We start from the raw sequence: 57,671 nt of genomic DNA, 5'->3' as shown, positions 1-57,671 counted from the left end.
TAGGACGGACGCGAGCGCAGCGGCGGTCACATACAATTCAGGGCGCATCAGAATCGAAGGCTCGCCGACCAGCACGTCGCGGATGATGCCGCCGACGCACGCCGTCACTACGCCCATGAACGCGGCGGGCACGGGGGGAATGCCATGGCCCAGCGCCTTGGCGGCGCCGAATGCGGCATAGGCGGCCAGGCCAAAGGCATCGAGCCAGGCGAGGCTGCGCTCGCTCCACCAACGTTCGGGGGTCACCCAGATGAGCACGGCGACCGAGAGGCAGATCGTCGCGACGCTGGCATCGTGCACCCAGAAGACCGGCGCGCCGATCAGCAGGTCGCGCACCGTGCCGCCGCCCACGCCGGTGATCAGCGCGAAAAAGGCCGCGGTGACGAAGGTCTGGGCGCGGCGGGTGGCGGAAACCGCGCCGGTGGCGGCGAACACGGCGATGCCGAACAGGTCGAGCCAGGGCAGGATAGGGCCGATCTGTTCGGTGACTGGTACTTGCATGGGGTGCTTTTCCCGCGTGCATGCCGGCGCGTCAAACCTGCACTGGCCTGAGGCGACACGCTTTGGCATTGGGAGCATACCGTATCGAGGGGTGTTTTCCCGCTTATGCAACGTACCGAACCTTCGTTGATCGTCGTCGCGATGTTCCTGGCGGCCCTTGCCGGCTTTGTGGATGCGCTGGCCTTCACCAGCCTGGGCGGGTTCTTCGCCTCATTCATGAGCGGAAATTCGACTCGGCTGGGTGTCGGGCTGGGAAGCGGCGACGCGTACGCCGCCAAGATGGCGGGCGGGCTGATCCTGAGCTTTGTGAGCGGCGTCATCGCGTCGAGCGTGATCGCGCGGGCGACGGGGTTCCGGGCGCGCAGCGCCGTGATGGCGGCGGTGACGGTGCTGCTGTTTGCAGCGGCGGTCATCTCGGCGGTGATGCCGGGGCCGGTGGTGCTGTTGCTGCTAGCCTGCGCGATGGGTGCGGAAAACGGCCTGTTCACCCGTGACGGCGAAGTGTCGATCGGGCTCACCTACATGACCGGATCGCTGGTGCGGATGGGGCAGAAGCTAGGCGGCGCGCTGATGGGCGATGCCGAGCGCTGGGAGTGGGTGCCATATCTGACCTTGTGGATCGGGTTCGTGGCCGGCGCGGTGTCGGGCGCGGCGAGCCAATGGCGCTGGGGATGGAACGCGCTGTGGCTGGCGGCGCTGATGGCGGCGGCGATTACCGTGGTGCTGGTGCGGCTGGGGCGGCAGACTGAGGTGCCTGTGCGGCATTGAGTTCCGAGAGATCGGACAAGAAAAAGGGCGCCGGATCCGATCCGGCGCCCTTTTCTGTTTCAGCCCTGGAAGCCGATCAAACGTGGATCGGCTTACCCAGTACGCCCATCGCGGCTTCCTTGAGCGCTTCGGAATGCGTCGGGTGGGCATGGCAGGTATAGGCGATGTCCTCGGACGTGGCGCCGAATTCCATGGCCTGCGCAGCCTGGGCGATCATGGTGCCGGCGACGGCGTTGATCATCCACACGCCGAGCACGCGGTCGGTCTTAGCGTCGGCGATCACCTTCACCCAGCCATCGGCCTCACGGTTGGTTTTGGCGCGGCTGTTGCCGGCCATCGGGAACTTGCCGATCTTGACCTCGCCGCGCTCCTTGGCCTGCTCTTCGGTCAGGCCCACGCCTGCCATTTCGGGCATGGTGTAGACGACGCCGGGGATCACATCATGGTTCACGATGCCGGTCTGGCCAGCGATGTTCTCGGCAACTGCGATGCCTTCGTCCTCGGCCTTGTGCGCGAGCATCGGGCCGGGGATCACGTCGCCGATCGCCCACACGCCGTCGACCGCGGTGCGGAAGTCGTGGTCGGTTTCGATCTGGTGGCGCTGGTTGAGCTGGAGGCCGATCTTGTCGAGGCCCAGACCCTCCGTGTTGGGACGGCGGCCGATCGACACCAGGACATGGCTCGCCTCGATCGTCTCGGCTGCGCCGCCGGCGGCAGGCTCGACGGTGAGGGTCACGCCGCTCGCGGTGGCTTCAGCGCCGGTCACCTTGGTGCCGAGCTTGAACTCGAAGCCCTGCTTCTTGAAGATCCGCTGTGCGTCCTTGCGGATCTCGCCGTCCATGCCGGGCAAGATCTGGTCGAGATATTCGACGACGGTGACCTTGGCGCCCAGGCGCTTCCACACCGAGCCGAGCTCGAGGCCGATCACGCCGCCGCCGATCACGACGAGGTGGCTCGGAACTTCGCTCAGTTCGAGCGCGCCGGTCGAGTCGACGATGCGCTGCTGGTCGATCGTGACGCCGGGAAGCGGGGTGACCGACGAGCCGGTGGCGATGATCACGTTCTTGGCGGTGACGGTGCGGTCACCCACGGCGACGGTGTGCGCGTCCTGGAAGGTGGCGCGGCCCTTCAGCCATTCGACCTTGTTCTTCTTGAACAGGAACTCGATGCCGCCCGTCAGGCCCTTGATGGCTTCCTGGCGGCCGGCGTGCATGGCGCCCAGGTCGAGCTCTACGCCCTGGGTCTTTACGCCCCACTTCGCCAGCGTGCCGTCATGCGCTTCCTCGAACAGCTCGGAAGCGTGCAGCAGCGCCTTGGACGGGATGCAGCCGACGTTGAGGCAGGTGCCGCCCAGCGTTTCGCGCGATTCGGCGCAGGCGGTCTTGAGACCCAGCTGCGCGGCACGGATTGCGGCGACATAACCGCCGGGGCCGGCACCGATGACGAGGACGTCGAAGTCGTATTCAGCCATTTTCTTCTCTTTCTTGTTCCCCGGCACAGGCCGGGGCCCAGTATCGAGACGGAATCTGGTGCGCGTCTCGCTTGGTTTCAAACCGCTTGCAACTGGGCCCCGGCCTTCGCCGGGGAACAGTCACGCACGAGACTTACAGGTCGATCAGCAGACGGGTCGGATCCTCGATCGCGTTCTTGAGTGCGACGAGGAAGGTCACGGCTTCGCGACCGTCGATCAGGCGGTGATCGTAGGAGAGGGCGAGGTACATCATCGGACGGACCACGACCTGGCCGTTGCGGACGACCGGGCGTTCCTCGATGCGGTGCAGGCCGAGCACCGCCGACTGGGGCGGGTTGATGATCGGGGTCGACATCAGCGAGCCGAACACACCGCCGTTGGAGATGGTGAAGGTACCGCCCTTCATCTCGTCCATCTTGAGCGTGCCTTCCTTGGCGCGCTTGCCGAAGTCGCCGATCGTCTTCTCAATGCCCGAGACCGACAGATCCTGCGCGTCGCGGATGACCGGGACGACCAGGCCGTTCGGCGCGGAAACCGCGACCGAGATGTCGGCATAGTCGTGGTACACGATCTCGTCGCCCTCGATCGAGGCGTTGACGGCGGGGATGTCCTTTAGCGCCATCACCGCGGCCTTCACGAAGAAGCCCATGAAGCCCAGGCGAACGCCGTGCTTCTTCTCGAACAGGTCCTTGTACTTGGTCCGGGCCTCGATCACCGCGGTCATGTCCACGTCGTTGAACGTGGTGAGCATCGCGGCAGTGTTCTGCGCTTCCTTCAGGCGCTTGGCGACCGTCTGGCGCAGGCGCGTCATGCGGACGCGCTCTTCCTTGCGGCCGCCGCTGGATGCGGGAGCGGCAGTCGGAGCAGCGGCAGGCGCGGGCGCGGCAGCCGGCTTGTTCTGCGCCGCGGTCATCACGTCTTCCTTGGTCAGGCGGCCGTCACGGCCCGTGCCCTGAAGGTTGGACGGATCGACGCCGGTTTCGAGCACCGCACGGCGCACCGAAGGCGACAGCGCGGCGGCGCCATCGCTGCCGGGCGCCTGACCTTGTGCGGGCGAGGACGAGCCATAGGAAGCGACTGCGGCCGGAGCGGTGGGTGCAGGCGTCGGCGTTGCGGCAGGCGCGGGCGAAGCGGCAGCGCCACCCTCGGTGATCGTCGCGATCACCGCGCCGACCTCTACCGTGTCACCGACCTTCACGAGCTGCTCGCCCATAATGCCCGCCACGGTCGAAGGCACCTCGACCGAGACCTTGTCGGTCTCAAGGCTGGCGATCGGCTCGTCGACCTTCACCGGGTCGCCCGGGTTCTTCAGCCACTCACCGACGGTTGCTTCAGTGATCGATTCGCCGAGCACTGGGACCTTAACGTCTGCCATCTGATTTCTTCCTCGTTCCCAGTCTTAGTTCTTGCGCGTCCGGCGAATCTCTTCGCGGACATTGTGGCCAAGCGCGTCGGCGACGAGCGCAGCCTGTTCGGTCTGGTGGCGCTTCATCAGGCCGGTAGCCGGTGAAGCGGCGGCGGCGCGGCCGGCATAGCGGGGACGCTGCGGGCCGATGCCGGCTTCGACCATGCATGCCTCGATGAACGGCTCGACAAACGTCCAGTAACCGTTGTTCTTCGGCTCTTCCTGCGCCCAGACCACCTCTTCAAGGTTGGTCATCCGCTTCAGCCGCGCGACCAGCGGCTCGCCCGGGAAGGGATAGAGCTGCTCGACGCGGACGATCGCGGTGTTCTGGTCGCCCGCGGCATCGCGCGCTTCCATCAGGTCATAGGCGACCTTACCGGTGCAGAGCACCAGGCGGCGGACCTCGCCGTCCATCGGCGCCTTCGGATCCGAAAGCAGGCGGTGGAAGTGGCTGTCGCCCAGGAAGTCCTCGGTCTTCGACACCGCCAGCTTGTGGCGGAGCAGCGACTTGGGGGTCATCAGGATGAGCGGTTTGCGGAAGTTGCGGTGCATCTGCCGGCGCAGCAGGTGGAAATAGTTGGCCGGCGTGGTCACGTTGGCAACCTGCATGTTGTCGCCGGCGCACAGTTGGAGGAAGCGCTCCGGACGTGCCGAGCTATGCTCGGGGCCCTGGCCCTCATAGCCGTGCGGCAGCAGCATCACGAGGCCGTTGGCGCGCAGCCACTTGGACTCGCCCGACGCGATGAACTGGTCGATCATGATCTGGGCGCCGTTGACGAAGTCGCCGAACTGCGCCTCCCAGAGCACCAGCGCCTTGGGGTCGGCGAGCGCATAGCCATACTCGAAGCCGAGCACGCCATATTCGCTAAGCGGCGAGTCGAGCACTTCGAACGATCCGTGCGGGATCGTGGTCAGCGGCACATACTTGGCTTCGGTCTTCTGATCGACCCAGACGGCGTGACGCTGCGAGAAGGTGCCGCGACCCGAATCCTGGCCCGACAGGCGGACGGCGAAGCCCTCCGACAGCAGCGAGCCGAACGCCAGCGCTTCACCGGTTGCCCAGTCGAAGTTCGCGCCGGAGCGGAACATCTCGCGCTTGGCCTCAAGCACGCGGCCGAGCGTCTTGTGGATCTCATGACCTTCCGGAACGCTGGTCAGCGTGCGGCCCAGGCCGTCGAACAGCTTCTGCTCGATGCCGGTGTCGACGCTGCGGCGGGCGCTTTCCGGATCGGCGGGTGCCGACAGGCCCGACCAGCGGCCGGCGAACCAGTCCGCCTTGTTGGGCGAATAGGACTTGCCCGCCTCGAACTCGCCTTCCAGCAGTGTGTTGTACTGGTTGGTCTTTTCGTCGACGAACGCTTGGTCGACAACGCCCTCTGCAATCAGCCGCTTGCCGTAGATCTCGGACACGCCAGGGTGCCCCTTGATCTTGGCGTACATCAGCGGCTGGGTGAAGCTCGGCTCGTCGCCTTCGTTGTGACCGAAGCGGCGATAGCACCACATATCGATCACGACGTCGCGCTTGAACTTCTGGCGGAACTCGATCGCGACCTTGGTCGCGAAGGTCACCGCTTCGGGATCGTCACCGTTGACGTGCAGGATCGGTGCCTGAACGCCCTTCGCCACGTCTGACGGGTAGGGCGAGGAGCGCGCGAACTGTGGGCTGGTGGTGAAGCCGACCTGGTTGTTGATGACGAAATGGACGCAGCCGCCGGTGTTGTAGCCGCGGATGCCCGAGAAGCCGAGGCATTCCCAGACGATACCCTGGCCGGCGAACGCTGCGTCGCCATGGATCAGCACGGGCAGGACCTGCTCATGCTCGGCGAGATCGTTGCGCAGCGTCTGAAGCGCGCGCGACTTGCCGAGCACGACCGGGTTCACCGCCTCAAGATGCGAGGGGTTGGCGACCAGCGACATGTGCACCTTGATGCCGTCGAACTCGCGATCGGTGGAGGTGCCGAGGTGATACTTCACGTCGCCCGAACCGCCGACATCCTCGGGGTTGGCCGAGCCGCCGGCGAATTCGTGGAACAGCACGCGATACGGCTTTTCCATGACGTTGGTGAGCATGTTCAGGCGGCCGCGATGGGCCATGCCGTACACGATCTCACGGACGCCGAGCTGGCCGCCATACTTGATGATCGATTCCATCGCCGGGATCATCGATTCGCCGCCGTCGAGGCCGAACCGCTTGGTGCCGACATACTTCTTGCCGAGGAATTTCTCCCACTGCTCGGCTTCGATCACCTTGGTCAGGATCGCCTTCTTGCCGTCGGGCGTGAAGGTGATTTCCTTGTCCTTGCCTTCCATGCGCTCCTGGAGGAAGCGGCGCTCCTCGACATCGGCGATGTGCATGTATTCCAGGCCGACCTTGCCGCAATAGTTTGCGCGCAGGATGTCGACGATCTCGCGCACGGTGGCCCATTGCAGGCCGAGTACGCCACCGAGATAGACCGGACGATCGATCTCGGTATCGGCGAAGCCGTGATATTCGGTGCGCAGGTCCTCGGGCAGGTTCTGGCGGGCAAGGCCCAGCGGATCGAGATCGGCGGCCAGATGTCCGCGCACGCGATAGGTGCGGATCAACAGCATGGCGCGGATCGAGTCGCCGGCAGCCTTAGCGATGTCGTCCTCGGACACCGCGGCGGGGGCAGGCGCGGGCTTGGGCGCGCCGCCCTTGGCGGGCTTGGGCGCGGGCTCCATCTGCGTGGGATCAAGGCCGGCGGTCAGCTGATCGGTCTCGCTCAGCGGCCAGCGCGGATTGGCCCAGCTGGGGCCCGAGGCGCTGTTCTCGAGACCTTCGAAGAACTGCTGCCACTGCGGCTCGATGCCGGTGGGATCCGCCTTGTAACGGCGGTACAGCGTTTCGATGAAAGCGGGGCTCACCCCGCCGGCGATCTGCTCGAAATCCAGGCCTTCATAGCCCATTGTCTTCATCCTCACTTCTCCTCTCCCCTGATGGGAGAGGGAGGTCCGAGCCGGAGCCCGGGAAGGTGCGGGCGAGATCGTGGCTTGCGCCGTCTCGCCCGCATCAGCCTCCTCCCATCAAGGAAGGAGGCTCATCCGTTTCAACCCTTCAGCACGTCCACCAGCGTCGAGCCGAGCTCGGACGGCGATGCTGCGACGCGGATGCCGGCGGCTTCCATCGCCGCTATCTTGCTCTCGGCGTCGCCCTTGCCACCCGACACGATCGCGCCGGCATGGCCCATGCGACGGCCCGGAGGCGCCGTGCGGCCCGCGATAAAGCCGGCCATTGGCTTCTTGCGGCCACGCTTGGCCTCGTCGATCAGAAACTGCGCGGCCTGCTCTTCAGCGTCGCCGCCGATCTCACCGATCATGATGATCGACTGAGTCGCGTCGTCGGCGAGGAACAGCTCAAGCACGTCGATGAAGTTGGTGCCGTTGACCGGATCGCCGCCGATGCCGACCGCGGTGGTCTGACCTAGGCCTGCGTTGGTGGTCTGGAACACCGCCTCATAGGTGAGCGTGCCCGAACGCGACACGACGCCGACGCTGCCCTTGGAGAAGATGCTGCCCGGCATGATGCCGATCTTGCACTCGCCAGGCGTGAGCACGCCGGGGCAGTTCGGGCCGATCAGGCGCGACTTGGAGCCCGACAGCGCGCGCTTGACGCGAACCATGTCGAGCACCGGAATGCCTTCGGTGATCGCGACGATCAGCGGCACTTCGGCGTCAATGGCTTCCAGGATCGAGTCCGCCGCGAAGGGGGGCGGAACGTAGATCACGGATGCATTCGCGCCGGTCTGTGCGACGGCTTCTGCCACGGTGTTGAAGTTGGGCAGGCCCAACTCCTCATGCGTGGTGCCGCCCTTGCCCGGCGTCACGCCGCCAACCATCTGCGTGCCGTAGTCGAGCGCCGCCTTGGTATGGAAGGTGCCGGTCTTGCCGGTCATTCCCTGGGTGATGACCTTGGTATTCTTGTCGACGAGGATGCTCATGCGGGCACCTGCTCCTGTAAGATGAACGCGCCCCGAAGGGCGCGTGGGATTAGTTCAGGCTCTCGTCGATGCCCTTGCACGCGACGAGCAGTTCCTTGACGGCATCGACCGAAACCGTGAGGTTGGCCTTGGCGTCGTCGGTCAGGTTGATCTCGATGATCTTCTCAACGCCGTCCTTGCCGATGATGATCGGCACGCCGACGTACAGATTGTCGATACCGTACTGGCCGGTGAGGTGCGCCGCGGCAGGAAGCACGCGCTTCTTGTCGTACAGGTAGCTCTCGGCCATCGCGATCGCCGAGGTGGCGGGCGCGTAGAAAGCCGAACCGGTCTTGAGCAGGCCGACGATCTCGCCGCCGCCCGAACGGGTGCGCTGGACGATCGCGTCAATGCGCTCCTGCGTGGAGAAGCCCATCGCGATGAGGTCGCTGACCGGGATGCCGCTGACGGTCGAATATTCGAGCACCGGGACCATGGTGTCGCCGTGCCCGCCCAGCACGAAGCTGTTCACGTCCTTGACCGAAACCTTGAACTCCTCGGCGAGGAAGTGGCTGAAGCGCGCGCTGTCGAGCACGCCGGCCATGCCGACGACCTTCTGGTGCGGGAGCCCGGAGAATTCGCGCAGCGCCCAAACCATCGCATCGAGCGGGTTGGTGATGCAGATCACGAATGCGTCGGGCGCGTTGGCGGCGATGCCTTCGCCGACGGCCTTCATCACCTTCAGGTTGATGCCGAGCAGGTCGTCGCGGCTCATGCCGGGCTTGCGCGCGACACCGGCGGTGACGATGATCACGTCAGCGCCCGCGATGTCGGCGTAATCGTTAGTGCCGGTGATCTTCGCGTCGAAGCCCTCGACGGGCCCGCACTGGCTGAGATCAAGCGCCTTGCCCTGGGGCACGCCCTCGACCACGTCGAACAGGACGATATCGCCCAGACCCTTCAGTGCTGCGAGGTGCGCGAGCGTACCGCCGATGTTGCCGGCGCCGATAAGCGCGATCTTCTTGCGAGCCATGAAATCTCCTTGCTTCCGTAAGCAACCGCACGGACGCGCATGGGCGTCCATGAACGGGGGCGGCTTAGGCCCATTATAGAGCCTCGGCAACCCGGGATTCGCTTAGCTTAGAATTATATCTGCAAATCGTTCGCAAGAGCAATAAGGCTCCGCCGCGCCAGAAGGATCGATGGCGCGGGGCTGTTTGCGTGCGTTCAACGTCTGAGACCCGCGCAGGGTCCGCACGACCGCGCCTTGGCCTCGACCCTGCGGACCCTCAGGGGAAGGACGTGCCCTTGCGCGCATCCTCCGACTTCTCTCCACGCTGCGCTGCCTGTTTGGCGCTTGTCTCAGCGCGGCGACGATAGTCTTCGGCCAGCACATCGAACGCCTGTTTGCGCGCGCCGGTCTCCGAGATCAGGCCCTTGCGGTTCCAGCCTTGCTGATAAACCGGATGCTGCCGGCGCGGCGAGCGGAAGTCCTTGAGGATCCATGGGCTCATGCCGCGCAGGAACGGTACCTTGGCCGCCATTTCCAGCGTGCGGCGGTAATATTCGGCCTGATACTCCTCGCTGAACTTGTGCGGGTCGGCGCCGCCATCGCGATAACCGGCCAGCGCGTCGGCGCCAAATTCGGAGAAGATGAGCGGCTTGGTCGCAGGGGAGCGCCAGCTGATGTTCGGCAGCTTGGCTAGTCGATCGTCGGTGTACCAGCCGTTGTACGTATTAATGGCCAGCACATCGAGGTCGGGGATCAGCGGATCGTCGATGGTCGATACGTCGCCCTCGCGCCGGCTGAGCAGCGCGGCGGTTACCAGCCGGCTGTCGTCCAGCGCGCGAACGTCGCCGATCAGGGTGCGCAGGAACTTGTTGCGCGCCTCGCCAACCGGCGTTTCATTGGCGACGCTCCACAGGATGATCGAGGCGCGGTTGCGGTCGCGGGTGATGTTCTCCGCCATCATCGTCCGCGCGGCGGCGAGCGTTTCCGGGTTGTCCCAGGCGACTCGCCAATAGAGCGGCACTTCGCTCCACACGAGCAGGCCCATCTCGTCTGCCAGGCGGGTGACCACTTCGCTGTGCGGGTAATGGGCGAGCCGGACGAAGTTGCCATTCAAGCCTTGCTTGATCTCGGTCAGCAGCGCGCGGGCCGCGGCGGGCGTCATCGCGCGCACCGGGTTCTTGCCCAGTTCCTCTTCGTGCATCGAAATGCCGCGCAGGAAGATCGAGTGGCCGTTAAGCAGGATCTCGTCGCCGCGGACTTCGATCGTGCGGAAACCGATTTTGTCGGTGAGAGTATCCGGGCCGGCTTCGACGAGCGTGTCGTAGAGGGTGGGAGCCTCGGGCGACCAGCGTTTGAGGGTCTTGGGGGCGGGGGCGCTGCCGTTCCAGATGCCGCGCGCATCGGTGGTGCCTTCGAATTCGAGATCGAGGGCGGGGATGCGGACGCGGACGGTGCGGCCTGCCTGATTAAGGCCATCTAGGCGGATGGTCGCGGCGATGCGGCCGTCATTGGTCAGGCGCACCCAGGCATCGTCGACATAGGTGTCGGGCACGGTGACCAGGGTCACCGAGCGAGTGATGCCGCCATAGGTCTCCCAGTCCGTGACGGGCGGCGGCACATCGGCATCGGTGCGCTGCGAATCGACGGCCACAGTGATCTGGTTGGTGCCCGCCTTGAGCGCCTTGGTCACGTCAAACGCGAAGGGCGTGAAGCCGCCCGAATGCCGCCCGACCTCCTTGCCGTTCAGATAGACGCGCGCGGCATGATCGGCCGCGCCGAAGCGCAGCATCGTGCGCTGTCCCGACTTTGGCGCGGCTACCTCGAAGTTGCGCTGATACCAGACCAGCCCCTGATAGAGGCGCATTTCGGGCGCGTGGCCGATCCAGGAGCCCGGAAGCTGGGCAATGGGCGAGCGCTGCAAGTCGAACTCGAACAAGGCGCGCGGCTCGGCGCGTTCGACGTCGGCGATGGTGCGGTCCTGCCAGCGGCGGCTGCTCGGGCCCGGCTCGCCGCCATGGAACCCGGCAAAGCCGTCACGATACGGATCGATCGACCAGCGCCACGCGCCATCCAGGCTACGATGCTCGCGCATGTCGGCGGCGACCAGCGCCGGGCGGGGCGGCTTGGACTGTGCCGCGGCGGCGGACCCGGTCGCGACCGCAACCACCCCAAGGATCAGCCGGAACATACGCTGCAACATGCGATCTCCTGTTGATTGTGCCGAGACGCTTAGTGCGCGCCGTGCCCCTCGGCCAGGTAGCTGTCCGACCGCATCTCCTGCAGGCGGGAGGCTGTGCGTTCGAACTCGAACGCGCCATCGCCAGCGATGTAGAGCTGGTCGGGCTCCGCGTCGGCGGCGGCGAGCAACTTCACCCGGTTCTCGTACAGCGCGTCCACCAACGTGACAAACCGAGCGGCTTCGTTGCGGTTCTCGGGCCCCAGGCGCGGGATGCCGACGAGGATCACGGTGTGAAAGCGCCGGGCTATGGCGAGATAATCGGATGCGCCGCGCGCTTCGCCGCACAGCCGCTTGAACGAGAAGACTGCCACACCCTTCAGGCACTTGGGCACGTGCAGGCTGCGCCCGCCCGAGACGGGGATCTCGGCCGAGGGAACATGCGCGCGGTCCTCGGGGGGGTAGTCGGTCAGGCGGAAAAAAGCGGCCGACAGCTCTGCAGTCGCCTCCGGCCCATTGGGCACCAGCCAAGTGCGCATCTTGCCCAGGCGGTTGAGGCGGTAATCCACCGGGCCGTTCAGCGTCAGCACGTCCATGCGCGCCTCGATCAGGTCGATGAACGGCAGGAACAGGTCGCGATTCAGCCCGTCCTTGTAGAGGTCGCGCGGGGGCCGGTTGGAGGTAGCGACGACGGTCAGGCCGTGGCGCATCATCTCGGTGAACAGCCGCGACAGGATCATCGCGTCGGGCGGATTGTTCACCACCATCTCGTCGAACGCGAGCAGGCGGATATCGTCGGCCAGCGCGTCGGCGACTGCGACGACAGGGTCGGGCGTGTCTTTCTGCCGCTCGACGTTCAGGCGCGCATGCACCTCGATCATGAATTCGTGGAAATGGACCCGGCGCTTGCGGCGGATGTCCACGCAATCGGTGAACAGGTCCATCAGCATCGATTTGCCACGCCCGACGCCGCCCCACAGATACAGGCCGCGCGGCGGCTCCGGCTTGCGCCCGGCCAGGCGCCACAGCACGCTTCCCTTGCGGGGACCTGCTTCGAGTTCCTGCGCCAACCGGTCCAGCCGTTCGGCGGCCGATTGCTGCTCGGGATCGGCGCGGAGTTCGCCGGCGGCGACGAGCTCCCGATAGCGGGCTAGGACTTTGCTCAAGGTGTCAGGCGGCGCTCAGAGCGCGCGCTCGGCTTCCATCTTCTTGATCTCGGCGATCGCCTTGGCGGGGCTCAAGCCCTTGGGGCACACGTTCGCGCAGTTCATGATCGTGTGGCAGCGATACAGACGGAAGGGATCCTCCAGCTGGTCGAGGCGCTCGCCGGTCATCTCGTCGCGCGAGTCGGCCAGCCAGCGATAGGCCTGGAGCAGGATCGCAGGACCCAGGAACTTGTCGCTGTTCCACCAATAGCTGGGGCACGAGGTCGAGCAGCACGCGCACAGGATGCACTCGTACAGGCCGTCCAGCTTGTCGCGCTGTTCCGGGGTCTGGAGGCGCTCCTTGCCCGAAGGCGTCGTGGTGACGGTTTGCAGCCACGGCTTGATTGAGTTGTACTGCGCATAGAAGTGCGTGAAATCGGGCACCAGGTCCTTGATCACGTCCATGTGCGGCAGCGGCGTGATCTGGATCTCGCCCTTGATGTCCTCGATCGCAGTGGTGCAGGCCAGGCCGTTGCGGCCGTCCATGTTCATCGAACACGACCCGCAAATGCCTTCACGGCACGAACGGCGGAAGGTGAGCGAGCTGTCCTGCTCGCCCTTGATCTTGATCAGCGCGTCGAGGACCATCGGGCCGCAATCGTCGAGATCGACCTCGAACGTGTCGTAGCGCGGGTTCTCGCCCGAGTCGGGATCATAGCGATAGATCTTGAACTTCTTGACGCGCGCGGCGGCGGCGTCCGCCTTGTGCACCTTGCCCTTGGTGATGCGGCTGTTCTTGGGCAGGCGAAACTCGGCCATTCCGTTGAATCCTTGGACAAACGATATTTGAGGGCGGGCTATGCCTTTCGCATCCGCAGTGCAACCCCATAGGGCACGCAAAGCTCAGGCTTTGTTGGCGAGCACCGCGGGAAGAAGGCCCGGAAAGCGGGCGTTGAAATCCTCGCAGCGAAGGCGATTGATGCGCTCGCGGCCCTCGACGCTGGTCTCCACCAGCCCGGCGGCGCGAAGTACGTTCAAATGATTGGAGATGGTGCTCTTGGGCGTGCCGTCGACGCAGGCGGTGCTGGCATTGAGGGAAGGACAGGCGACCAGCCGGGAAATGATATCCAGGCGCACGGGATCGGCGAGCGCGTGGAGCGCGGCGGCAAGGCTCACATCCTTGAGATCGGGGTGCACCAGGCGATCCATTCCGCCGATATAGGGCAGCTCAGCTGATTCCATAGTTCGGGAATATTGAACTATCCATTTTGCATCCCAGATCAGCGTCCGTCCCGGCGGCCGGCACCTGACCGGCTGGGGAGCGGAGATTGAAATCATGTCGAAGAAACTGGCAGGCAAGCGCGCGTTGGTGACCGGCGGATCGCGCGGAATCGGCGCGGCGATTGCCAGGCGGCTGGCGGCGGACGGCGCCGACGTCGTCATCACCTACGCCGGCAACCATGAGGGCGCGAACGCGACCGTCGCGGCGATCGAGGCCGAGGGCGTGAAGGGCAAGGCGATCCAGGCGGATGCGGCCGACAAGGCGGCCGTCCAGCGATCGGTGGACGAGGCTGCCGCCACGCTGGGCGGGATCGATATCCTGGTCCACAATGCCGGCGTCGCGACCTTCGCCCCGGTGGGGCCCGAGGCGCTGGAGGTGTATGACCGCATCTTCGGGGTGAATGTCGAGGGCGTGCTGGCTGGCACCGCGGCGGCACTGCCGCACCTGGGCGACGGCAGCCGCGTCATCCTGGTAAGCTCGGTCTCGGCCGATACCGCCGGATTTGCCGGCAACAGCGTCTATGCGGCGAGCAAGGCAGCGGTTTCCATGTTCGCCCGCACCTGGGCACACGATCTGGCGCCACGCGGCATCCTGGTGAACGCGATCCAGCCTGGGCCCGTCGACACCGACATGAACCCGGCCGACACCGAGTTCGCCGAGGTGATACGGAGCATGGTCGCGCTCAAGCGCTATGGCCGGCCCGAGGAAATCGCCGGCGTGGCGTCGTTCCTGGCCAGCGACGATGCGACCTACATCACCGGCACGACCATCGATGTGAGCGGCGGCGCGTTCGTCTGACGCTCGGTCCTCCCCCGAAAGGGGGAGGATTTGATCAGATGACGTCGAGCACGAGGCCGAGGTCACGCGCTTCCTCCGCCTCGATATACCAGTTGGAGGGCGCGCGCTTCTGCACCTCCTCGAACGCGATCTTGGAGCCGGCGATCAGGTCGCGGAAGCCCTCTTCCTCTATCCGGATCGAGTGCTCGATCTCGTGGAGATTGGCCTGGAGGCCAGCGATCACGGTCTTGAGCGGCCCTTGGATCGTGACCGTCTTGCTGATGATCCGTTCGTGGATCATGATACGGGTGCCGCGGGTTAGGAAACGCTTGTCTACCGGGAAGCTCGACATGAAGGTGGCGCCGGCGGAATAGACGGCGACCTTGCCCAGGAACAGCGTCTCCCGGCCGGTATATTCGCGCAGCAGCCGAAGCTCGTCGCCCATCAGTCGGGCGACTTCGGGGTCGCCGCCAAGCGTCGATACCGATACGACCAGGGGCCCGTCGGCTGGCGCATTGATCAGCTGCTGCCGGAAATTGGCGTACATGTCGTGATCGACGGGGCCGTGAAGCACGACCTGCGGCAGTGCGAGTAGCGGATAGCGTGTCGCCCGGCTGGTTGCCTCGGCATCCTGGGGAGCGGGCGTCGGGGTGCTGGGCTGCTGAGGATCGGTCATGGCAGCGCAACCCGCCCCGGGGACCATGGGTTCCTTATTGGCGCCAATTAGTTACCCGCCTTGATTGCTTCGGCCGCCGGGCGGCCTGTCGGTGCGCTGGCGCTGCCGGGCATGCGCGCTTCCAATGGCTTTAGCCAACGCGCCACGCGGCTGCCGATCGCGACCTGCGGATTGGACGGGGTAAGGCGGCTGGCCATTTCCCACTCGCCGATCGTGTCGCGCGCTTCCGCGCTCGCGGCCTCCAGAGGCTGCGGCTTGCGAAAGGCACGGTTGATCAGCGCGTCGCCGAAGAAGGTCCAGTCATTCTCGGCCTGGCAGCCAAAGGAGGTGCGCTCCGAAGAAGCGGCAGTGAGGAGCGCCGTGTCCGGGCTGGCGAGCATCGGCACGAAGATGCCCGAATAGCAGGCCGACAGGATCAGCACGCGATTGCGGATGCCGAGTTCGTCGAGGATGGCCCCGAAGCGGGCAGGGGAGAGCACGCCATAGCCCTGGTCGCCGTCGTGATAGGCGAGCCCGACCTGGGCGCCATGGCTGGTGGTATAGAGCACCAGCACGTCCTGATCCTTGTCCATCAGTTCCGCGACGCGGGCGAGCGCGAGGGTGAGCGAGTCCAGGCTGCCATGCGGGAGGTTGTCACCGGCGGTTCCGGTGCTTCCCGCAAGCACCAGCGTGCGGCCGACCGCGTCGAAACGACGCGACAGGACCTTTCCCGCTTCGCGCGCCTCGCGGCCGAACACGGCGTCGCTGTCGAGGGCGACCGAGACGACATAGGCGTCCACCAGGGCTTTGCGCTGCGGGGCCAGGGTGCCGAGCGCGGTGTCCAGCTTGCGATGCTCGGCGAGCAGCCATTTGGCCGAACGGCCGCGTTCGAGCTGCGGTCCCTGCTTCAGCGACTCCCCAATCTCTGCCGGCGTGGAGCCGAGCAGCGGCGGCCAATCCTTACTGTGGGCGGTCTGTGCGGTGGCGGGCAGCGCGAACGCGCTCAGCGCCGCCGTCGCGGCAATGCGTGCAAGAAGAGAAAAGCGCATCGGACTGCCCCCGCTCGTCGAACGGGGGCAGTCTGACTGCGGCTGGAATCAAGTCAAGCCGAGCAGGGGCTAATCCTCACCGAAGGGGGAGGGGTAGTCACCCCAAGCGACACAGCCCGGTCAAGTCGATGTCTCTCAAACTACGTCGGCGAGACAAAGAAAAGGCTCGCTTCCCGATCGAAAGCGAGCCTCTTCATTTAGGCCTAGAGGAAGACTGCTCCCCCGTGCAGATCAGTATACGCGCTTCTTCGGTTCGATATACGCGATGTCGTCGGTCAGCGTATATTCGTGGACCGGGCGGTAATCGATGCGGCTCTCGCCACCCTTGCCGCCCCAGCCATCGAACCAATAGACGGTGTGCTTCATCCACTCGTCGTCGTGACGGTCCGGGAAGTCCTCGTGCATGTGCGCGCCGCGGCTTTCCTTGCGGTTCACCGCCGAACGGATCGTCACCTGCGCCTGGCCGAGCAGATTGTCGAGCTCGAGCGTCTCGATCAGGTCGGTGTTCCAGATCAGCGAACGGTCATTGACGCCCACATCCTGCATCGACGCATAGACCTGGTCCATGTGCTGGATGCCCTCGCGCATCAGCTCGTCGGTGCGGAACACGGCGCAGTGGCGCTGCATCGTCTTCTGCATGTCGCGGCGGATTGCAGAAGTTGGGGTCGCGCCGGCGGCGTAGCGGAAATGGTCGAGCCGGCCGAGCGCCAGTTCTTCCGAGCCCTGCGGCAGCGGGTTGTGCGACGTGTTCGGCTTGACGATCTCGGAAATGCGCTTGCCGGTCGCGCGGCCGAACACCACCAGATCGATCAGGGAGTTCGAGCCCAGGCGGTTGGCGCCGTGCACCGACACGCAGGCCGCTTCGCCGACCGCGAACAGGCCGGGGACAACCGTGTCCGGGCCATCGGCGCCAAGGGTTACGACTTCGCCGTGATAATTGGTCGGGATGCCGCCCATATTATAGTGGACGGTCGGGACCACCGGCAGCGGCTGGCGGGTTAGGTCGACGCCGGCGAAGATCTTGCCGGTTTCGGTTATGCCGGGCAGGCGCTCGTGCAGCACCTTGGCGTCGATATGGTTGAGGTGAAGGTAGATATGATCCTTCTCCTTGCCCACGCCGCGGCCTTCACGAATCTCCATCGCCATCGAGCGCGAGACGACGTCACGGCTGGCGAGGTCCTTCGCGGAGGGGGCATAGCGCTCCATGAAGCGCTCGCCTTCCGAGTTGGTCAGGTATCCGCCTTCGCCGCGCGCACCCTCGGTGATCAGCACGCCCGCGCCGTAGATGCCGGTCGGGTGGAACTGGACGAACTCCATGTCCTGGAGCGGCAGGCCGGCGCGCAGCACCATCGCATTGCCGTCGCCAGTGCAGGTGTGTGCCGAGGTGGCCGACTGATAGACGCGGCCATAGCCGCCCGTCGCCAGCACGACGGCGTGCGAACGGAAGCGGTGGATCGAACCGTCTTCCATGCACAGCGCGATGACGCCGCGGCACACCTTGCCGTTCGGGCCATCCTCCATGATCAGGTCGAGCGCGAAATACTCGATGAAGAAGTCGGCGTCGTACTTCAGGCTCTGCTGGTACAGCGTGTGGAGCATGGCGTGGCCGGTACGGTCGGCCGCGGCGCAGGTGCGCTGCGCGGGCGGGCCGGCGCCCATGTTCTGCATCATGCCGCCGAACGGGCGCTGATAGATCTTGCCTTCGGCCGTGCGGCTGAAGGGCATGCCGGCGTGCTCGAGCTCGTAGACGGCGGCGGGTGCCTCGCGCGTCAGATACTCGATCGCGTCCTGGTCGCCGAGCCAGTCGGAGCCCTTGACCGTGTCGTACATGTGCCAGGTCCAGTGATCCGGGCCCATGTTGCCCAGGCTGGCGGCGATGCCGCCCTGCGCCGCCACAGTGTGGCTGCGGGTCGGGAACACCTTGGTGATGCAGGCGGTCTTCAGCCCGCTTTCGGCGATACCCATGGTGGCGCGCAGGCCCGCGCCGCCGGCGCCGACGACGACCGCGTCATAGGTATGGTCGATGATCTTGTATGCACTCGGCATTACAGCGCCGCTCCGGCCGTGAAGGCCACCTTGAGGATCGAGAAGATCGCGAGCGAGGCCGTCGCGATGGTGAAATACTTCAGCAGGGCCAGCAGCACGAAGCGGGTGTGGTCGTGCTGATAATCCTCGATCACGACGGTCAGGCCGTGATGGAAGTGATAGAACACGCTGACGACCAGCAGGATCAGCGGCACCGCGACCAGGGGCTCGGCGATCCAGCCGGTGAGCGTGGCATAGTCATAGTCCGGCAGCAGCGCGATCGAGACCAGGAACCACAGCACCAGGATCAGGTTCGACCCCGCGCTCAGCTTGTGGTGCCACCAGTCGTCGGCGCCTTCGTGCGCGGAGCCCAGGCCGCGGACGCGGCCGAGTTGCGTGCCGTTACCCAAGGTTCTTCTCCACGATGACGGCCCAGAAGGCGATGGTGAGGACGATCGCGACCACGAAGGTGGCCAGTGCCGAGCGCTTGTTGACGCCCAGCTCGAACGCCGCGCCGGCGTCCATGAACAAGTGCCGCACGCCCGACGCCATGTGCTGGAAGAAGGAAAGCGTCAGTCCGATGCCGAAGATATAGCCCGCCACGTTCAGCTTGCCCGAGTCCAGCGTGAACAGGTCCACGAACGACGCATAGGCTGCCGGGCCCGATGCCATCGCGCTCAACCACCACACGAACAGGATGGTGCCGACCGTCGCCATGCCGCTGCCCGTGGCGCGGTGGACGATCGAAACCGCCATGTGCGGTCCCCATTTCCAGATCGAGAGGTGCGGCGATAATGGGCGCGCCGTATTGCGGACGTTGGCCAAGGGTATTCCTTTCGGGTCGACGGCGCTTCCTTAATCCGGCGGGCACGGGATGCAAGCACGCATGCGCGGCGCGCCCGGCTGACTAACCGCGCCTTAACCACTTCATCTCCATAAGGAAGGCCAGGCGGGCCGCTTCCTCGGGGGCCGTGCAAGAGGACTGTGCGTACCGTGTTATCGATTGAAGACCTTCCGGCACCGGGCACGACGAGCGCTAGGATCGACTTGCGTTCGCGTTTGCGCGTGTTCGATCCCGAAGGCTCGCTGCCGGAGTCGGCCAAGGCGCTGTGGGAAGTGCTCGCGCCCGAGATCCGCGCGGTGTCCGAAGCCTATTGCCGGCAATGGCAGCTTTGCGCCGCCGGAAACCGCGGCTGGGCGCCTGGTAATATCGAGGACATGATCGACGCAGGCATCGTGTTCCAGCGCGACCGGCTTCTGGACGTGGGCGGGCCGGTCTGGGTCGAGGGTGCCGCGGCGCATGTCGCCCAGGCATTTGCCGCCGGCGTCCAGCCAATGGCGCTGCTGTCGATGATCAGCGCAGGCGACCGCGCCGCCCTGCAAATCTTGCTGCGCCATCTGGACCCGCACGACACCCGCGCCGCCGAGCTGATCGACACGCTGATGCGGCTGTCGGCGCTTCAAGCCGACATTTCCGTCGAAATTCACAATTCATACCGCGGTCACGGCACCCATTTCGCGCGCGAGCGGCTTGCCGCCGATCTGCGCGACTCGATCGGCGCGACCGTCGAGGAGGCTTCGCGCGAAGGCGAGCAGCTCCGGGCCCAGGCCGTGCAGACCTCCGCCTCGGCGCGCGGCATGCTGGGCAAGGCATCCGAAGTCGCCGCGGCCGCCGAGCAGTCGGCAGTGGCCATGCGCGAAGCCGCCCAAACCGCCGCCGGTCTGATCCGCGCGATCGAGGAGGCCCGCAATGAAGTCGAGGCCGCCGCCGACATCGCGACCCGCGCTTCGAGCCAGGCCGGCGCCGCCGTCGGCATGTCCGAGACCCTGAGTGATCACGCCAAGTCGATTGAATCGATCCTGGGCCTCATCCGCGACATCGCCGGCCAGACCAATTTGCTGGCGCTCAACGCCACCATCGAAGCGGCACGCGCAGGGGACGCCGGCCGCGGCTTCGCGGTGGTGGCACAGGAAGTGAAGAGCCTCGCCAGTCAGACCGCGCGCGCCACCGATGACATCGCCGCCAAGATTGCAGCCATTCAGTCGGCAACCCGCTCGACCGTGGAGACCAACGCCTCGATCCGCTCGACCGTCACCGAAGTTCAGGACAGCGCCCAGCGCATCCGCGCGGCAATGGAAGTGCAGGCGCAAACGGTCACCGCGATCACCGCGGCGGTCGACGAGACCGCCCTGGCAGCCGATTCCATGTCCGCGACCATCGGCGCCATCCGGGAGGATACCGAGTCCGTCGCTTCGAAGATCGATCGGGTGGGGCAGGGCTTCGCTGCGCTGTATGCGCAACTGGAAACGTTAAAGGGCAGCGCGGGCGACATCATCGCCAAAGTCGCGGCCTGAGGGGGGAGAGAACGGGTGTTCGACAATCAAGCTGCCTTGGAGATGGGGCGCAACACGATCGGTACCGTCGCCGACTATGACTGGGATGGGGCGATCACGAAGGGCTGCGCCGAGATCGCGCAGCTGCTTGCCGACGATCACGAGCGCATCGCCGAGGGTTTCTGGACGCACTTCCTGGAACAGCCCTTCTTCCGCAATCTTCGCGACGGCTTCGACGAACAGCGCCTTAGCGCGCTTCGTGCCCTGAGCGCGCGGTACAGCCGGGTGCGCTTCGAGCAGCCGTTCAGCGATGAATGGATGCAGATGGCGCTCTACCATGCGGACTATGCATACCGCATGCGGGTGCCGGCTTACACAATGCTGGCCGGCTTCGCGAACACCGCCAGCCTCACTATGGCGACCCTGGCCGAAAAGGTCGGCGACGACCCCGACCGGCTCCGCCGCCTGTGCGACACGGTCAGCCGCATCGGGCTGGTCGAGACCAACCTGATGGCGATGCATGTCGGCATGCTGGGTGCCGAGCGGAGCATCAGCAAGCGCCGCGAGCGCTCGACCGAGTTCCGCGACCTTATCGGCAATTCGATCCTGAGCGCCACCGAGGCCGGGAACCGCATCCGCGTGCAGGCGCAGGGCGCATCGAGTTCGGCGCGCGGCATGTTGGGCAAGGCGTCGGAAGTCGCCGCAGCCGCCGAACAGTCGGCGGTGGCGATGCGCGAAGCTGCGCAGACGGCAGCCGGCCTGATCCGCGCGATCGAGGATGCGCGCACCGAAGTCGAGGCCGCAGCCGACATCGCCACGCGCGCTTCGAGCCAGGCCGGCGCCGCCGTCGGCATGTCGGAGACGTTGAGCGAGCACGCCAAATCAATCGAGTCGATTCTGGGGCTGATCCGCGACATCGCCGGCCAGACCAATTTGCTGGCGCTCAACGCAACCATTGAAGCGGCGCGTGCTGGGGACGCCGGCCGCGGCTTCGCGGTCGTGGCGCAGGAAGTGAAGAGCCTCGCCAACCAGACCGCACGCGCCACCGACGATATCGCCGCCAAGATCGCCGCGATCCAGTCCGCGACGCGTTCCACCGTGGACACCAATGCCTCGATCCGCTCAACCGTGACCGAAGTGCAGGAGAGCGCCAATCGCATCCGCACCGCGATGGAAGTGCAGGCGCAGACGGTGACGGCCATCACTGCGGCGGTGGACGAGACTGCGCTTGCCGCGGATTCGATGTCGGCGACCATCGGCGCGATCCGTGAGGATACCAAGACGGTCACGTCAGAGATCGACACGCTTCAGCGCGACGTGGCGGAGGTCGACGACCGCCTGGTCCAGTTGCGCGACGCCGCCGATAGTTTTTCGACCTCGGTCGAGGCCTGACGCTTCCGCCTGCCCGGCCTTGCGGCTAGGGCAGGCGGATGACGAACATCCTGCTCACCGGCAGCAGCCGAGGCATCGGCGCCGCTATCGCGCAAAGCCTTACGGGTGACGGCCTGCGGCTTATCGGCCATGGCACCACCAGCGGCATTCCCGCCGACTTCTCCGATGCCGCAGCGCCCCGGGCGTTGTGGGAAAAGGCGTTGTCGGCGCTGGACGGGCGCATCGACGTTCTGATCAACAATGCCGGCGTGTTCGAAAGCAACCCGCTGGACCTCGACCATGACGATTGGGTGGCCGGGTGGGATCGCACCATGCGGATCAACCTGACCGCTTCGGCCGAATTGTGCCGGCTGGCCGTTCGCCATTGGCAGGCGGAGGGGCGGCCCGGCCGCATCGTCAACGTCGCCAGCCGCGCGGCCTATCGCGGCGACAGCCCGGCGCATTGGCACTATGCGGCGTCCAAGGCCGGCATGGTCGCGATGACCAAGTCGATCGCGCGTGGCTATGCCGCACAGGGCATCCTCGCCTTCGCGATCTGCCCCGGCTTCACCATGACGGGCATGGCCGAAGACTATCTGGCGAGCCGTGGCGGCGACAAGCTGCTGGCGGACATCCCGCTCGGACGCGTTGCCGCGCCCGAGGAGATCGCCGTACTGGCCCGCTTCTGTGCGTTGCAGGCGCCGCCCTCGATGACCGGCGCCGTGCTCGACGCCAATGGAGCCAGCTATGTCCGTTGAGCTCTCGGCGACAGCGCAGCCCGACAGTTGGCGCACCAGCTTCCCTTGCACCCGTGCAGAGGCCGAGGCGATCGACGCTGCCGAAGTGCCGCTCGACGCGGTGCTGATGACGACCGAGGAAGTGGAGGACGACCGGGAGCGGTGGCGCCTGGACGCCTATACCGATGCCGAACCGGACGCCGCGATGCTGGCTGCGCTGCGGGCGCTGGTGCCGAGCGCGGGCGACGTGCCGCCGGAGATCGTGGCACTTTCGCCGGAAGATTGGGTGGCGCTCAGCCAGGAAGGGCTTGAGCCGATCCGCGAGGGCCGGTTCGTGGTGCACACCAGCGCCCACCCGGTCGAGCCGCCCGCGGGCGGGCGCGCGTTCCTGATCGACGCCGGACGCGCGTTCGGCACAGGGCACCATGCGACGACCTCGGGGTGCCTCGCCATGCTCGACCGCATGGCCGACCGGAACTTCGCGAAGGTGATCGATATCGGCACCGGCACCGGCCTGCTGGCCTTTGCCGCCGCCGAGCTGTGGCCGAATGCTGCCGTCACCGCGACGGACATCGATCCGCACGCCGTCGAGGTCACCCGCGAGAATGGCGAGCGCAACGGGATCAAGCCGATTGAGCTGATCGTGGCAGACGGCGCGCTCAACGACGCGATCACCGCCCACGCGCCCTACGACCTGCTGATCGCCAACATTCTGGCCGGGCCTTTGGTGTCGATGGCGCCGGAGGTGGCGGCGATCGCCGACGTGGGGGCCACGATCGTCCTCGCCGGACTGCTGGAGACGCAGCGCGAGCAAGTGGTGGCGGCGTTCCAGGGATGCGGTTGCACCTTGGAAGAAATGGACCGTCGCGGGGACTGGACGATCCTGCGCCTGACCGCTGGCGCCACCCGCTACGTGCCGAATACGCCGCCAAACCCCAAGGGCCGCGACGGCTGGGCGCTGGATATCTGACCTGCGCCCCTAGCTGTTCCCCGGCGAAGGCCGGGGCCCAGCTTCGGGCTAACCCCGCGCGGGTAGGCCGTCCTCTCGGCTGCCTGGCAGCTGGGCCCCCGCCTCGCCGGGGAACAGCTAACGGGAATGCTTTACCCCTTTGCCTTGCCCAGCGCGTATTCCTGCGTGCCGCGTGTGATCACGTCGTCCTCCGGCAGGATCTCCGCGACCGCGATGTCCGGCATCTGCAACAGCTCGCCATAGAGCGGCGCGAAGTCGGTCTCGATCGTGAGGCGCAGCAGTTCGTCGAAGCTCGGGATCACGAAGTAGTTCTGCTGGAAGTCGTCGATGCGATACTCGGTGCGCATGACGCGCGGCAGGTCGAAGCGGATGCGGTTGGGGCTGTCGCTCTCCAGCGCAAAGCGGCTCTCGGCCGAACTCGACACGATGCCGGACCCGTAGATGCGCAGGCCTTCATCCTCCTGCACCAGCCCGAATTCCACGGTGTACCAGTAGAGCCGCCCAAGCTGCTTCAGCGCGCCGAGCTCCAGCGCCCGATTGCCGCCGCGGCCATAGGCCTCCAGATAGTCGGCGAATACTGGGTCGGCGAGCATCGGCACATGCCCGAACACGTCGTGGAAGACATCGGGTTCCTGGATATAGTCGAGCTGGTCGGGGCGCCGGATGAAGTTGCCCGCCACGAACCGGCGGTTCGCCATATGGTCGAAGAACACGTCGTCCGGGACCAGCCCGGGCACCGCGATGACCTGCCAGCCGGTCAGCTTCATCAGCCGTTCGGACAGTTCCTCGAAATTGGGAATGCCCGACTCGGAAAGCTTTAGCGCCTCAAGGCCCTTCAGATACGCCTTCGACGCGCGGCCGGGCAGCAGCTTCGCCTGGCGCTCGAACAGCGTGTCCCAGGTGGCATGTTCCTCGGGCGTGTACGCATCCCACCGCTGCGGGATCGTCCAATCGGCCGATGCGCCCTCGGGCGGGCGGTCCAATACGTGCGTTTCGTCTGCCATGACGGCAGCATAGCATGGCGCCCGGCGCGGGTGGAAGCGTGCCGGCGGCCGGCCGATCAGTCGGGCGTGGAAGCGCGGTAGCCGTCATAGCTCTCGCACGTCTCGGGACGCTTGCGGCATTCCTTCTCGTGCTTGCGCCGTTCCTTGCCCTCGCGCGCTTCCTTTTCGCGCATCTTGCGGCCGTAGTTGCGGTCGGACTCTTCCTGGCTGGTGGTGGTCCAATCGACCACCTGGCTGCCCGCCTTCACCGGCAGGGTGGCGACGTCCCAGGCGGTCTTGGCGATGCAGCCCGACAGGAGCGGCAGCGCGAGCAGGAGGGGGAGGGTCAGTTTACGCATGGACGGCACCTTCACGATGGGCGTGCAGCCATGGCGGAACTGCGCGCGGATACGCCTTATAGCGGATAATCGGTGAAAAAGCCTCTCACGCCAAGCCCGATGAAATAGCGGTTCGCGGGGTCCGCCGCGCCATGCTTCGTCGGGCGCCCTGCTGCGCCATCTCGCCACGGAACTCGCCTTTGGGTAGGGCGCTATGCCGCGGATGCAGTGGGAGCGAGGCAGTGGCGGATAACGACAGCGTGTTGGCGGCCGCGCGTGCCTGGAGCGGCGCTCGTATGGCGCTTGCCACGGTGGTCTCCACCTGGGGATCGGCACCCCGGCCGCGCGGCAGCCACATGCTGGTGCACGAGGATGGGAGGTTCGAAGGGTCGGTCTCGGGCGGCTGCGTCGAAACCGATATCCTGGCGACCGCTGCGGACGTGATCGCGGGCGCGCCGGCGGTCGTGAAGCGCTACGGCGTGGCCGATGACGCTGCCTGGGAAGTCGGTCTGCCATGCGGCGGCGAGATTGCCGTGCTGGTTCAGCCCGTTTCTAGGGAGGGCTTTCCTCCCGATCTGTTCGACGCGATCGAAGCCGCACGCACCGCTGGCACGCCGTTGGACGTCGCGACCGACTTCGCCAGCGGCCGCAGCGCACCCGGCTCGGCGGGGAATTTCGTCAACCGCTATGATCCGCCGCGCCGGCTGATCATCGTCGGCGCGGTGCAGATCGCGCAGACGCTCGTCGGATTGGCCCGCGAACTCGGCATCGCGACCACGGTGGTCGATCCTCGCGCGCGGTTCCTGACGCCGGAGCGCTTTGCGGGCGTGACGCTGGACGACCGCTGGCCCGATGAAGCGGTGGCCGCGCTCAGGCCGGACGCAGCGACGGCGGTGGTCACGCTGAGCCATGATCCCAAGATCGACGACGATGCCCTGGCCGCCGCGCTGCGCCACTCGACCGGCTATATCGCTGCGCTCGGATCGCGCCGCAGCCACGCCGCTCGGCTGGAACGGCTGAGTGCCGCGGGCTTCGGCTCGTCCGACCTGGAGCGCATCGAGGGGCCGGCGGGTCTCAGTATCGGCGCGATCGGGCCTGCCGAAATCGCCCTGTCGATCGCCGCCGCCATGGTGAAGCGCTTCCATGCTGTCGCCTGAGCGCACCGCGCTGGTGCTGCTGGCGGCGGGGCGGTCGCAGCGTTTCGGCGTCTACGAGAAGCTGGCCGAACCCTTTTTGGGCAAACCGCTGGGCTTCCATGTCGTGACCGCACTGGAGGACATCCCGTTCAGCATGCGCTTCGCCGTGGTCTCTGGCACGGTGCTCGACTTTGCCGCGCGCGGGTATCGGGTGGTCCGCAATCCTGATCCTTCCCTAGGTCAGGCGCGCTCGCTGGCGCAGGGCGTGGCGGCAGCGCGCGATGCGGGGGCGCAGGCCGTACTGGTGGCGCTGGCGGACATGCCGCGCGTCACCGCCGCGCATGTGCTGCGCCTGTTCGATGCGTCCGAGGGGGCAGATACGCTGGTCGCGTCGAGTGATGGGGTGAAGCCCTGTCCACCGGCGCTATTCGGGGCTGACTGGTTTGCGGCGCTGATGGAGTTGAAGGGAGACCAGGGGGGGCGGGAGCTGATCCAGGGCGGGCATCATGTCGTGACCAGCCCGGCGGAACTGGTGGACATTGATACGCAGGCGGATCTGGAGGCGTTGCGGGAGCTGCGTGCCGGGTGACACCGCGTTTCTTCTCCTGTTGCCCCGACCTTGAGCCGGGATGACGAGGGCGCATTTCTGCGTTCTGCTATTCGTGCCGTAGCGCGTCGATGGGGTTGAGGCTGGCGGCGCGGCGAGCGGGGAAATAGCCGAAGACGATGCCGATCAGCGCCGAGATCAGGAAGGCGATCACGTTGATCTGGGGTTCGAACATGAACTCCACTTGCATCAGCGGGGCGAGGCCGAGCACCACAAGCTGGGCGACCACCAGACCCACCAGCCCGCCCAGGCATGACAGCACCACGGCCTCCATCAGGAACTGCATCAGCACTTCGCTCGCGACCGCGCCGATCGCCAGGCGGATGCCGATCTCACGCGTGCGTTCGGTGACCGACACCAGCATGATGTTCATGATGCCGATGCCGCCGACCACCAGGCTGATCGCGGCGACGGCGGTAACGATCTGGGTCAGCAGGGTGGTGATGCCGGTGAGCGTCTGGCTGATCTGGGCGGTGTCGAAGATGTTGAAATCGTCTTCCTTGCCACCCGTGATGCGGCGGCGTTCGCGCAGCACCTGGCTGATCGATGCCTGGACCTGTTGCCCGTCATAGGCGGGATCGACGCCGACCAGCATCAGGCGGATGTCGCGATTGCCGGTGAAGCGGCGCTGCACCTGCTTGATCGGCATGATGACGACGTCGTCCTGATCGCCGAAGCCACCTTGGCCGCGGGTGGACAGCACGCCGATGATGTCGCACGAGATGCCGTTGACGCGCATGCGCTCACCCACCGCTTCGCCGCCGCGGAAGAGGTTGGTGCGGATGGTGTTGCCGATGATGCAGACCGCCTTGCCGGCCTGCTCCTCCTGCCGGTTGAACGTGCGGCCCGAGACCAGCGGCCAGGGCTGGACGCGGAAGAAGGCGTTGGTGGTGCCGTTGATCGTCGTAGACCAGTTCGCACCCTGATAGATCACGGTGCCTGTCGACTGGGCTTGGGGCGCGACGGCGGTAACGGCGGCCACCTGCTGGGCGACCGCGTCAACGTCCTCCTGCTTGAAGTCGGGCGGGCGCGGGCCGCCGCCGCCGCGGCCGAAGCCCTGGCCCGGGCGAATTTGGAGGATATTGGTCCCGAGACTGGCGACCTGCGCCTGCGCGGCCTTGGTCGTGGCCTGGCCCAGCGTGACCATCGCCACCACCGCAGCGACGCCGATGATGATGCCTAGCGTGGTCAGGAACGAGCGCAGCTTGTGCCGAAATATCGAGCGCACCGCGAGGAGGAAGGTGGTGCCGAACATCAGGAAAGCCTCTCCCCCGAAGGGAGGGGCTTTAGGTGGTGCTTGGGCCTCACGCGACCACCTCGCCCGGGCGATGAGCAGTGTCGATGCGTTCGACCAGGCCGTCCTTGAAGTGAATCAGGGTACGGGCAAACTCGGCCATGTCGGGTTCGTGGGTGACCATCAGCACGGTGATGTTGCTCTCTCGGTTGAGTGAGGTCAGCAGCTGCATGATCTCCACCGAGCGTTCGGAATCGAGATTGCCGGTGGGCTCGTCGGCGAGCAGTACGTCGGGGTTGGTGACAATCGCGCGGGCAATGGCGACGCGCTGTTGCTGGCCGCCGGAGAGTTCGGCCGGGGTGTGGTCCCACCATTCCTTGAGGCCGACCTTGTCGAGCGCGGCCAGTGCCATTTCGCGGCGCTCCTTTTTCGGATCGCCGCGATAGAGCAGGGGAAGCTCTACATTCTCCAGCGCGCTGGTGCGGGCGAGCAGATTGAACCCCTGGAACACGAAGCCGAGATATTTGCGGCGCAGCAGCGCGCGCTCGTCGCGGCCCAGTCGCTCCACATGCACGCCGCGGAACAGGAACTCGCCGCCTGTGGGCACGTCGAGGCAGCCCAGGATGTTCATTGTCGTCGACTTGCCTGAGCCTGACGGGCCCATCACCGCCACGAAGTCCCCCGCCGCAATGTCGAGGTCGACACCCTTGAGCGCCTGAAACGCCGTGGGGCCTTCGCCATAGACCTTGGTCACGCGGCGCAAGCGGATGATGGGATCAGCCGCCACGCTGGCCTCCTCCACCGGCGCCGCCGCCACCGCCGCCCTGGCGCCGCTGACCGCCGCCGCCTCGTGGGCCGGTGGCGCCGGTGGCGAGTTGGCCGGTGATTACCTTCATGCCCGGCTTCAGATCGCCGCCGGTGATTTCGGTGACGGTGCCGTTGGTGTCGCCAATGGTGACCTGGATCGGCTGGGGCTGGTTTTCGGCGCCCAGCACATACACGGTCTGCCCCGAGCCACGGGTTACGCCGGCGGACTTTTGTGCGTCGTTGCCACGGCGGGGCCGGCGCGGCGTCAGCGCGCCGGCGATGCCGCCCCGACCCCCGCTGGCGCCTGGACCCTCGCCTGCCGCGCTCGGCGTGAAGCGCAGCGCGGCGTTCGGCACCAGCAGGACGTTGGGCTTGGCGCGGGTGACGATCTCGGCCGTTGCGGTCATGCCCGGGCGTAGCTGCTGGTCGGCATTGGCGACGCTGAGCGTGGCGGCATAGGACACCACCTGGCCCGTGGTGGTGCCGGTGCTCGCCGTCGTGCTGGCGCTCGCCGCTTGGGCGGACAGGTTGGAGCCGAGGTCGACGCGGGTGATGGTTGCGGGGAAGGTCTTGCCGGGGAAGGCGTCCACCGTGAAGCTGGCGATCTGACCCTGCTTCACCGAGCCGACATCGGCTTCGTCGATCGCGACCTGAAGCTCCATGGCGGACAAGTCCTCGGCGATTACGAACAGGGTGGGCGTATTGAACGAAGCCGCCACGGTCTGGCCGGCATCGATTTGGCGCGCGAGGACCACGCCGTTGACGGGCGAGCGGATGACGGCCTTGTAGCGGCGGGTCTCGGTGGAGGAGAGCGCGGCGCGGGCGGAGACGACCTGGGCTTGCGCAGCCTTGAGCGCCGCGATGGCGCGCTGAACGGCGGCGCGGGCCTGCTCCATTTCGACCTTGGCCGGCACGCGACCGCTCGACAGGCGGCTGACTTCCTGCAGGCGCGACAGTTGCGCCTGGCTTTCGGCGACCGTGGCCTGGGCCTGAGCGACCTGCGCCTGGTTGGCGCCGAGCTGGGCGCGGCCCTGAGTGATTTCATCATCGAGCTGTGAGGTGTCGAGCACGGCGAGCGGCTGACCCTTCACGACGCGGTCGTTGACGTCGACGCTGACGGTCTCGATCAGGCCGGAGAGCTCGGAGCCGACCTGCACCTGGTTGGTGGGCGCGAGCTTGCCGGTGGCTGAGACGGTGACGGTAAGGTTGCCGCGCTCGGCTTCTTCGGTCGAATATTGCGTTTCGGTCGCGCCGCCGAACACGCAGCGCGAAAGCAGGAGCGCGAGGCCCACCACGACGACCGCGACGATGATCCATTTCAGCCAGCGTCGCCACCAGGGGCGGGCGGGCGTGCCCAGAAAATCGTTTAAGTTCTGGTTGGGATCAGTTGCCATTGGCGGTGCTGCCTGTGGTGAGGGCTTGAGGCGTGGTGCTGCCGTCCCAGCCGCCGCCGAGCGCAAGGTAGAGCTGGATCAGCGCCGTGGACTGGTCGGAGCGGGCCTGGGTGAGGCCGTTCTGTGCCGAGAGCAGCTGGTTCTCGGCCTGATTGAGGGTGGTGAAATCGGTGAGGCCCGAGCGGTACTGGACGCGCGCGAGGATCGCCTGGTTGGACGCGGCGTCCAGCGCCTCGCGGAAATCGGCTTCGCGGCGCTGCGCCGTTTGCAGGGCAACGATCGCGTTCTCGATGTCCTCGAGCGCGGTGAGCACGGTTTGCTTGTAGGTGAGAAAGGCGCTGTCTGCTGCCGCGCGGGCGCTGCGCACCTGGCTGCGGTTGCGGCCGGCGTCGAAGATGGTCTGCGCGACATTGGCGAAGAGGCGGCCGGTGAGCACGTCGAACAGCGAGCTGAGCGTGGCGGAGCCTGCGTCGATGCTGCCGCCGATCGCGAAAGCCGGGTAGAGTTGGGCCTGGGCCACGCCGATCTGTGCGGTGGCCGAGGCGAGGTTACGTTCGGCGGCGCGAAGGTCGGGGCGCTGACGCAGCGCGTCGGCGGGGATGCCGGCGGCGACACTTTGCGGGCCGTTGGGGATGGGCTTCACTGCGGCAAGCTCGGCCTTGAGCGCGCCGGGCGCCTGGCCAGTCAGGACGCCAAGCCGCGAGACGAAGCCGTTATAGTTCGCCTCCAGCGTGGGGATGGTGGCGGCGGTCTGGGCACGCTGCGCGCGGGCCTGTTCCTGATCGAGTGTTGAGACGAGGCCGGCTTGTACGCGCCACTGGGCAATCTGGAGATTGTCGTCCTGCAGGGCTAGTGCGGAGCGAGCGTTGGCGAGCTGGGCCTGCGCGGCACGGGCCAGCACATAATTGCGCGCGGTTTCCGCCTCGACCGAGATCAGCACGGAGGCGACGTCAAAGCCCGCGGCGGCATAGCCCGCCTGCGCTGACTCCACGCCGCGCCGGACGCCGCCGAAGACGTCGAGCTGGTAGGTCGCATCGAGGCCGAGCGAGAAGTTGTCGCTCGCCCCTCGCGAAAAGGAAGTGACCGTTCCATCGGGCAGCGTCACGGTCGTGCTGCCGCCGCGCAGCGGCTGGTTGCGGGTATAGCCGCCCGAGGTGGAAAGGCTGGGAAGCAGGGAGGCGCGGGCCTGTACCAGCGACTCCCGCGCCTGGCGGAGGCGCGTGACGGCCTGCGCCACGTCGAGGTTCGCCGCCGAAGCGCGCTGGACGAGCGATGCCAGCTGCGGGTCATCGAACTTTTCCCACCACCGCGTCAGGTCTTCGCGCACACGCTGGTCCGCGGCGACCGAGAAGCTTTGCGGAACGCCCAACTCGGCCGCGCCCTGCGGGCGATAGTCGCGATCGACCGAACAGGCGGCGAGCGGCACGGCGACCGCCAGAAGGGAGACCAAGGGGCGATAAGCCATAGCTCGGTAGATGGTTCGCACGCGATTCGGTTCCATGGAATTGTTGTCGCAAATTGTCGCAGCCTTCTGGATTGATCCTGCGCAGCAAGTCCGGCAGCTTCCCCAAATGCATCGAAGGGAGACCAGCTTTGTTGCTGCCACTGTTGGCTCTGCTGATCACGCCCCTAGTGCAGGCAGACCTCTCGCCGCTTGATCCGCCACCTGCGGGCAAGGCCCGGCTGGTGTTCTTTCGCTCCGGAACCTTCGCCTATGGCGGGCGGGGCTGCTCGGCCTATGTCGAGCGTGAACGCGTGGGCCAGCGCGTCGCCGAACTCGGGCGCAGCCAATATGCGGTGTATGATGCGGAACCGGGCGCGCGGCTGCTTTCGGGGTCGAAGCGCCTGAAGCAGCCTATTGTCATGGAGCTTGCCGCGGGCAGCACCACCTTTGTCCGGTGCGAGGTAGCGGGCATTGCCGGGCATTCGCGGCTGATGCCAGCCCATCGGTCGGAGTTTGAGCACTATGCGCCTGGACTCGACCCGGCGCGTTGAGCGCTTTGCTTGCGAAGGCCGTGTTCCTCGACCTAGAACCCGGGCCAAGGAGAATGAAGCCATGGCCGACCTGTACCCTGTATCCGAAGAATGGGCGCGGCGCGCTCGCGTGGATGCGGCGGGATATGACCGGCTATATGGCCGCAGCATCGCCGATCCCGGCAGTTTCTGGCTGGAGCAGGCGCGGCGGCTGGACTGGATCAAGCGGCCCGAGATCGCCGGCGACTGGTCGTTCCACGAGGATGATTTCCATATCCGCTGGTTTGGCGATGGAAAGCTGAACGTTGCCGCCAATTGCATCGACCGGCATCTGGCGAAGCGCGGCAACGAAATTGCGATCATCTGGGAGCCGGACGAGCCGGCGGAAGAACCGCGGCGCTATACCTATCGCCAGCTGCACGAAGAGGTTTGCCGTTTCGCCAACGTGCTGAAGGCGCAGGGCGTTGCCAAGGGCGATCGCGTGACGATCTATCTGCCGATGATCCCCGAAGCGGCCTTCGCGCTGCTGGCCTGTGCGCGGATCGGCGCGGTCCATTCGGTGGTGTTTGGCGGATTCTCGCCTGAAGCGTTGGCGGGGCGGATTACCGATTGCGACAGCAAGGTGGTGATCACCGCGGACGAAGGCCGGCGCGGCGGCAAGCGCGTGCCGCTGAAGACCAATGTCGATGCGGCGGCCGCGCAGGCGCCAGCGATGGAGACGGTTATCGTCATCCGCGCGACCGGCGGCGAAGTGCCGATGCAGGAAGGGCGCGACGTCTGGTACCATGAAGCGGCGGCCGATGTGGCGGCCGAGTGCCCGCCCGAGCCGATGGGCGCGGAGGATCCGCTGTTCATCCTCTACACCTCGGGTTCGACCGGAAAGCCCAAGGGCGTGCTCCATACCAGCGGCGGCTATCTGCTGTGGGCGAGCCTGACGCACGAGCTGGTGTTCGATTATCGGCCGGGTCAGGTCTATTGGTGCGCGGCAGATGTCGGCTGGGTGACCGGGCACAGCTATATCGTCTATGGCCCCCTATCGAATGGCGGCACCACGCTGATGTTCGAAGGCGTGCCGACCTGGCCGGATGCGTCACGCATGTGGCAGATCGTCGACCGGCACAAGGTCGAGATCCTCTACACCGCGCCGACGGCGCTGCGGGCACTGATGCGCGAAGGCGACCAGTATGTCACCGCCACGTCGCGCGCGTCGCTGAAGGTGCTTGGGTCGGTCGGCGAGCCGATCAACCCTGAGGCGTGGCGCTGGTACCATGACGTGGTGGGCGAGGGGCGCTGCCCGATCGTCGACACATGGTGGCAAACCGAGACTGGCGGACACCTGATCACGCCGCTGCCCGGCGCGACCGCGCTGAAGCCGGGTTCGGCGACGTTGCCGTTCCCAGGCGTGGATCCGCAGATCGTGGATGCGCAGGGCACCGTGCTGCACGGCGCGACCGAGGGCAATCTGGTGATCGCGCGGAGCTGGCCCGGGCAGATGCGCACGGTGTGGGGCGACCATGCCCGCTTCTTCCAGACCTATTTCAGCACCTACCCAGGCAAGTACTTCACCGGGGATGGGTGCCGGCGCGACGAGGATGGCTATTACTGGATCACCGGCCGCGTCGACGATGTCATCAACGTGTCGGGGCATCGCATGGGCACTGCCGAAGTCGAGTCCGCGCTGGTGCTGCACCCCAAGGTTGCCGAGGCTGCGGTGGTGGGGATGCCGCACGACGTGAAGGGGCAGGGCATCTATGCCTTTGTCACGCTGAACGCCGGGGTAGAGGCGTCCGACGAACTGCGTGGGCAGCTGCGTGACTGGGTCCGCAAGGAGATCGGGCCGATCGCGACGCCCGATGCTTTGCAGTTCGCGCCGGGGCTTCCCAAGACGCGGTCGGGGAAGATCATGCGGCGGATTTTGCGCAAGATCGCAGAGGGCGATGTGAGCAATTTGGGGGATACCAGCACATTGGCGGATCCTGGGGTGGTCGACTATCTGGTAGACGCGTACCAGGGGCGTGGCTGAGCGGCGACGCCCCGCCCTAAGTCTTTCAACGGACACGGAAAGATTGCGATTGCGGAGCGCTACGCCAAGCGTTAGCCTCCCCTAACACACCTTAGGGTAGGGGGAATCGTACGTGATTGCTAAGCGATTGATTTTGTTGGCCGGAAGCGCGCTGATGACGCTTTCGGCGCCTGCGCTGGCGCAGACCGCGACCGCGCAAAAGGCGCCGCGTTATGGCAGTTTCGGCGTCGATCTGAGCGCGCAGAAGCCCGGCGTGAAGCCCGGCGACGATTTCTGGACCTTCGCCAATGGCGGCTGGGCAGACCGCGTCCAGATCGCGCCCGACCGCGCATCGGCAGGGTTCGGCACGCAGCTGTCGATCGAAGCCGAGCAGAATGTCCGCGGCATTCTGGACGACATGGCGAAGAACCCCGGCGCGTACGGCGCGACCGGCCGCCAGGTCGGCGACTTCTACGCCAGCTGGATGGATGAAGCCGGGATCGAGGCCAAGGGCACCGCACCGCTCAAGCCCTATCTCGCGCGCATCAACGGCGTGAAGAACCTGACCGACCTCCAGGTGCTGTTCGCCAGCGTCGGCTATGCCTCGCCGGTGGAAGTGGGGATCATCCCCGATCTGGCCGACCCGACGCGCTATACCGCGATGACGGGCCAGGGCAGCCTGGGCATGCCGCGCGACTATTATCTGGAAGCGGGCGAAAAGTTCGACGGGTTCCGCAAGGCGTACCGTGCCTATATCCAGCGCGTTCATGAGCTGGCCGGCATCCCGAACGCCAGCGCCAAGGCTGACGCGATCTTCGCGCTGGAGGCGACGCTGGCCAAGTCGCAATGGTCGCCGACCGAGAGCCGCGACATCGCCAAGCTCAACGATCCGCAGTCGATCGCGGGCCTGGAGAGCAAGGCGCCGGAATTCGACTGGGCATTGATGCTCAAGACCGCCGGCGTCGACAAGGCGCCGACGATCATCATGGGCCAGAACACCGCCGTGGCCGCGGCGGGCAAGATCCTGGTGACGACGCCGCTTCAGACTTGGAAGGATTATCTCGCCTATCGCTTCGTCAGCGATCATGCGCAGTTCCTGCCCAAGGCGTTCGATCAGGCGCGCTTCGACTTTTACTCCACGACGCTGAGCGGCGTGCAGGTGCAGCGCGAGCGCTGGAAGCGCGGCGTGCAGATGGTCAACGGATCGCTGGGCGAGGCCGTCGGCCAGATCTATGTCGCCAAGTATTTCCCGCCGGCATCGCAGAGCCAGATGAGCGAGCTGATCGAGAATCTGCGTGCGGCCTATCAGGAGCGCATCCAGGGTTCGAGCTGGATGGACCCGGCGACCAAGACCGCGGCGCTGGCCAAGCTGGCCGCGTTCGAGCCGCGCATCGGCCACCCCAAGACCTATATCGACTATTCCTCGATGCAGGTCGTGCGCGGCGACGTGCTGGGCAATGCAATGCGTTCGGGCGAATTCGAGCATCAGCTGCAGCTGCAGCGTTTCCCCAAGCCGGTCGACCGCTCGCTGTGGGACATGACGCCGCAGACGGTGAACGCGTACTACAACCCGCTGTCGAACCAGATCACCTTCCCGGCGGCGATCCTGCAGGCGCCCTTCTTTGACCCGAACGCCGATGCGGCGGTCAATTACGGCGCGATCGGCGCGGTGATCGGGCACGAGATGGGCCATGGCTTCGACGACCAGGGCAGCCAGTTCGGGCCGACCGGCAAGTTCGAGAACTGGTGGACCGACGGCGCGAAGAAGGCGTTTGCGGAGCGCACTTCGGCGCTGGCGACGCAATATGACGCGTACGAGCCGATCCCCGGCGCCAAGGTCAACGGCAAGCTGACGCTGGGCGAGAATATCGGCGATCTGGGCGGTATCGAAGCAGCCTATGCCGCGTACCAGAAGTACCAGGCCGAGCATGGCAAGGCACCGGTGATCGGCGGCCTGACCGGCGACCAGCGCTTCTTCCTGGCCTATGCCCAGGCCTGGCAGACCAAGCTGCGCGAGAACAGCGCGCTCCAGCAGCTGCGCACCGACCCGCACTCGCCAGCGATGTTCCGGGTGAACGGCATCGTGCGCAATGTCGACGCATGGTACACCGCGTTCAACATCAAGCCGGGCGACGCACTGTACCTGGCGCCCGAGAAGCGCGTGCATATCTGGTAAGCGCGTTAAGGGCTTAGCGTGAGGAACCGCCTCGGCAGGGATGCCGGGGCGGTTTTCTTTTTTGGAGGGGATGCGTTCCGGGGCGGACGCCTGCGTGCTGGCGAGAGCTTTTCTCAACGGTGGAAGAATGGCCTTCGACGAGCTCAGGGCGAACCGGGGTGTTTTGCAGTTCCCCGGCGGAGGCCGGGGTCCAGCTTCGGCGTCTTTTTGGAGGCGCGGGCTCCAACGGGCTGCATGGCAGCTGGGCCCCGGCCTTCGCCGGGGAACTGGGTGGGTTCTGTGGGTTGGGCTGGAGCGGAGCAGCGGTGGCGGGATTGGCTGCCGGATATGCTGATCGTGGTGCCGCTGGTGCCGAGCCCGTCGGAGCGTAGGTTCACGCTCGACGTGGAGGAACGGCCTCGACAGGCTCAGGGCGAATGGGGTGTTTTGCGGTTCCCCGGCGGAGGCCGGGGTCCAGCTTCGGCGTCCTTTCGGAGGCGCGGGATCCCAACGGGCTGCATGGCAACTGGGCCCCGCCTTCGCCGGGGAACTGTGTGGGTTTGGCGGCTCGGGTGGAGGGAGGCAGCGGGGATCCTGGATGGCGGAATCCGCTGCCGGGATGCAGGTGCCTGCGGAGCGATGTTTGCCGGTTCCGCAGGCGCGCTTGCCTGTTGCTGTTGCCCGATTTGTTAGAACGCGTTCCAGTCGTCGTTCGGGCGGGTGAGGGCGGATACGGCGGCGGCCGGGAGCGGCTTTACGGATGCTGCATTGGCTGCGATCCTCGGCTTCATGGCTGCGATATGGGCGTTGCGCGTTCCGCTGTGGCTGTGCGCGTCGATTTTGAAGCGGCTTGCCTGATCCGACAGCGCCTGAACTTCGACCGTGAGGTTGCGGGCCGCCGCCGAGGTTTCTTCCACCATTGCCGCATTCTGCTGAGTGGATTGGTCCATGGTGCTGATCGCAACCGAAATCTCGGTGATCGCGGAGGACTGCGCGCGGTTGTCCGCAGCCATGGTGGCGAGCAGGTCATGGACCTGGCCGACATCGCCCGAGATGTTGGCGAGCGCGCCGTCGACTTTTCGGACGGCCTCGACCGCCGTGACGATCTCGGTCTGGGTGACGGTGAGCTGCTCGCGCGCGAGCTTGGCTTCCTCTTCGGCGCGCATTGCCAGCGCGCTTACGAGGTCAGCGACCACTGCAAAGCCGCGGCCCGCATCGCCCGCACGGCCGGCTTCGACGGCGGCGTTCATGGCCAGGACGCGCGTCTGGAAGGCGATCTTGTCGAGGCCCTCGATCACGCTGTCGATGCCCTTGGCGCTGTCCGACACGCGGCCCATTGCCTGCACTGCCTCGTCCGCCACCGAGCGGCCGCCCGATACCGTCGCGATCGTGGCGTCGGCACGCTCGACCGTGGTGGCTGCCGCTGCGGCGGTTGCCTTGATACGCCCGTCCATCTGCGTGATGGCGGCCGAGGTTTCCTCCAGGCTGGCGGCGTTGCTTTCGGTGCGGCGCGCCAGATCCTCGGAAGCCTGGGCAATCTCGCCCGAGCCGGTGCGGATTGAGGCGGCGCTTTCCGCCACCGAGCCGATCAGCGACCGCAGCGCGCCCAGCGCTTCGTTGAAGTTGGTCTTCAGCTCGGCATAGGCAGGCGGGAAGTCGGCCACGATCGGCGTGGTCAGATCGCCGGCGGTAAGCGCGGCGAGACTGTCGCGCAGGGAGCCGGTCACGACGTTCTGCTCGGCGGCGGCGGCCGCTGCGCTCACGCGCTCCTTGGCGATCACGGACTCCAGGAACTGATCGACGGCGCGGGTGATGTCGCCGATCTCGTCCTTCTGATCGAGGTTCGGCAGCTTTGCCTCGCCCGACGAGCGCGCCAGATCCGCGATGATACGGGCGAGCGTGTTGATGGGGCCGACGACCTTGCGGGTGATCGTCAGATAGGCGACGGCGAGAACCAGGGCCGCACCCAGGGCCAACGCAAGCATGAGCGTCAGCGCGGATTCCACGGCATCAAGGGCGTCGCCGGTGACCTTCGACGCGACGCCGATCTGCAGGTTCACCAGCTTGCCGATGGCCGCCGAGACGGGATCGATCGAGCGATAGAGATCATGGATGACGAAGCGGTCAAGCGCGGCACGGTCGTTGGCGGCCAGGATGTCCTTCAGCCGGTCGACCGCCGCGTCGGACAGCTTCATCTGCGCTTCTGCGGCCAGAGCGAGTTGCGCTTCCTCACCATCGATCTTGGTGGCGCGGTACCGCTTCCAGGCGTCGCGCAGCTTGCTCTCGCCTTCGCGGACCTGGCCCTCGGCCTGGGCGAACGATACGTTCCCGTTGCGCGCCTTGTGCGCGGCATCGACGATGTTGACGGCGTAGCTGTCGGCCGTGACCTTGAGGTCCTGCATCGGCACGACGCGGTCGTTGAGAATCGAGGTGAGTGCCTGCTCATTCGTCTTGGCCGACCAGTAGGATGCTCCAACGATCAGCAAGGTCACGGCCGCAAACAGGCCGAGACAGCTGAGGAGCTTTTGCTTCAACGTCACTTACGAAATCCCCTGTGTACGCACACTGCGTCGCCAGCGAGCCAGCGCGACGCGGAGGCTCAGTCCCTTTCCTTATAGGAGATTAACGGAGGGGTTTTGCGCCTGGCGGGCGGATTTATCGTACCAGTGCGGTGGCTTGCGGTGTGCACGGCGCCCCGGGGTGGAGCGCCGTGCCGAGGGTTTTAGTGGGCGCTTGCTCCCGCTGCGCCGATCCCGGTTTCGGAGCGGACGCGTTGGGCGGGGTAGCCGGCGCGGTCGATGGCGGCGCGGCCGCTGCGGTCGAGGCGGGATACCAGCCAGATCGTCAGGAACGCGGCGGGCATCGAGAACAGCGCGGGGGAGCCATAGGGAAAGATCGCCTGGGCGTTGCCCAGCACGGCGACCCATACCGCGGGCGACAGGATGGTGAGGCCGAGCGCCAGCCCCAGGCCGACCACGCCGCCGGCGACCACGCCGCGGGTGGTGCAGCCCGACCATAGCAGCGAGAGGATGAGCACCGGGAAGTTCGCCGAGGCGGCAAGCGCAAAGGCGAGCGAGACCATGAAGGCGACATTCTGTTGCTCGAACAGGATGCCCAGGCCAATCGCGATCAGCGCCAGAACGACGACGGTGCCGCGCGACACGCGCAGCTCGGCGGCCTGGTCTGCCCGGCCGCGGCGCAACACGCTGGCGTAGAGATCGTGGCTGACGGCCGAGGCGCCCGACAAAGTGAGGCCGGCGACCACCGCCAGGATGGTGGCGAAGGCGACTGCCGAGACGAAGCCGAGGAAGAGGTCGCCGCCCACTGCGTGGCTGAGATGCATCGCGGCCATGTTGCTGCCGCCAAGCAGCGCCCCACCTGGAGCGAGGTAGGAGGGGTTGGTCGCCACCAGCACGATCGCGCCGAAGCCGATCACGAAGGTGAGGATGTAGAAATAGGCGATCCAGCCGGTCGCCCATAGCACCGAGGTGCGGGCCGCCTTGGCGTCGGGCACGGTGAAGAAGCGCATCAGGATGTGCGGAAGCCCGGCCGTGCCGAACATGAGCGCCAGGCCGAGCGAGAGGGCGGAGACGGGATCCTTGATGAAGCCGCCGGGGCCCATGATGGCGCGGCCGGCGGTGGCTGCTTCGGTCGGCGTGGCGCCGGTTGCGGCGGCGGCGGCGGTTTTCACTTCGACGGCGCGGGCGAACAGTGCCTCGGGCGAGAAGCCGAAGCGCCACAACACTGCAGCGGCGATGAAGCTGGCGGCGCCGAGCAGCAGCACGGCCTTGACGATCTGGACCCAGGTGGTGGCGATCATGCCGCCAAACAGGACGTAGAGCGTCATCATCACCCCGACGATGGCGACGGCATAGGGGTAGGGGAGGCCGAAGAGGAGGCGGATGAGCTGGCCGGCGCCGACCATCTGCGCGATCAGGTAGAACAGCACCACCAGTAGCGTCGATATCGCCGCGAAGCAGCGCACCGGCGTCTGGGCGAAGCGGAACGAGGCGACATCGGCGAAGGTGTAGCGGCCGAGGTTGCGCAGGCGCTCGGCGATCAGGAACAGGACGATGGGCCAGCCGACGAGGAACCCGATCGAGTAGATCAGGCCGTCATAGCCATCGGCATAGATCTGGGCCGAGATGCCGAGGAACGATGCCGCGGACATGAAGTCGCCGGCAATGGCCAGCCCGTTCTGGAAGCCGGTGATGCCGCCGCCAGCCGCGTAGAAATCGGCGGCGGTGCGGGTGCGGCGTGCAGCCCAGCGGGTGATCGCCAGGGTGATGGCGACGAACGCCGCGAACATGGCGATCGCGGACCAGTTGGTGGCGCCGTTCATGGCCGGTGCTCCCCGGCGAGCGCCGCGACATCGTGGTCGAACTCGGCATTGGCGCGGCGCACATAGAAGCCGGTGAGAAGGATCGCGACGGCGATAACGCCGAGGCCAAGGGGGATGCCCAAGGTGGTGGCGCCGCCGGCGATCGGCTGGGCCAGCAGCGGCTTGGCAAAGGCGACGAGCAGGATGAAGCCCAGATAGGTGACCAGCATCAGCCCGGTCAGCAGCCAACTCAGCCGGCCCCGGCGGCGCACCAGCCGCTGGTAGCGCGGGTCATCCGCCAGCGTCTCTAGACCCGTCCCCGTCGACGCCATCGCGTGCTCCCCTCCGTTATGGCTGCATTACGGCAGCCGCCATGCGCGATGGCAAGCGATTGTTGTTCGGGCGATGTGTCCGATATGTGTCATGGAAGACACACGGCCGCGCATTAATGATGTGCTGTGATCCCTATGCGATGAGTGGATATTGCTCGCAGGCGGGTTGCAGCGCAGCATCATGTCGCAGCCGCGCGGAGTGTAGCGCGGGCAGTTGAGGGGAAATCCATGAAGCGATCATCCGTCACCACGCGTGCCAGCATCCTGGCGCTCGCCGTTTCCGCACTGGCTCTTCCGATCGCCGCGCATGCCCAGGCGGCGCCAGAGGAGACGCCACAGGAAGCTGCGGCCGAGGCTGGCGAGGATGTGGTCATCACCGGTTCGCGCATCCGACGCGATCCGTTGGACAACCCTTCGCCGGTGACGGTGGTGGACGACGCGGCGATTGCGAAGACGGGTCTGTCGTCGATCGCCGACGTGCTGCAGCGGATCCCCGCTTCATCGGGCGGGCTGAATTCAAAGTTCAACAATTCGGGCAATTTCGGCAATCCGCCGGACGGCGGCGGCGTGGGCGCGGGGTCGGCGGCGATCGACCTGCGCTATCTGGGCGCCAAGCGTACGCTCGTGCTGGTCGACGGGCTGCGCTACGTCAACGGTGCGAGCGCCAGCGGTATTCCGGGAACGGTCGACCTCAATTCCATTCCCGACGTGATGATCGACCGGATCGAAGTGCTGCAATCGGCAGCCTCGGCGCTGTACGGGTCCGACGCGATCGGCGGCGTGGTGAACATCATCACGAAGTCGGGGCAGAAGGGCTTCCGCGCCACGGCGCAATATGGCCAGTATCTGGGCGACAATGACGGCGACACCCAGAATTACCAGCTGAGCTGGGGCGGGGGCAACGATCGCGTGACGCTGAACCTGGGCGGCTTCTACACCAAGCAGGATTCGGTGCGGGCGAGCGACCGCGAGATCTCGCAGTTCGTGAACCCCGGCCAGACCGCCTGCACCGATCCGATCGGCGGATGTTCGGGCGCGGCGGTGAACGGGCGCATCCTGTTCAATCCGGGCAACCCGTCACTGCCCGCAGGCGGCGTCATCACCGTGCGCAACGCGCCGCTGAACGGGCGCGGCGTGTATGATCCGACTTTGGTGGGCGGCGACTTCCGCGCCTTCACCAATGCCGACCGCTTCAACTTTGCGCCGTTCAACTACTTCCTGACGCCGAACGAGCGCTATGGCGGCTTCCTGAATGCACGGGCGGAGTTTTCCGATGCCTTCAACGTGCGGCTGAAGGCTACCTGGGCGCATCGTGAGTCGCAGAACCAAGCCGCGTTCCTGCCGCTCAACATCGGGCCGGACGCGGGCAACGGGAACCTGCTCGACACGATCTCGGTCGATGTCACCAACCCGTTCAATCCCTTCGGCATCACGCTGAATTCGGGCGCGAACGGTCAGCCGGCGACCTATTCGCTGATCGGCCGGCGGTTGGTCGAGGCGGGGCAGCGGACGTACAACCAAAGCGTCGACACGCTGACCGTGACGGGCACGATCGACGGCAAGTTCGATCTGTTCGGCCGCAACTGGTATTATGACGCTAACGCGGTGTTCGGGGTCAACGATGCGCACCAGCTGTTCACCGGCAACCTGAATGCGGCGCGGCTGGCGCAGGCGCTGGGGCCGGTCAGCCAGTGCACCGGGGCATGCGTGCCGTTCAATATCTTTGGCGGGCAGGGTTCGATCACCCCGGCGATGCTGGCGTTCGTGGCGTTCGACGAGAAGTCGCGCAGCTCGCAGGAACTCCAGGACTATACGTTCAACGTCTCGGGCGAACTGTTCGACCTGCCAGGCGGGCCGGTGGGTGTCGCCTTCGGCTACGAGCATCGCTACCAGCAGGGCAGTTTCACGCCGGATCCGATCATCCAGGCCGGGCTGGGCGCCGACATTCCGGCACAGGCGGCACGCGGGTCGTTTGACGTCGACGAGGTTTACGGTGAGCTTCGCCTGCCGCTGATCCGCGACGTACCGCTGCTGCGGCTGGTGGAGCTGAACGGCGCGGTGCGGCATTCGGACTTCTCCACCGCAGGCGGCAACACCACGCTGTCGGGCGGGGCGCTGTGGAAGCCGGTCGACGACCTGCTGCTGCGCGCGCAATATGCTGAGAGCTTCCGTGCGCCGTCGATCGGCGAGCTGTTCGGTGCGCAATCGCGTTTTGACCAGACGCTGGACGATCCGTGCACCAGCGCGGCGGGCGGTCTTTTCCAGAGCAACGCCACCGTGCGTGCGAACTGCATCGCCAACGGCGTGCCGGCGAGCGGCAGCTATGTCGAGCCGCAGGGCGGGCAGATCAGCGTGTTGACCGGCGGCAACGTCAATGTGAAGCCCGAGACCGCCGAGACCTGGGTGTTCGGCGGGGTGTACAGCCCGGCCTGGGCGCGGGGCGGCTTCGCCAGCGCGCTGAGCCTTGAGGTCAATTACTATGACATCAAGGTGGACGGGGCGATCCAGTCGATCCCGGCCGAAGTGCTGCTGGGCCGCTGTGCACAGGATGGCGACGCGCTGTCGTGCGCGGCGGTGCAGCGGACCCCGGCGGGCTTCATCTCGGCGATCAACGGCGTGCTGCTCAACACCGGCGGCATTCGCACGCGCGGGGTGGACGCGACCTTGAACCTGCGCACGCGCCAGACCGGGGCGGGCACGTTCGGGCTGTCGGTCAGCGGCAACTATCTGCTGAAGTACGAAGAGACGGTGCCGGCGACGGACGGGTTCACCAGCACCAACTATACCGGGACCGAGCGCGGAAGTCCCGACCAGGCCTATCCGCACTTCAAGGGGCAGGCGACGATCGACTGGGACATCGGTCCGGTCGCGATGGCGTTCACCGGGCGCTACATCGACAATGTGATCGAGAACCAGGGCGGCAACGCGCTGGACAGCCGCTTCTATGCCGACATTCAGGCAACCTTCCGGCCAAGCTGGATGGGGGAGCGCTTCGGGTTGAGCCTGGGCGTGAACAACCTGTTCGACAAGGATCCGCCGGCCTGCTTCTCGTGCAGCCTGAACAATTATGACCCGACGACCTACGATATTCCGGGGCGGTTTGGGTATGCGCGGCTGAGCTACGGGTTCTGATCGGGCAAGGGGCGGGTGACGGAAGCGTTGCCTGCCCCCCTTTTTTGCGACCCGGCACTGCGAGGGGGAGGTGGCGCGATAGTGCGCCGGGGGTGTCGACGGAAGCGGCGGCGTATTCTCTCAGGAGCGGGGACACCCCCTCCCTCAGCCTTTGGGCTGCGACCTCCCCCTGCAGGGGAGGATTTTAGAAGCAGGCAATGGTGTCGCTCCTGCAAGCAGGCTTAGTGATGATTGCAATTGCAACAACCGGCCCCTCTCACCAGATGCATCTATGATGTTGCGATGCAACAATGGGTTTGTGCGAGGTTTTGCCATGTTCTCCCTTCTGTCGATCTATTTGCAGTATCGCCGCCAAGTGGCGGCTGAGCGGCAAGCGCGCGCCACTGTCGCGGCGCTCCCGGTGCGTGCCGCTGCTACGCCTGCTGTTGAGCTTCCGCTCGCCGCGTAAAGCGTTCGGCGCTGCATCTGCGGGAATGAAAAAGGGGGAGCGGCGACGCTCCCCCTTTTCTTTTGTCCGGCGTCGGTGAGCGGGCACAAAAAAGGGGAGCGAGGCAGTGCCCCGCTCCCCTTCTTGTCTAGCCCGTGCTGCTTAGAAGCGAGCGCGGAAGCCGGCGGTGAAGCGGCGGCCGAACACGTCGAACGCGTCGCTGGTCTCCAGACCGGTCGGCGAACCGAACGGCGAACCCGGCAGATACTGCGGCTTGGTGTCGAAGATGTTGTCGACGTTCAGGTAGAAGGTGAACGCGTCGCCGACATTCTGCGACAGCTGGACGTTGTGCAGCCAGTAATCGTTGACGTTGTTCAGAGCGAGCACATCGGGATCGTTGCTGATCGCACCTTCTTCCGGATTGCGGTACAGACCGCCGCTCAGGAACGTGGTCTGCCAGCTGATCGACGAGCCTTCCACGCCATAGGTCGCCCGCGCCGTCGCGCGGTGCGTCGAGTTCGACGGGCCGAACGTGCCTGCGAACTCCAGCGGAGCCGAAGCAGGATCGCTCTGCGTCTTGAAGTCGAGCGTGTAGGTGTAGTTGATGTTCAGACCGAGCTGGTCGCCATCCACCAGGCCGAGCGCACGGTTGTAGCGCAGCTGGGCGTCGAAACCGCGGGTTTCATAAGCCGCGATGTTGATCAGCTGTGCGTTCACCGTCTGCACGAAGCCGGTGCTCGACGAACGGATCACGTTATCGCAGAATACCGACTGACCCGTGAGCAGGCACTGCTGGATCGTGTAGCTGCGGTTCAGGGTGTCGATCGCGCCGTCGATCTTGATGTCGAAATAGTCGACCGAGAAGGACAGGCCCGGGATCGCGCGCGGGGTCAGAACGATGCCGGCGGTGATCGTCTTTGCGGTCTCCTCCTGCAGGTTCTGATTGCCGCCGACAAAGCCGTTGATGCCCTGAAGATCAGCGGGGTTGTAGGCGAACGTGCCACCGGGGTTGCCCGCGAAGAAGTTCGCGATGCCCGGAAGGGCGCGGCAAGCCGCATCTGCTGCACCCGTCGAAGCAGCGGTGACGCCGTCGCACGGATCGGTCACAGGCGCGAACGTCTCGGACTCGGCACTGAACAGTTCGGAGTTGTTCGGTGCGCGGTTCGACACGGCGTAGCGGCCGCGCAGGCGGACGCCGCGGGTCGGCTCCCACTCAGCGCCGGCGTTCCAGCTGAACACGCCGCCGATGGTGGAATAGTCGGAGTAACGCACTGCGCCGTTGAAGCCGAGATACTGGAAGAACGGCTTGTCGGCGATGAGCGGGACGTTGAGCTCACCGAAGACTTCGCGAACGTCCTGGCTGCCGCGCAGATCGGGGGTCTGGTTGCCCGAGTTGCCGCCGGTGTTGGTCAGGATGTCGAGATCGCTGATAGTCGATTCGAAGCGGTACTCGACACCGACTGCCGCACCGACGCCGCCGGCGCCGAAGTCGAACAGCGACGAGGAGGACAGCACCGCAGTGACGACATGCTGTTCGTTGGTGATTTCCTCCGACTTGGGCACCACTGCCTGGACGTAGGACGCGGCGCGCGGATCAACCGTGTTGTAGCCGAACGGATTGAGCGGGATGCAGCCGTCCGCACGCGCGTCTGGGTTCGCGCAGACGATGTCGGTGCCCACGACGTTGCCGGTCCCGACGCGGATCGAATTGAGCGCATTGCGATAGCGCGCGTTGTCGATGTCCTGGCTGGCGTTGAAGTCGTTCAGGTGGCCATAGACGTAGCTGACGTCATAGTTGAGGTTCGAGCCGAGGTCGCCACGAACGCCCATCACCGCGCGCCAGGTGTCGCGCTGAACGCGGTTCGACCGGTCGAACACGTCGTTCTGACGGCGGCGGAAGAGCAGCGTGTCGACATTGTTGTTCGGATTGGCGTCAGCGTTCGCGGCTGCGATCGCCGCGGCGACCGAAGTGGGGATGAACGCGTTAGTGATCGGGATGCCGACACCTGGCGTGCCATAGATATCCGAATCCTGAAGCGCCGAGGCTTCGAGGCTGGAGTTAGACTTGGTGCGCGCAAACGTGGTTTCCGCGTACAGCTCGGCACGGTCCGACAGCTCGTACTTGAACAGGCCATAGGCAAGGTAGCGCTCAAGCGGAGTCGCGATGTAGCGCACGCCGTTGCGGTTGAAGCCATAGGCGCCGGCCTGGTAGCCGGGCAGGTTCGCCAAGCTGTTGTCCGGATTGAACGAGAAGTTGGGGTTGCCGCCGGCGAGCACGGCCTGGGGCCGGCGCTCGAGCACGCCCAGCGCGTTGGGTGCGAGGCCGGAGAGCTGGAACTGGCCCTGGGGCGCGAACGAGCTGTAGGCGTCCGGACCGCAAGTGAGGTTGAAGCAATCCTGCGCCGAGATCGCGCGGTTGCGCGAGAACAGGCCGTTGTCGCGGTCATACTGGAAGTTCAGGACGGCGCTGCCGCGGTCGTCGGCGCCGAACTTGGTGCCGGCAAGCGCGCTGACCAGGTAGCGGCCATTGTCGCCGCGCTCGGTGACCGAGCCCTGGGCACGGACCTGGAAGCCTTCGAACTCGTCGCGCAGGATGAAGTTCACCACGCCGGCGATCGCATCGGAACCGTACACGGCCGACGAGCCGCCGGTGACCAGGTCGGTGCGCTCGATCAGGTCGATCGGGATGTTGTTGATGTCGACCGAGGAGTCGCCTGCGAAGCCGCTGATGAAGCGGCGACCGTTGACCAGCGTCAGCGTGCGGTTTGCGCCGAGCGAGCGCAGGTTCACCGTGGAAATGCCGGTGCCCGAGGTCAGGAAGTTGGTGTTGGTGCGGGTCGAGCCGATGCCGACCTGCGGAAGTTCGTTGATGATGTCCGACACGTTAGCGGCACCGCGCTGAAGCAGCTGGGTGCTGTCGATCGCAGTGACGGGGCTCGGCGAGTCGACTTCCGGACGCGCGATGCGCGAGCCGGTCACGGTGATTTCGGTGGCTTCTTCTGGCGCCGCTGCCACATCGCCGGACGTATCGGGCGTGGCGTTGGTCTGGGCCCAGGCTGGCGCTGCGATCGTGAGCAGGGTGCTCGCGAGCAGGACACCGCGGAAACGGGTCTTCATGGTTTTACCCCTTAAGCAACAAAACACAGGCATGGACGGGCAGGCCCGGTCACGCTCTGGAATGTGCGGTAGAGGCATAGATCGAGGCGCCGCAATCGCGGTGAACAAGGAAGATGCAGAAAGCGGTTGGTTGTAGCAGTCTTGCAACAGTTTTGAGGCGCCTGAGGTCTGGAAGATATGCCCAGAAAAGAAGGCGTTGATTCGTAGACATATTCCAGACACTCGCGTCTTGGAGCGTGTGGTGCGGATAAGACACTATGCTGTGTTCTTGCGACACAGGTGGTTCAACGGGCGGCTCGACTCGATGAAGGCGGCAACGAAAAAGGGGAGCGTTGCCGCTCCCCTTGTCCGTTCGGCGATGGATGCAGGCGGAGGGTTATTTTACCCCGTGCATCCAGTGCTTGAGTGGCCAGCTGAGCACGAACAGCACCGCGCCCAGGCCGATCGCCCACAGCGAGATGGTGGTGAACACGCTGGTATAGGTGTCCAGGCTGACCTTGAGGTTGGTGACCTGGCCGCCAACGGTTTCGACGCTGGCAAACTGGGCGATGACGCCCGCGACATATTGCGCGACCGAGATCGACAGGAACCACAGGCCCATCATCATGCCGACGATCCGGGCGATCGACAGCTTGGTGATCATGCTGAGGCCGACCGGCGAGATGCAGAGCTCGGCAAAGCTGTGGATGAAGTAGAGCCCGGCGAGCCACCACAAGGTGACCTTGAAGTTCGCGTCGGCGAAGCCTGCGCCCCAGACGAGGAACAGGAAGCCCGCGCCCACGCCCATCAGCGCGATCGAGAACTTGACCGGGATGGACGGTTCGAAGCCGCGCCGTGCCAGCGCGCCCCACAGCATGCTCATCAGCGGCGCCAGGATGATGATGAAGGCGGCGTTGAAGAACTGGGTCTGGCCGGCGTTGATGCTGAACCAGCCGAACACCGACAGGTCGGTATTGCGGTCGGCAAACAGCGTGAGCGAGGAGCCGGCCTGTTCGAACAGCGTCCAGAACACGACGTTGAAGACGATCATCACCATCGCGGCGAGCATCATCTGGAACTCGCGCTTGTCACCCGAGACGAACGACCAGACGAGGATGGCCGGGACGGCGATCAGGAAGGTGCCGAACAGAAGCTTGCCCATGACCGGGAGCGAGGCGATGTAGCCCAGGATTCCCGAGCCAGGTTCAGGCTCCGACGCGCCCATTAGGTTGACGTACAGGAAGTAGAAGACCGGCACGAAGGCGACGGCGCCGAGATAGATCCACAGCGGCGACTTGCCGGCCGCTGAGGCAGGCGTCTCGCCGAAGCCGTTGAGGCGCCCACCGTCGAATTGGATCAGCGCCCAGGAAAGCAGCATACCGATCGCGGCAAGGCCGAAGCCCGCCCACCAGCCGACCGCCTCGGCAAGCCAGGGGCACAGCAACTGGGACAGGAACGACCCCATGTTGATACCCATGTAGAAAATGGTGAAGCCGGTGTCGCGGCGCCGGTCGCCCTGCGTGTAGAGCTCGCCGACCATGGTGGAGATGTTGGGCTTGAAGAAGCCATTGCCCACCGAGACCGCGGACAGCGCGATCAGGAGAAGCGCGACATAGAAGGGGCTGCGCTCCGCGTCTGACTGGAAGCCGCCCTTGGCGACCGTGCGGACGGGCTGGCCGTTCTCCAGCAAGGAGACGGTGCCGTCGTCATTGCCCTTGATCGCCTGGCGACGGTCGCCGTCGATCAGGTAGCGGGTCTCGACGCCGTTCACTTGCTCGACGGCGATTTCGTAGCGCTGACCCTCAATGGTGGCGATCGGCTTGGACACAGGGCCGCCGAAGCAGAGGATGAAATAGCCCAGCGCCATCAAGATCGCGCCGAACTTCACGGCGCGCTTGGAGCCGAGATAGCGGTCGGCGAGATAGCCGCCTACCAATGGGGTCAGGTACACCAAAGCGGTGAAGCCGCCATAGATGCCGGTGGCTTCGCGGTCGCCGAACACGAAGTGCTTGGTGAGGTAGAGCGTGAGCAGCGCGCGCATGCCGTAATAGCCGAAGCGTTCCCACATCTCGGTGGTGAACAGGCGGGCGAGCTGGCGCGGGTGGCCGAACCAAGTTTGTTCGGCGGCAGGATTGATATGGGTGATGTCCGGCTCTGCGCGAGAGTCGGCGGTTGGGGTGTCCACCATGCGGGGAGGTGCTCCAGTGTACTCGGTTTCCGGGCGGGTGCCCGGCGCATGGCGCGGCAAACTAGAGCGATTGGCGCGGGTGTAAAGCGCCTGGCCCCTTGAAGCGGCGCTGGTGATACAACATATCATGCGCTCTACCCGTGCCTGCCCGTCCTGGGGCTTGGCGCTTGTTCAAGGATGTACGTGTTGCATAGACAGACCTGGCTCGACGGAGCGGCGGCGAGCGTGTCGCTGCTGTGCCTGGTGCATTGCCTGGCGTTGCCGTTGCTGATCGCGGCGCTGCCGGCGCTTAGCCAGATGCTGGCGGTGCCGGAGGAATTCCACCGCGGCGTGGCGCTGGTGGCGCTGCCGGCGAGCGCGGTCGCGTTGTTGTCGGGATTCCGCCGGCACCGCAGCGGGCGCGCTTTGGCGCTGGCCATCGTCGGGTTGGGGGCGATTGTTTGGGCCGCGTTCTGGGCGGAGAGTGCGGCCGCCGAGCTGGTGGGAACGGTGTTTGGAAGCGTGCTGGTGAGCGCGGCGCATGTGGTGAACTGGGTGCTGGCGCGGGACCGGGCGCGGCACTGATGCTTGGCCTAGGGCGAGGCAGTGCCTAGATGCGGGCCATGTTCAATGATCGCTCCACGCCGCTCTCGCTCCTCCAGACCCGCCGATCGGGCAAGCCGCGCGACATGGGTGCGCCCGGACCCAGCCTCACGCAGATCGAGGACATGGTGGCGATCGCCGCCCGGACGCCTGATCATGGCAAACTGGCGCCGTGGCGTTTCGTGATTGTGCCCGACGACCAGCGCCCGGCGCTGGCGCTGGCGCTGGTCGAGATCTTGCGCGCTGAGAAGCCGGACGCGACGGCACGGGACGAAGAAGCGGCGGCGCAGTTCGTGACGCAGGCGCCCGGGCTGGTGGTGGTGCTCTCCGCGCCGGTGATCGGGCACAAGGTGCCGGTATGGGAGCAGGAGTTGTCGGCGGGGGCCGCGTGCATGAACCTGCTGCACGCCGCGCACGCGATGGGGTTCGTTGGCGGGTGGCTGACCGGCTGGGCGGCGTATTCCGATGCGGTGCGCGACCTGTTCGGCGCGGCGCCGCAGCGGATCGCTGGGTTCATGTTCCTGGGGTCGCCGCAGCGGGATCTGGAAGAGCGGCCGCGAGGCGACCTGTCCGCGATCGTGCAGCATTGGCGGGGCGGGGCTGGACCTTCGGACTAAGTGCTGTATTATGCGGGCATGACAGCCCTGGAACATGAAGACTCGCCCGTGTACCTGAAGCTGCGGGCGACCATCGCCGCCGCGATCCTGCGCGGGCAATATCGGGCGGGGGACCAGCTTCCCTCGGTACGCGCACTCGCCGCTGAGCATGGCGCCAACCCGCTGACGGTGGCCAAGGCCTATCAGAGCTTCCAGGACGACGGCTATGTCGAGGTGCGGCGCGGGGTGGGCATGTTCGTGCTGGCCGGGGCCGTTGAGCGGCTGCGCACGGCCGAGCGCGAGCGGTTCCTGAACGGCATGTGGCCGCGGGTGCGGGACCATATCGCGCTGCTGGGACTGGACGTGAATGCGCTGCTGGATCGCGAGATCGCCTGAAATGCGCGCTTCCGCCTGAGTTCGTTCACGCGAAGGCGCGAAGGCGCTAAGTTTTAGAAGAAGATAGAGGTTCGCGCAGAGGCGCAGAGGCGCGGAGGCGCAGAGAGAAGAAGGGGGCTGCCGCGTAGCGGCCTTCTTGCATCGTGTGCCTTGTGGCCACCGCTTGCTTTGTCTCCCGGACGCGAGCCTTGGCATGTCTCCGCGCCTCTGCGCCTCTGCGCGAACCTCTTTCTCTTCGTGCCTTCGCGCCTTCGCGTGAAATTGATCCTGCTTCGGCGGGCCCTTTTCCGGGACGTTGGGCTCGCTGCGCTCGCACCCACCCCCGGCCCCTCCCTTTGCAGGGAGGGGAGTTGTAGGCGGTCGCGTTAAAAGGCGGCTGCGTCGAGGGCGTAGAGGATGTCGGCCTTGGCGGTGGCGGCGGCTTTTAGGCCGAGGGCTTCGGGAACGATCTGTTCGACGTAGAAGCGGGCGGTGACCTGCTTCATCTGGAGGAAGGCGGGGTCGCCTTCGCTGCTGGCGGCGATGCGGCCGCTTTGCTCCATCAGCCAGCCGCATACCGCGACCGAGAGCATGGTCAGGAATGGGTAGCTCCCGGCGAGCCGGTCGTCGATCTCGGCGGCGAGCAAGTGGCGCGTAACCTCCACGCAGGCATCGATCAGGTCGCGCAGGGCTGTGTGTTCGGCGTCGCCGCGCATGCGGTTCAGCAGCGCGAGAACGGTGGCGCCCCCGTCCATGTTGAGCTTGCGGCCGACCAGGTCGGCGGCTTGGACGCCGTTGGTGCCTTCATAAATGGGCGTGATGCGGGCGTCGCGGAAATGCTGGGCGGCACCGGTTTCCTCGATATAGCCCATGCCGCCATGGACCTGGACGCCGAGGCTGGCGACTTCGTTGCCGAGATCGGTGGCGTGCGCCTTGGCAAGCGGAGTGAGCAGTTCGACCAGCGCCTTTGCCTGCGCGTCGCCGGCATGGCCGCGGTCGAGCTGGCCGAAGGCGTAGTAGACCAGCGCGCGGGCAGCCTGGGTCTGGGCCTTCATGCGCAGCAGCATGCGGCGGACGTCGGGATGCTCGATGATTGCGGCGGCGGCACCGGCGCGCGCACCCTGGATGCGCTCACGGGCGTAGATCGCGGCGCGCTGGGTGGCGCGCTCGGCGACCTGTACGCCCTGGAGGCCGACATCGAGGCGGGCGTTGTTCATCATCGTGAACATGGCGCGGATGCCGCCGAACTCGGGGCCGATCAGCTCGCCGATGCAGTCGTCGTGATCGCCGAAGGAGAGCACGCAGGTGGGCGAGGCGTGAAGGCCCATCTTGTGTTCGATCGAGACGACGCGAACGTCGTTGGGGGTGCCGGGCGTGCCATCGGCGTTCAGGCGGAACTTGGGGACCAGGAACAGAGACAGCCCCTTGGTACCCGCGGGCGCACCGGGGGTGCGCGCGAGGACGAGGTGGACGATGTTGTCGGCCATGTCGTGGTCGCCGAACGAGATGAAGATCTTGACGCCCTTGATCCGATAGGTGCCGTCGCCGACCGGATCGGCCTTGGTCTTGAGCGCGCCGACATCGGTGCCGGCCTGCGGCTCGGTAAGGTTCATCGTGCCGGTCCATTCGCCGGTCGACAGCTTGGGCAGATAGAGCGCCTGCTGCTCGGGCGAGCCGTGATGGGTCAGCGCCTCGATCGCACCGACGGTGAGGATGGGGGCGAGCGCGAAGCCCATGTTGGCGGTGCCGAGCGTTTCGAGCACGGCGACCGACAGGCTGACGGGCAGGCCCTGGCCGCCATGCTCAGCGGGCGAGCCAATCGTGCCCCAGCCACCCTCGACATAGGCCTGATAGGCGTCGCGGAAGCCTTCGGGCATGTGAACGCCGGTTTCGCTCCACTTGGCGCCGATGGTGTCGCCGATGCGCTCGAGCGGCGCCCATTCACCGGCCGCGAACTCGCCTGCGCCGTCGAGCACGGCATCGAGCATGTCGATGGATTCGGGGCTGATCTCGGCCAGGCGGACGAGGTGGTCGAGCACGAAACGCTGCTCGGCGGTGGCGGGGGTGAACATCGCTGTCCTCTCTACTCTTGTACGGCTTTGCGCGGCGCTATAGCGCGCTGGGGGTGAGCCCGACAAATCCGCGCATCTTACCCTACGGCGAGGCCGCGATCCTCGAAGCGGCGCAGGTGATTCGCGCCGGTGGCTGCGTCGCGGTGCCGACGGAAACGGTCTATGGCCTGGCCGCCGATGCCACCGATTCGCGTGCAGTCGCCGGGATTTACGAGGCCAAGGGGCGACCGAGCTTCAATCCGCTGATCGTGCATGTGCCCGATCTGGAAGCGGCCGAGCTTATCGCGGTGTTCGACGAGGATGCGCGCGCGCTGGCGCGGCGCTTCTGGCCCGGGCCGCTGACCCTGGTGCTGCCGGTGCGGGTGGAGGCGGGGATTTCGCCGCTGGTGACGGCGGGGTTGAATACGATCGCGCTGCGGGTGCCGGACCATCGCGCGATGCAGGCGCTGCTGGATGCGAGCGGGCTGCCGCTGGCGGCGCCCTCGGCCAATGCCAGCGGGGGGATTTCGCCGACGCGGGCGGCCCATGTCGCGGCGAGTTTGGCGGGGCGAATCCCGTTGGTGATCGATGATGGTGCTACGCCCGCCGGGCTGGAGTCCACGATCGTGCAGGGGCGAACGGTGCTGCGGCCAGGGCCGCTGAGTGCACGAGACCTGTTTCCCGGTGGGGCGATGCAGGCCGCAGCCGGCGGCGCGATCGTCGCGCCGGGGCAGCTGGAGAGCCATTATGCGCCGGGCAAGCCGCTGCGACTGAACGCGCGCGAGCGGGAAGCGGGGGAGTGGCTGATCGGGTTTGGCGAAGTGCTGGGGGACGATACGCTGTCGCTGCGCGGCGACTTGACCGAGGCGGCGGCGAACTTGTTTGCGGCACTGCACCGGGCGGATGCGCGGGCCGTTGGCGGGATTGCGGTGGCGCCGCTGCCGGAGCTTGGAATCGGTGTGGCGATCAACGACCGGCTGCGACGGGCTGCGGCGCCGCGGTGAAGCGGGTGAAAAGAAAAGGCCGAGGCATCGAGCCCCGGCCTTTTCTGTACCCACCCCTTGATCCCCTCCCTTGCAGGGAGGGGAAGGAGGCTTACGCCGCCGCGCCTTCCTTTACGCGGGCCGCGAAGCTCTTGCGGAGTTTGCGCAGCTTGGGCGGGATCACCGACAGGCAATAGGGATTCCGCTGGCCTTCGCCCTGCCAATATTCCTGGTGATAGTCCTCGGCGGGGTACCAGTCCGACAGCGGTTCGATCGTGGTGACGATCGGGGCCGGCCAGTCGGCGCTGGCGCGCTGCATGGCAGCCTTCACCTCGGCTTCCTGCTCGGGGGAGTGCGGGAAGACGGCGGAGCGGTACTGGGTGCCCACGTCATTGCCCTGGCGGTTGAGCTGGGTCGGATCGTGGGTGGCGAAGAAGATGTCGAGGATCTCGCCATAGCTGACCTGGTCGGTGTCGAAGGTCACCCGGATCGCCTCTGCGTGCCCTGTGTTGCCGCCGCACACTTCCTTGTAGGTCGGGTTCGCTTTGGTGCCGCCGATATAGCCGCTTTCCACCGTGTCGACGCCGATCACGTCCTTGAACACTGCCTCGGTGCACCAGAAGCAGCCGCCGGCCAGCGTCGCGATTTCCTTTGCCATACTGATCTCCTTTGTTTGGCATGTAGGAATGGCGCGGCTATGCCGCAACGCGACGTAAGGAGACGATGATGCGCGACGGTACGGTGCTGGTGACGGGCGGTGCAGGCTATATCGGCAGCCATGCGGTGCTGGCCTTGCTCGACGCGGGCTGGAAGGTCGTGGTGGTCGACAATCTGGTGACCGGGTTCGACTGGGCCGTGGACAAGCGGGCCAAGCTGGTGGTGGCGAACATCGAGGACGAGGCCGTTGTGCGCCAGACGATGCGCGACGAGGGCGTGATCGCGGTGATGCACTTTGCCGGATCGGTGGTGGTGCCGGAGTCGGTGAGCGACCCGCTGAAGTACTATCGCAACAACACGGTCGCGAGCCGCTCGCTGATCGAGAGCGCGGTGGCGGAGGGCGTGAAGCACTTCATCTTCTCGTCGACCGCGGCGACCTATGGCATTCCCGAGGTCGTGCCGGTGCGCGAGGACAGCCCCAAATCGCCGATCAATCCGTACGGCATGTCCAAGCTGATGACCGAGTTCATGCTGAAGGACGTCGCGGCGGCGCACCCGATCAACTATTGCGCGCTGCGCTACTTCAACGTGGCCGGGGCCGATCCGCAGGGGCGCTCGGGCCAGTCGACCACGGGCGCGACGCACCTGATCAAGATCGCGGCGGAAGCGGCGACGGGGAAGCGGGCGGCGGTGAGCGTGTTCGGCACCGACTTTGCGACCGACGACGGCACGGGCGTGCGCGACTATATCCACGTCACCGATCTGGCCGCGGCGCATGTCGATGCGCTCGACCTGCTGATCGCACGGCCGGAGGAAAGCCACACGATGAACTGCGGCTATGGCCGGGGCTTCTCGGTGATGCAGGTATTGGACGCCGTCGACCGCGTGACCAATCGGACGATCGAGCGGCGCATGGAAGGCCGGCGTGCCGGCGATCCCGACGCACTGGTTGCGGACAACAGCAAGATCCTGGCGACGCTGCCGTGGCGGCCCAAGCATGACGATCTGGAAGGGATCGTGAAGGACGCGCTGGCGTGGGAGCGGACACTGGCTGAGCGGCAGGGGTGAGGCCTAGATCCTCCCCTTGCAGGGAGGATTGCTATGCCTGTGGCGCCTTCTGGAACAGCTTGAGTTCCAGGCGCCACCACAACATCGCCCAGGCGCTGCCGAACGCCCACCCGGCGGCGACGTCGCTGGGCCAATGGACGCCTAGGTAGAGGCGGCTGATGCCGATCAGCGCCACCAGCGTGAGCGCGACGGTGAGCAGATAGGCGCGGGTGCGCCAGCCGCTGACCACCGGGAAGAGCAGGGTGGCGAGGGTCAGGTAGACGATCGCGCTGTTGGCGGCGTGGCCGCTGGGGAAGCTGTGCGAGGTTTCGGCCATTAGCCGGTCGATCAGGTCGGGGCGGGCGCGGCTGACCAGTGCCTTGATGAAGGTGACCAGCCAGGCGCCCAGCGACGTGGCCGCGACCACCAGCAGCGCTGCTCGGTAGCGGTGCTTGATCAGCAGGAAGATGGCCGTGGTAGCGACCACCAGCGTGAGCACGGTGGTGCTGCCCAGCGCAGTGATGTCGCGGACTGCCGAGGGAAGCCAGGCGGGGCCGATCGGCTGCGCGGGGTTTCCCGGCACGCGCATGGCGAGCATGATCGCGCGGTCGAGCGAGCCCGGGCCGTCCGCCAGGCTGCGGCCGAGCCAGAGCAGGGCGAGCAGCAGGAGCGCGACGCCGGTGGCCGCGGCGACTGGCCAGGGGACACGGCGCGAGGCTGCGGCTTCGGGACGCAGGGTTTCGGGTGGCTTGGGCGTGGTCATTGGTGCGCTAACGGACTGGGCAGCGTGGGGTTGCGTTCGGCCCCCCTCTCCCGCTTGCGGGAGAGGGGTGGGGTGAGGGTTCTGCGCAATTCCGTTTGTGTGTCGGGCGTGCCACTGGCGTGTTGCTTGCGGGGGCGCCCCCTCCGTCATGCTTCGCATGCCACCTCCCCCGCTGAAGCGGGGGAGGATCTAGAGGTTAGATCTGCACGCGCAGGGTTGCGCGGAAGTCGCGGCCGGCGAGGGGGGCGTAGTCCTTGAGCGCGCTGGTGTGGCGGCGCGCCTCGACGTCGAACAGGTTGTTCGCCGACAGGATCAGGCTGGTGTTCGACGCGGCGCCCCAGGGCTTCCAGGCGAGCGAGGCGTTGACCAGCGTGAAGCCGGGCGTGGCGGTTTCGAAGGTGGCGACGCGGTCCTGTTCGAAGCTATGTTCCACTTCGACGCGGGCGTTGAAGCGGTCGGACTGAGCCTCGAGCCCGCCCAGGAGGCGCAGCGGCGGGATGCGGGGCACGGCGCCGCCGTCGACCACTTCGGCATGGACGTAGTCGGCCAGCGCATCGGCGTTGAGTGCGAAGCCACCGACTCGGCCGAGGCGTACCGAGCCCTGCGCCTCGAAGCCGTAATAGCGGGCATCGGCCTGAAGATACTGGAAGACCGGGAGTTCGTCTTGCGTCTTGCCGGTCGGCGTGTCGAAGATATAGTCCGAGAACCAGTTGTAATAGGCGGAGGTGGAGAAGTTCCAGCCATCGCCTGAGCCCTTGAGTGTCGCCTCCAGGCCCCAGGCCTTTTCGGTGGTGAAGTCGGGGTTGCCGATCTCGAACACCTGCGTGCCGGCATGGGGGCCGTTGGAGAAGAGTTCCTCGGGCGCGGGTGCGCGT

General features: G+C 66.3%; 48 protein-coding genes (2 of these 48 running past the window's edge). 18 read left to right on the top strand and 30 right to left on the bottom strand.

The window, feature by feature from the left end:
• A protein-coding gene (locus LQ953_RS03735) for a trimeric intracellular cation channel family protein (RefSeq protein WP_231029332.1) crosses the window boundary here: on the bottom strand, nt 1-501 show its 5' portion. It extends 132 nt beyond the left edge of the window; 501 of the gene's 633 nt are visible here — the first part of the coding sequence; the start codon lies at nt 499-501; its stop codon lies off the left edge, out of view.
• 105 nt (nt 502-606) lie between these two features.
• On the opposite strand from LQ953_RS03735, the gene LQ953_RS03730 reads away from it, so the two are divergent.
• Nucleotides 607-1,269: a YoaK family protein gene (locus tag LQ953_RS03730; RefSeq protein WP_231029331.1), complete on the top strand. Its 663-nt coding sequence runs from the start codon at nt 607-609 to the stop codon at nt 1,267-1,269.
• A gap of 76 nt (nt 1,270-1,345) precedes the next feature.
• On the opposite strand, the gene lpdA is transcribed toward LQ953_RS03730, so the two are convergent.
• From lpdA to LQ953_RS03685, 9 genes are all read right to left on the bottom strand, one after another.
• Complete coding sequence (lpdA, locus tag LQ953_RS03725; protein WP_231029330.1) at nt 1,346-2,740, bottom strand: dihydrolipoyl dehydrogenase; 1,395 nt, start codon at nt 2,738-2,740, stop codon at nt 1,346-1,348.
• 133 nt (nt 2,741-2,873) lie between these two features.
• Entirely contained in the window at nt 2,874-4,115 is a 1,242-nt protein-coding gene (gene odhB / locus LQ953_RS03720; RefSeq protein WP_231029329.1) for a 2-oxoglutarate dehydrogenase complex dihydrolipoyllysine-residue succinyltransferase, read from the bottom strand.
• A gap of 24 nt (nt 4,116-4,139) precedes the next feature.
• Complete coding sequence (locus LQ953_RS03715) at nt 4,140-7,073, bottom strand: 2-oxoglutarate dehydrogenase E1 component (RefSeq protein WP_231029545.1); 2,934 nt, start codon at nt 7,071-7,073, stop codon at nt 4,140-4,142.
• Between the two features lie 140 nt (nt 7,074-7,213).
• Nucleotides 7,214-8,104: a succinate--CoA ligase subunit alpha gene (sucD, locus tag LQ953_RS03710; RefSeq protein WP_231029328.1), complete on the bottom strand. Its 891-nt coding sequence runs from the start codon at nt 8,102-8,104 to the stop codon at nt 7,214-7,216.
• Nucleotides 8,105-8,153: 49 nt separating this feature from the next.
• Complete coding sequence (gene mdh / locus LQ953_RS03705) at nt 8,154-9,116, bottom strand: malate dehydrogenase (protein WP_231029327.1); 963 nt, start codon at nt 9,114-9,116, stop codon at nt 8,154-8,156.
• A 256-nt stretch (nt 9,117-9,372) separates the two neighbouring features.
• Nucleotides 9,373-11,295, bottom strand: coding sequence for a glycoside hydrolase family 2 protein (locus LQ953_RS03700; protein ID WP_231029326.1), 1,923 nt, complete (start codon nt 11,293-11,295; stop codon nt 9,373-9,375).
• Between the two features lie 29 nt (nt 11,296-11,324).
• The gene (gene zapE / locus LQ953_RS03695; RefSeq protein ID WP_231029325.1) at nt 11,325-12,437 is read right to left on the bottom strand and encodes a cell division protein ZapE; all 1,113 of its coding nucleotides are present in this window, start codon (nt 12,435-12,437) and stop codon (nt 11,325-11,327) included.
• A 15-nt stretch (nt 12,438-12,452) separates the two neighbouring features.
• On the bottom strand, nt 12,453-13,235 hold the full coding sequence (locus LQ953_RS03690; RefSeq protein ID WP_231029324.1) for a succinate dehydrogenase iron-sulfur subunit: 783 nt from the start codon (nt 13,233-13,235) through the stop codon (nt 12,453-12,455).
• An 84-nt stretch (nt 13,236-13,319) separates the two neighbouring features.
• Complete coding sequence (locus LQ953_RS03685; protein WP_231029323.1) at nt 13,320-13,625, bottom strand: ArsR/SmtB family transcription factor; 306 nt, start codon at nt 13,623-13,625, stop codon at nt 13,320-13,322.
• A 127-nt stretch (nt 13,626-13,752) separates the two neighbouring features.
• On the opposite strand from LQ953_RS03685, the gene LQ953_RS03680 reads away from it, so the two are divergent.
• A complete protein-coding gene (locus LQ953_RS03680; protein ID WP_231029322.1) occupies nt 13,753-14,496 on the top strand; it encodes an SDR family NAD(P)-dependent oxidoreductase in 744 nt (247 codons plus the stop codon).
• Between the two features lie 34 nt (nt 14,497-14,530).
• Here LQ953_RS03680 and LQ953_RS03675 read toward each other — a convergent pair whose 3' ends face one another.
• From LQ953_RS03675 to sdhC, 5 genes are all read right to left on the bottom strand, one after another.
• Entirely contained in the window at nt 14,531-15,151 is a 621-nt protein-coding gene (locus tag LQ953_RS03675; protein WP_231029321.1) for an ATP-dependent Clp protease proteolytic subunit, read from the bottom strand.
• A 47-nt stretch (nt 15,152-15,198) separates the two neighbouring features.
• The gene (locus LQ953_RS03670; RefSeq protein WP_231029320.1) at nt 15,199-16,179 is read right to left on the bottom strand and encodes a C13 family peptidase; all 981 of its coding nucleotides are present in this window, start codon (nt 16,177-16,179) and stop codon (nt 15,199-15,201) included.
• A 231-nt stretch (nt 16,180-16,410) separates the two neighbouring features.
• On the bottom strand, nt 16,411-18,225 hold the full coding sequence (sdhA, locus tag LQ953_RS03665) for a succinate dehydrogenase flavoprotein subunit (protein WP_231029319.1): 1,815 nt from the start codon (nt 18,223-18,225) through the stop codon (nt 16,411-16,413).
• The gene (gene sdhD, locus LQ953_RS03660) at nt 18,225-18,614 is read right to left on the bottom strand and encodes a succinate dehydrogenase, hydrophobic membrane anchor protein (RefSeq protein WP_231029318.1); all 390 of its coding nucleotides are present in this window, start codon (nt 18,612-18,614) and stop codon (nt 18,225-18,227) included. Before sdhD ends, sdhA begins: the two co-directional genes overlap by 1 nt.
• Nucleotides 18,607-19,029 carry a succinate dehydrogenase, cytochrome b556 subunit gene (sdhC, locus tag LQ953_RS03655; RefSeq protein WP_269141283.1) on the bottom strand — a complete coding sequence of 141 codons (423 nt, stop codon included), beginning with the start codon at nt 19,027-19,029 and terminating at the stop codon, nt 18,607-18,609. The genes sdhD and sdhC overlap by 8 nt, the downstream gene beginning before the upstream one ends.
• Before the next feature lie 222 nt (nt 19,030-19,251).
• On the opposite strand from sdhC, the gene LQ953_RS03650 reads away from it, so the two are divergent.
• The 4 genes from LQ953_RS03650 to LQ953_RS03635 are packed head-to-tail and all read left to right on the top strand — an operon-like array spanning nt 19,252 to nt 23,616.
• Nucleotides 19,252-20,559: a methyl-accepting chemotaxis protein gene (locus LQ953_RS03650; protein WP_231029316.1), complete on the top strand. Its 1,308-nt coding sequence runs from the start codon at nt 19,252-19,254 to the stop codon at nt 20,557-20,559.
• Nucleotides 20,560-20,601: 42 nt separating this feature from the next.
• Nucleotides 20,602-21,930 (top strand): methyl-accepting chemotaxis protein, encoded by a 1,329-nt coding sequence (locus tag LQ953_RS03645; RefSeq protein ID WP_231029544.1) that lies wholly within the window; start codon nt 20,602-20,604, stop codon nt 21,928-21,930.
• Between the two features lie 38 nt (nt 21,931-21,968).
• Entirely contained in the window at nt 21,969-22,667 is a 699-nt protein-coding gene (locus tag LQ953_RS03640) for an SDR family NAD(P)-dependent oxidoreductase (protein ID WP_231029315.1), read from the top strand.
• Nucleotides 22,657-23,616, top strand: coding sequence for a 50S ribosomal protein L11 methyltransferase (locus tag LQ953_RS03635; protein ID WP_231029314.1), 960 nt, complete (start codon nt 22,657-22,659; stop codon nt 23,614-23,616). The genes LQ953_RS03640 and LQ953_RS03635 overlap by 11 nt, the downstream gene beginning before the upstream one ends.
• A gap of 131 nt (nt 23,617-23,747) precedes the next feature.
• On the opposite strand, the gene phhA is transcribed toward LQ953_RS03635, so the two are convergent.
• Together phhA and LQ953_RS03625 are read right to left on the bottom strand one after the other, a co-directional pair.
• On the bottom strand, nt 23,748-24,620 hold the full coding sequence (gene phhA, locus LQ953_RS03630; RefSeq protein ID WP_231029313.1) for a phenylalanine 4-monooxygenase: 873 nt from the start codon (nt 24,618-24,620) through the stop codon (nt 23,748-23,750).
• A 56-nt stretch (nt 24,621-24,676) separates the two neighbouring features.
• Nucleotides 24,677-24,958, bottom strand: a complete 282-nt coding sequence (locus LQ953_RS03625; RefSeq protein ID WP_231029312.1) for a hypothetical protein — start codon at nt 24,956-24,958, stop codon at nt 24,677-24,679.
• Nucleotides 24,959-25,179: 221 nt separating this feature from the next.
• Between LQ953_RS03625 and LQ953_RS03620 the strand changes: the two genes are divergently transcribed.
• Nucleotides 25,180-26,094, top strand: coding sequence for an XdhC family protein (locus LQ953_RS03620; protein ID WP_231029311.1), 915 nt, complete (start codon nt 25,180-25,182; stop codon nt 26,092-26,094).
• Complete coding sequence (locus LQ953_RS03615) at nt 26,081-26,662, top strand: nucleotidyltransferase family protein (protein WP_231029310.1); 582 nt, start codon at nt 26,081-26,083, stop codon at nt 26,660-26,662. The genes LQ953_RS03620 and LQ953_RS03615 overlap by 14 nt, the downstream gene beginning before the upstream one ends.
• 67 nt (nt 26,663-26,729) lie before the next feature.
• On the opposite strand, the gene LQ953_RS03610 is transcribed toward LQ953_RS03615, so the two are convergent.
• The 4 genes from LQ953_RS03610 to LQ953_RS03595 are packed head-to-tail and all read right to left on the bottom strand — an operon-like array spanning nt 26,730 to nt 31,580.
• Nucleotides 26,730-27,935, bottom strand: coding sequence for an ABC transporter permease (locus LQ953_RS03610; RefSeq protein WP_231029309.1), 1,206 nt, complete (start codon nt 27,933-27,935; stop codon nt 26,730-26,732).
• A gap of 49 nt (nt 27,936-27,984) precedes the next feature.
• On the bottom strand, nt 27,985-28,701 hold the full coding sequence (locus LQ953_RS03605; protein ID WP_231029308.1) for an ABC transporter ATP-binding protein: 717 nt from the start codon (nt 28,699-28,701) through the stop codon (nt 27,985-27,987).
• Entirely contained in the window at nt 28,691-30,115 is a 1,425-nt protein-coding gene (locus tag LQ953_RS03600) for an efflux RND transporter periplasmic adaptor subunit (RefSeq protein ID WP_231029307.1), read from the bottom strand. Before LQ953_RS03600 ends, LQ953_RS03605 begins: the two co-directional genes overlap by 11 nt.
• Nucleotides 30,105-31,580, bottom strand: coding sequence for an efflux transporter outer membrane subunit (locus LQ953_RS03595; RefSeq protein ID WP_231029543.1), 1,476 nt, complete (start codon nt 31,578-31,580; stop codon nt 30,105-30,107). The genes LQ953_RS03600 and LQ953_RS03595 overlap by 11 nt, the downstream gene beginning before the upstream one ends.
• Before the next feature lie 131 nt (nt 31,581-31,711).
• Between LQ953_RS03595 and LQ953_RS03590 the strand changes: the two genes are divergently transcribed.
• The 3 genes from LQ953_RS03590 to LQ953_RS03580 all read left to right on the top strand — a co-directional run bounded on the left by LQ953_RS03590 (nt 31,712) and on the right by LQ953_RS03580 (nt 36,267).
• Nucleotides 31,712-32,110: a hypothetical protein gene (locus LQ953_RS03590; protein WP_231029306.1), complete on the top strand. Its 399-nt coding sequence runs from the start codon at nt 31,712-31,714 to the stop codon at nt 32,108-32,110.
• Between the two features lie 61 nt (nt 32,111-32,171).
• Complete coding sequence (gene acs, locus LQ953_RS03585) at nt 32,172-34,112, top strand: acetate--CoA ligase (protein WP_231029305.1); 1,941 nt, start codon at nt 32,172-32,174, stop codon at nt 34,110-34,112.
• A gap of 154 nt (nt 34,113-34,266) precedes the next feature.
• Entirely contained in the window at nt 34,267-36,267 is a 2,001-nt protein-coding gene (locus LQ953_RS03580) for a M13 family metallopeptidase (protein WP_231029304.1), read from the top strand.
• A 668-nt stretch (nt 36,268-36,935) separates the two neighbouring features.
• On the opposite strand, the gene LQ953_RS03575 is transcribed toward LQ953_RS03580, so the two are convergent.
• The 3 genes from LQ953_RS03575 to LQ953_RS03565 form a co-directional block, all read right to left on the bottom strand.
• Complete coding sequence (locus LQ953_RS03575; protein WP_231029303.1) at nt 36,936-38,786, bottom strand: HAMP domain-containing methyl-accepting chemotaxis protein; 1,851 nt, start codon at nt 38,784-38,786, stop codon at nt 36,936-36,938.
• Between the two features lie 182 nt (nt 38,787-38,968).
• Nucleotides 38,969-40,588, bottom strand: a complete 1,620-nt coding sequence (locus tag LQ953_RS03570) for a cation acetate symporter (RefSeq protein WP_231029302.1) — start codon at nt 40,586-40,588, stop codon at nt 38,969-38,971.
• A complete protein-coding gene (locus LQ953_RS03565; RefSeq protein WP_231029301.1) occupies nt 40,585-40,899 on the bottom strand; it encodes a DUF485 domain-containing protein in 315 nt (104 codons plus the stop codon). Before LQ953_RS03565 ends, LQ953_RS03570 begins: the two co-directional genes overlap by 4 nt.
• Before the next feature lie 228 nt (nt 40,900-41,127).
• Here LQ953_RS03565 and LQ953_RS03560 point away from each other — a divergent pair, with 228 nt between their 5' ends.
• Nucleotides 41,128-44,031, top strand: a complete 2,904-nt coding sequence (locus tag LQ953_RS03560; protein WP_231029300.1) for a TonB-dependent receptor domain-containing protein — start codon at nt 41,128-41,130, stop codon at nt 44,029-44,031.
• 313 nt (nt 44,032-44,344) lie between these two features.
• Nucleotides 44,345-44,479: a hypothetical protein gene (locus tag LQ953_RS16160; RefSeq protein WP_269141281.1), complete on the top strand. Its 135-nt coding sequence runs from the start codon at nt 44,345-44,347 to the stop codon at nt 44,477-44,479.
• A 141-nt stretch (nt 44,480-44,620) separates the two neighbouring features.
• On the opposite strand, the gene LQ953_RS03555 is transcribed toward LQ953_RS16160, so the two are convergent.
• Nucleotides 44,621-47,575, bottom strand: coding sequence for a TonB-dependent receptor plug domain-containing protein (locus LQ953_RS03555; RefSeq protein ID WP_231029299.1), 2,955 nt, complete (start codon nt 47,573-47,575; stop codon nt 44,621-44,623).
• 376 nt (nt 47,576-47,951) lie between these two features.
• Nucleotides 47,952-49,742: a peptide MFS transporter gene (locus LQ953_RS03550; RefSeq protein ID WP_231029298.1), complete on the bottom strand. Its 1,791-nt coding sequence runs from the start codon at nt 49,740-49,742 to the stop codon at nt 47,952-47,954.
• A 186-nt stretch (nt 49,743-49,928) separates the two neighbouring features.
• Between LQ953_RS03550 and LQ953_RS03545 the strand changes: the two genes are divergently transcribed.
• The 3 genes from LQ953_RS03545 to LQ953_RS03535 are packed head-to-tail and all read left to right on the top strand — an operon-like array spanning nt 49,929 to nt 51,316.
• Entirely contained in the window at nt 49,929-50,306 is a 378-nt protein-coding gene (locus tag LQ953_RS03545) for a MerC domain-containing protein (protein ID WP_231029297.1), read from the top strand.
• A 38-nt stretch (nt 50,307-50,344) separates the two neighbouring features.
• Entirely contained in the window at nt 50,345-50,941 is a 597-nt protein-coding gene (locus LQ953_RS03540; RefSeq protein WP_231029542.1) for a nitroreductase family protein, read from the top strand.
• A gap of 18 nt (nt 50,942-50,959) precedes the next feature.
• Nucleotides 50,960-51,316: a GntR family transcriptional regulator gene (locus LQ953_RS03535; protein WP_231029296.1), complete on the top strand. Its 357-nt coding sequence runs from the start codon at nt 50,960-50,962 to the stop codon at nt 51,314-51,316.
• A gap of 365 nt (nt 51,317-51,681) precedes the next feature.
• Here LQ953_RS03535 and LQ953_RS03530 read toward each other — a convergent pair whose 3' ends face one another.
• Entirely contained in the window at nt 51,682-53,367 is a 1,686-nt protein-coding gene (locus LQ953_RS03530; RefSeq protein ID WP_231029295.1) for an acyl-CoA dehydrogenase, read from the bottom strand.
• Nucleotides 53,368-53,414: 47 nt separating this feature from the next.
• Here LQ953_RS03530 and LQ953_RS03525 point away from each other — a divergent pair, with 47 nt between their 5' ends.
• Nucleotides 53,415-54,350, top strand: coding sequence for an L-threonylcarbamoyladenylate synthase (locus LQ953_RS03525; RefSeq protein ID WP_269141299.1), 936 nt, complete (start codon nt 53,415-53,417; stop codon nt 54,348-54,350).
• Between the two features lie 91 nt (nt 54,351-54,441).
• On the opposite strand, the gene msrA is transcribed toward LQ953_RS03525, so the two are convergent.
• Nucleotides 54,442-54,987 (bottom strand): peptide-methionine (S)-S-oxide reductase MsrA, encoded by a 546-nt coding sequence (gene msrA, locus LQ953_RS03520; protein WP_231029293.1) that lies wholly within the window; start codon nt 54,985-54,987, stop codon nt 54,442-54,444.
• A 68-nt stretch (nt 54,988-55,055) separates the two neighbouring features.
• Here msrA and galE point away from each other — a divergent pair, with 68 nt between their 5' ends.
• On the top strand, nt 55,056-56,054 hold the full coding sequence (gene galE / locus LQ953_RS03515; RefSeq protein ID WP_231029292.1) for a UDP-glucose 4-epimerase GalE: 999 nt from the start codon (nt 55,056-55,058) through the stop codon (nt 56,052-56,054).
• Between the two features lie 31 nt (nt 56,055-56,085).
• On the opposite strand, the gene LQ953_RS03510 is transcribed toward galE, so the two are convergent.
• Together LQ953_RS03510 and LQ953_RS03505 are read right to left on the bottom strand one after the other, a co-directional pair.
• A complete protein-coding gene (locus tag LQ953_RS03510; protein ID WP_231029291.1) occupies nt 56,086-56,796 on the bottom strand; it encodes a phosphatase PAP2 family protein in 711 nt (236 codons plus the stop codon).
• A gap of 196 nt (nt 56,797-56,992) precedes the next feature.
• Nucleotides 56,993-57,671: the 3' portion of a TonB-dependent receptor gene (locus LQ953_RS03505; RefSeq protein ID WP_231029290.1), read on the bottom strand. Its footprint extends 1,490 nt past the window's final position; only the last 679 of its 2,169 coding nucleotides appear in the window; its start codon lies off the right edge, out of view; its stop codon occupies nt 56,993-56,995.

The sequence above is a fragment of the Sphingomonas sp. IC-56 genome (assembly GCF_021043375.1).
GTDB lineage: Bacteria > Pseudomonadota > Alphaproteobacteria > Sphingomonadales > Sphingomonadaceae > Sphingomonas.
Note: the sequence above shows the minus strand (reverse complement) of the source record. Positions and strands in the feature narration are given on the sequence as shown.

Bases quoted from the DNA above. Each gene is read 5' to 3' on its own strand.
- LQ953_RS03715 (WP_231029545.1), bottom strand. From the start codon at position 7,073: ATGGGCTATGAAGGCCTGGATTTCGAGCAGATCGCCGGCGGGGTGAGC.
- LQ953_RS03690 (WP_231029324.1), bottom strand. From the start codon at position 13,235: ATGGCCGAGTTTCGCCTGCCCAAGAACAGCCGCATCACCAAGGGCAAG.
- LQ953_RS03610 (WP_231029309.1), bottom strand. From the start codon at position 27,935: ATGTTCGGCACCACCTTCCTCCTCGCGGTGCGCTCGATATTTCGGCAC.
- LQ953_RS03700 (WP_231029326.1), bottom strand. From the start codon at position 11,295: ATGTTGCAGCGTATGTTCCGGCTGATCCTTGGGGTGGTTGCGGTCGCG.
- LQ953_RS03635 (WP_231029314.1), top strand. From the start codon at position 22,657: ATGTCCGTTGAGCTCTCGGCGACAGCGCAGCCCGACAGTTGGCGCACC.
- acs (WP_231029305.1), top strand. From the start codon at position 32,172: ATGGCCGACCTGTACCCTGTATCCGAAGAATGGGCGCGGCGCGCTCGC.
- LQ953_RS03640 (WP_231029315.1), top strand. From the start codon at position 21,969: ATGACGAACATCCTGCTCACCGGCAGCAGCCGAGGCATCGGCGCCGCT.
- LQ953_RS03730 (WP_231029331.1), top strand. From the start codon at position 607: ATGCAACGTACCGAACCTTCGTTGATCGTCGTCGCGATGTTCCTGGCG.
- LQ953_RS03645 (WP_231029544.1), top strand. From the start codon at position 20,602: ATGGGGCGCAACACGATCGGTACCGTCGCCGACTATGACTGGGATGGG.
- LQ953_RS03685 (WP_231029323.1), bottom strand. From the start codon at position 13,625: ATGGATCGCCTGGTGCACCCCGATCTCAAGGATGTGAGCCTTGCCGCC.
- LQ953_RS03510 (WP_231029291.1), bottom strand. From the start codon at position 56,796: ATGACCACGCCCAAGCCACCCGAAACCCTGCGTCCCGAAGCCGCAGCC.
- sucD (WP_231029328.1), bottom strand. From the start codon at position 8,104: ATGAGCATCCTCGTCGACAAGAATACCAAGGTCATCACCCAGGGAATG.
- LQ953_RS03570 (WP_231029302.1), bottom strand. From the start codon at position 40,588: ATGAACGGCGCCACCAACTGGTCCGCGATCGCCATGTTCGCGGCGTTC.
- phhA (WP_231029313.1), bottom strand. From the start codon at position 24,620: ATGGCAGACGAAACGCACGTATTGGACCGCCCGCCCGAGGGCGCATCG.
- sdhA (WP_231029319.1), bottom strand. From the start codon at position 18,225: ATGCCGAGTGCATACAAGATCATCGACCATACCTATGACGCGGTCGTC.
- LQ953_RS03565 (WP_231029301.1), bottom strand. From the start codon at position 40,899: ATGGCGTCGACGGGGACGGGTCTAGAGACGCTGGCGGATGACCCGCGC.
- LQ953_RS03580 (WP_231029304.1), top strand. From the start codon at position 34,267: ATGACGCTTTCGGCGCCTGCGCTGGCGCAGACCGCGACCGCGCAAAAG.
- LQ953_RS03675 (WP_231029321.1), bottom strand. From the start codon at position 15,151: ATGACCGATCCTCAGCAGCCCAGCACCCCGACGCCCGCTCCCCAGGAT.
- lpdA (WP_231029330.1), bottom strand. From the start codon at position 2,740: ATGGCTGAATACGACTTCGACGTCCTCGTCATCGGTGCCGGCCCCGGC.
- LQ953_RS03615 (WP_231029310.1), top strand. From the start codon at position 26,081: ATGCTGTCGCCTGAGCGCACCGCGCTGGTGCTGCTGGCGGCGGGGCGG.
- LQ953_RS03555 (WP_231029299.1), bottom strand. From the start codon at position 47,575: ATGAAGACCCGTTTCCGCGGTGTCCTGCTCGCGAGCACCCTGCTCACG.
- LQ953_RS03670 (WP_231029320.1), bottom strand. From the start codon at position 16,179: ATGCGCTTTTCTCTTCTTGCACGCATTGCCGCGACGGCGGCGCTGAGC.
- LQ953_RS03680 (WP_231029322.1), top strand. From the start codon at position 13,753: ATGTCGAAGAAACTGGCAGGCAAGCGCGCGTTGGTGACCGGCGGATCG.
- LQ953_RS03535 (WP_231029296.1), top strand. From the start codon at position 50,960: ATGACAGCCCTGGAACATGAAGACTCGCCCGTGTACCTGAAGCTGCGG.
- LQ953_RS03595 (WP_231029543.1), bottom strand. From the start codon at position 31,580: ATGGCTTATCGCCCCTTGGTCTCCCTTCTGGCGGTCGCCGTGCCGCTC.
- mdh (WP_231029327.1), bottom strand. From the start codon at position 9,116: ATGGCTCGCAAGAAGATCGCGCTTATCGGCGCCGGCAACATCGGCGGT.
- LQ953_RS03600 (WP_231029307.1), bottom strand. From the start codon at position 30,115: ATGGCAACTGATCCCAACCAGAACTTAAACGATTTTCTGGGCACGCCC.
- LQ953_RS03540 (WP_231029542.1), top strand. From the start codon at position 50,345: ATGTTCAATGATCGCTCCACGCCGCTCTCGCTCCTCCAGACCCGCCGA.
- odhB (WP_231029329.1), bottom strand. From the start codon at position 4,115: ATGGCAGACGTTAAGGTCCCAGTGCTCGGCGAATCGATCACTGAAGCA.
- LQ953_RS03550 (WP_231029298.1), bottom strand. From the start codon at position 49,742: ATGGTGGACACCCCAACCGCCGACTCTCGCGCAGAGCCGGACATCACC.
- LQ953_RS03560 (WP_231029300.1), top strand. From the start codon at position 41,128: ATGAAGCGATCATCCGTCACCACGCGTGCCAGCATCCTGGCGCTCGCC.
- galE (WP_231029292.1), top strand. From the start codon at position 55,056: ATGCGCGACGGTACGGTGCTGGTGACGGGCGGTGCAGGCTATATCGGC.
- msrA (WP_231029293.1), bottom strand. From the start codon at position 54,987: ATGGCAAAGGAAATCGCGACGCTGGCCGGCGGCTGCTTCTGGTGCACC.
- LQ953_RS03625 (WP_231029312.1), bottom strand. From the start codon at position 24,958: ATGCGTAAACTGACCCTCCCCCTCCTGCTCGCGCTGCCGCTCCTGTCG.
- LQ953_RS03530 (WP_231029295.1), bottom strand. From the start codon at position 53,367: ATGTTCACCCCCGCCACCGCCGAGCAGCGTTTCGTGCTCGACCACCTC.
- LQ953_RS16160 (WP_269141281.1), top strand. From the start codon at position 44,345: ATGTTCTCCCTTCTGTCGATCTATTTGCAGTATCGCCGCCAAGTGGCG.